55 protein-coding genes and 1 tRNA gene are annotated in these 56017 nt (G+C 59.8%); 32 read left to right on the top strand and 24 right to left on the bottom strand.

Annotated elements, in window-relative coordinates:
* From secA to AB4O35_RS28605, 3 genes are all read left to right on the top strand, one after another.
* Positions 1-2072, top strand: a 2072-nt coding sequence (gene secA / locus AB4O35_RS28615; RefSeq protein WP_460149429.1) for a preprotein translocase subunit SecA, incomplete at its 5' end; no start/stop codon positions are given.
* A gap of 123 nt (positions 2073-2195) precedes the next feature.
* Entirely contained in the window at positions 2196-3413 is a 1218-nt protein-coding gene (gene argJ, locus AB4O35_RS28610) for a bifunctional glutamate N-acetyltransferase/amino-acid acetyltransferase ArgJ (RefSeq protein WP_065873604.1), read from the top strand.
* A 20-nt stretch (positions 3414-3433) separates the two neighbouring features.
* Positions 3434-4378, top strand: coding sequence for a Nudix family hydrolase (locus AB4O35_RS28605; protein WP_065945851.1), 945 nt, complete (start codon positions 3434-3436; stop codon positions 4376-4378).
* Positions 4379-4503: 125 nt separating this feature from the next.
* On the opposite strand, the gene AB4O35_RS28600 is transcribed toward AB4O35_RS28605, so the two are convergent.
* The 3 genes from AB4O35_RS28600 to AB4O35_RS28590 are packed head-to-tail and all read right to left on the bottom strand — an operon-like array spanning position 4504 to position 8084.
* Positions 4504-5082, bottom strand: coding sequence for a cob(I)yrinic acid a,c-diamide adenosyltransferase (locus tag AB4O35_RS28600; protein ID WP_065873602.1), 579 nt, complete (start codon positions 5080-5082; stop codon positions 4504-4506).
* A gap of 19 nt (positions 5083-5101) precedes the next feature.
* Positions 5102-7120, bottom strand: coding sequence for a sensor histidine kinase (locus AB4O35_RS28595; protein WP_065880993.1), 2019 nt, complete (start codon positions 7118-7120; stop codon positions 5102-5104).
* Between the two features lie 46 nt (positions 7121-7166).
* On the bottom strand, positions 7167-8084 hold the full coding sequence (locus AB4O35_RS28590; protein WP_065873600.1) for a putative 2-dehydropantoate 2-reductase: 918 nt from the start codon (positions 8082-8084) through the stop codon (positions 7167-7169).
* A 123-nt stretch (positions 8085-8207) separates the two neighbouring features.
* Between AB4O35_RS28590 and AB4O35_RS28585 the strand changes: the two genes are divergently transcribed.
* Together AB4O35_RS28585 and AB4O35_RS28580 are read left to right on the top strand one after the other, a co-directional pair.
* Positions 8208-8693, top strand: a complete 486-nt coding sequence (locus tag AB4O35_RS28585; RefSeq protein ID WP_003209785.1) for a YajQ family cyclic di-GMP-binding protein — start codon at positions 8208-8210, stop codon at positions 8691-8693.
* Positions 8694-8829: 136 nt separating this feature from the next.
* Positions 8830-9672 carry a mechanosensitive ion channel family protein gene (locus tag AB4O35_RS28580; protein WP_049711744.1) on the top strand — a complete coding sequence of 281 codons (843 nt, stop codon included), beginning with the start codon at positions 8830-8832 and terminating at the stop codon, positions 9670-9672.
* A gap of 177 nt (positions 9673-9849) precedes the next feature.
* Here AB4O35_RS28580 and AB4O35_RS28575 read toward each other — a convergent pair whose 3' ends face one another.
* The gene (locus AB4O35_RS28575; protein WP_065873599.1) at positions 9850-11148 is read right to left on the bottom strand and encodes an OprD family porin; all 1299 of its coding nucleotides are present in this window, start codon (positions 11146-11148) and stop codon (positions 9850-9852) included.
* 871 nt (positions 11149-12019) lie between these two features.
* On the opposite strand from AB4O35_RS28575, the gene AB4O35_RS28570 reads away from it, so the two are divergent.
* Positions 12020-12445 (top strand): HIT domain-containing protein, encoded by a 426-nt coding sequence (locus AB4O35_RS28570; RefSeq protein WP_065945881.1) that lies wholly within the window; start codon positions 12020-12022, stop codon positions 12443-12445.
* Positions 12446-12448: 3 nt separating this feature from the next.
* Positions 12449-12655 (top strand): SlyX family protein, encoded by a 207-nt coding sequence (locus AB4O35_RS28565; protein ID WP_015885618.1) that lies wholly within the window; start codon positions 12449-12451, stop codon positions 12653-12655.
* A 69-nt stretch (positions 12656-12724) separates the two neighbouring features.
* On the opposite strand, the gene AB4O35_RS28560 is transcribed toward AB4O35_RS28565, so the two are convergent.
* Complete coding sequence (locus AB4O35_RS28560) at positions 12725-13327, bottom strand: cold-shock protein (RefSeq protein ID WP_025854767.1); 603 nt, start codon at positions 13325-13327, stop codon at positions 12725-12727.
* A 413-nt stretch (positions 13328-13740) separates the two neighbouring features.
* On the opposite strand from AB4O35_RS28560, the gene AB4O35_RS28555 reads away from it, so the two are divergent.
* From AB4O35_RS28555 to nadA, 20 genes are all read left to right on the top strand, one after another.
* The gene (locus AB4O35_RS28555; protein ID WP_003193874.1) at positions 13741-14214 is read left to right on the top strand and encodes a Dps family protein; all 474 of its coding nucleotides are present in this window, start codon (positions 13741-13743) and stop codon (positions 14212-14214) included.
* A 181-nt stretch (positions 14215-14395) separates the two neighbouring features.
* Entirely contained in the window at positions 14396-14740 is a 345-nt protein-coding gene (locus tag AB4O35_RS28550; protein ID WP_065945852.1) for a ribbon-helix-helix domain-containing protein, read from the top strand.
* Positions 14741-15053: 313 nt separating this feature from the next.
* Entirely contained in the window at positions 15054-15275 is a 222-nt protein-coding gene (locus AB4O35_RS28545; protein WP_010208103.1) for an FmdB family zinc ribbon protein, read from the top strand.
* 107 nt (positions 15276-15382) lie between these two features.
* Entirely contained in the window at positions 15383-17158 is a 1776-nt protein-coding gene (gene aspS, locus AB4O35_RS28540) for an aspartate--tRNA ligase (RefSeq protein ID WP_065945853.1), read from the top strand.
* Between the two features lie 150 nt (positions 17159-17308).
* The gene (locus tag AB4O35_RS28535) at positions 17309-18055 is read left to right on the top strand and encodes a YebC/PmpR family DNA-binding transcriptional regulator (protein ID WP_049711749.1); all 747 of its coding nucleotides are present in this window, start codon (positions 17309-17311) and stop codon (positions 18053-18055) included.
* Between the two features lie 153 nt (positions 18056-18208).
* Positions 18209-18733: a crossover junction endodeoxyribonuclease RuvC gene (ruvC, locus tag AB4O35_RS28530; RefSeq protein ID WP_049711750.1), complete on the top strand. Its 525-nt coding sequence runs from the start codon at positions 18209-18211 to the stop codon at positions 18731-18733.
* 66 nt (positions 18734-18799) lie between these two features.
* Entirely contained in the window at positions 18800-19411 is a 612-nt protein-coding gene (ruvA, locus tag AB4O35_RS28525; RefSeq protein WP_003175802.1) for a Holliday junction branch migration protein RuvA, read from the top strand.
* Positions 19412-20470, top strand: a complete 1059-nt coding sequence (gene ruvB / locus AB4O35_RS28520) for a Holliday junction branch migration DNA helicase RuvB (protein ID WP_024077146.1) — start codon at positions 19412-19414, stop codon at positions 20468-20470.
* A 139-nt stretch (positions 20471-20609) separates the two neighbouring features.
* Positions 20610-21065: a tol-pal system-associated acyl-CoA thioesterase gene (ybgC, locus tag AB4O35_RS28515; RefSeq protein ID WP_065873596.1), complete on the top strand. Its 456-nt coding sequence runs from the start codon at positions 20610-20612 to the stop codon at positions 21063-21065.
* 1 nt (position 21066) lies between these two features.
* On the top strand, positions 21067-21762 hold the full coding sequence (gene tolQ / locus AB4O35_RS28510) for a protein TolQ (RefSeq protein WP_015885609.1): 696 nt from the start codon (positions 21067-21069) through the stop codon (positions 21760-21762).
* Positions 21763-21785: 23 nt separating this feature from the next.
* A complete protein-coding gene (gene tolR, locus AB4O35_RS28505) occupies positions 21786-22238 on the top strand; it encodes a protein TolR (RefSeq protein ID WP_161793227.1) in 453 nt (150 codons plus the stop codon).
* The gene (gene tolA, locus AB4O35_RS28500) at positions 22238-23311 is read left to right on the top strand and encodes a cell envelope integrity protein TolA (RefSeq protein ID WP_015885608.1); all 1074 of its coding nucleotides are present in this window, start codon (positions 22238-22240) and stop codon (positions 23309-23311) included. Before tolR ends, tolA begins: the two co-directional genes overlap by 1 nt.
* A gap of 17 nt (positions 23312-23328) precedes the next feature.
* Positions 23329-24609 carry a Tol-Pal system beta propeller repeat protein TolB gene (gene tolB / locus AB4O35_RS28495; RefSeq protein ID WP_175403016.1) on the top strand — a complete coding sequence of 427 codons (1281 nt, stop codon included), beginning with the start codon at positions 23329-23331 and terminating at the stop codon, positions 24607-24609.
* A gap of 55 nt (positions 24610-24664) precedes the next feature.
* Positions 24665-25165, top strand: coding sequence for a peptidoglycan-associated lipoprotein Pal (gene pal / locus AB4O35_RS28490; RefSeq protein WP_003193861.1), 501 nt, complete (start codon positions 24665-24667; stop codon positions 25163-25165).
* A 6-nt stretch (positions 25166-25171) separates the two neighbouring features.
* Positions 25172-25999: a tol-pal system protein YbgF gene (ybgF, locus tag AB4O35_RS28485; RefSeq protein ID WP_065945854.1), complete on the top strand. Its 828-nt coding sequence runs from the start codon at positions 25172-25174 to the stop codon at positions 25997-25999.
* 164 nt (positions 26000-26163) lie between these two features.
* Positions 26164-26811 (top strand): 7-carboxy-7-deazaguanine synthase QueE, encoded by a 648-nt coding sequence (gene queE / locus AB4O35_RS28480; RefSeq protein WP_065873595.1) that lies wholly within the window; start codon positions 26164-26166, stop codon positions 26809-26811.
* A gap of 16 nt (positions 26812-26827) precedes the next feature.
* Positions 26828-27502, top strand: coding sequence for a 7-cyano-7-deazaguanine synthase QueC (queC, locus tag AB4O35_RS28475; RefSeq protein WP_175403019.1), 675 nt, complete (start codon positions 26828-26830; stop codon positions 27500-27502).
* A 63-nt stretch (positions 27503-27565) separates the two neighbouring features.
* Positions 27566-27641: transfer RNA gene (locus tag AB4O35_RS28470), tRNA-Lys, on the top strand.
* 231 nt (positions 27642-27872) lie between these two features.
* The gene (locus AB4O35_RS28465) at positions 27873-29450 is read left to right on the top strand and encodes a lactate dehydrogenase (RefSeq protein ID WP_256530450.1); all 1578 of its coding nucleotides are present in this window, start codon (positions 27873-27875) and stop codon (positions 29448-29450) included.
* Positions 29451-29687: 237 nt separating this feature from the next.
* Positions 29688-30746: a quinolinate synthase NadA gene (nadA, locus tag AB4O35_RS28460; RefSeq protein ID WP_065873593.1), complete on the top strand. Its 1059-nt coding sequence runs from the start codon at positions 29688-29690 to the stop codon at positions 30744-30746.
* Between the two features lie 133 nt (positions 30747-30879).
* Here the strand turns inward: nadA and AB4O35_RS28455 are convergent, their stop codons facing one another.
* The 12 genes from AB4O35_RS28455 to arcD (AB4O35_RS28400) form a co-directional block, all read right to left on the bottom strand.
* Positions 30880-31368 carry an RDD family protein gene (locus AB4O35_RS28455; protein ID WP_065873592.1) on the bottom strand — a complete coding sequence of 163 codons (489 nt, stop codon included), beginning with the start codon at positions 31366-31368 and terminating at the stop codon, positions 30880-30882.
* A 95-nt stretch (positions 31369-31463) separates the two neighbouring features.
* The gene (locus tag AB4O35_RS28450; RefSeq protein WP_003365337.1) at positions 31464-31676 is read right to left on the bottom strand and encodes a cold-shock protein; all 213 of its coding nucleotides are present in this window, start codon (positions 31674-31676) and stop codon (positions 31464-31466) included.
* A 392-nt stretch (positions 31677-32068) separates the two neighbouring features.
* Positions 32069-33193: a glycine cleavage system aminomethyltransferase GcvT gene (gene gcvT / locus AB4O35_RS28445; protein ID WP_065945856.1), complete on the bottom strand. Its 1125-nt coding sequence runs from the start codon at positions 33191-33193 to the stop codon at positions 32069-32071.
* A gap of 39 nt (positions 33194-33232) precedes the next feature.
* A complete protein-coding gene (locus tag AB4O35_RS28440) occupies positions 33233-34609 on the bottom strand; it encodes an L-serine ammonia-lyase (RefSeq protein ID WP_065945857.1) in 1377 nt (458 codons plus the stop codon).
* A gap of 160 nt (positions 34610-34769) precedes the next feature.
* Positions 34770-37610 carry an aminomethyl-transferring glycine dehydrogenase gene (gene gcvP / locus AB4O35_RS28435; protein WP_065945858.1) on the bottom strand — a complete coding sequence of 947 codons (2841 nt, stop codon included), beginning with the start codon at positions 37608-37610 and terminating at the stop codon, positions 34770-34772.
* 10 nt (positions 37611-37620) lie between these two features.
* Positions 37621-38004: a glycine cleavage system protein GcvH gene (gcvH, locus tag AB4O35_RS28430; protein ID WP_065873589.1), complete on the bottom strand. Its 384-nt coding sequence runs from the start codon at positions 38002-38004 to the stop codon at positions 37621-37623.
* Between the two features lie 319 nt (positions 38005-38323).
* On the bottom strand, positions 38324-39832 hold the full coding sequence (locus AB4O35_RS28425) for a sigma-54-dependent transcriptional regulator (protein ID WP_065873588.1): 1509 nt from the start codon (positions 39830-39832) through the stop codon (positions 38324-38326).
* Positions 39833-40005: 173 nt separating this feature from the next.
* Positions 40006-40368, bottom strand: a complete 363-nt coding sequence (locus AB4O35_RS28420; protein ID WP_065873587.1) for a DUF5064 family protein — start codon at positions 40366-40368, stop codon at positions 40006-40008.
* 18 nt (positions 40369-40386) lie between these two features.
* Positions 40387-41316: a carbamate kinase gene (gene arcC, locus AB4O35_RS28415; protein ID WP_065873586.1), complete on the bottom strand. Its 930-nt coding sequence runs from the start codon at positions 41314-41316 to the stop codon at positions 40387-40389.
* A 156-nt stretch (positions 41317-41472) separates the two neighbouring features.
* On the bottom strand, positions 41473-42483 hold the full coding sequence (locus AB4O35_RS28410) for an ornithine carbamoyltransferase (protein WP_032890962.1): 1011 nt from the start codon (positions 42481-42483) through the stop codon (positions 41473-41475).
* Positions 42484-42494: 11 nt separating this feature from the next.
* On the bottom strand, positions 42495-43751 hold the full coding sequence (arcA, locus tag AB4O35_RS28405) for an arginine deiminase (protein ID WP_065881016.1): 1257 nt from the start codon (positions 43749-43751) through the stop codon (positions 42495-42497).
* 23 nt (positions 43752-43774) lie between these two features.
* Complete coding sequence (arcD, locus tag AB4O35_RS28400; protein WP_065873584.1) at positions 43775-45202, bottom strand: arginine-ornithine antiporter; 1428 nt, start codon at positions 45200-45202, stop codon at positions 43775-43777.
* A gap of 446 nt (positions 45203-45648) precedes the next feature.
* On the opposite strand from arcD (AB4O35_RS28400), the gene arcD (AB4O35_RS28395) reads away from it, so the two are divergent.
* Together arcD (AB4O35_RS28395) and AB4O35_RS28390 are read left to right on the top strand one after the other, a co-directional pair.
* Positions 45649-47076: an arginine-ornithine antiporter gene (arcD, locus tag AB4O35_RS28395; protein ID WP_065873583.1), complete on the top strand. Its 1428-nt coding sequence runs from the start codon at positions 45649-45651 to the stop codon at positions 47074-47076.
* On the top strand, positions 47073-47936 hold the full coding sequence (locus tag AB4O35_RS28390) for a DNA-3-methyladenine glycosylase family protein (protein WP_065873582.1): 864 nt from the start codon (positions 47073-47075) through the stop codon (positions 47934-47936). Before arcD (AB4O35_RS28395) ends, AB4O35_RS28390 begins: the two co-directional genes overlap by 4 nt.
* A gap of 32 nt (positions 47937-47968) precedes the next feature.
* Here AB4O35_RS28390 and AB4O35_RS28385 read toward each other — a convergent pair whose 3' ends face one another.
* The 7 genes from AB4O35_RS28385 to AB4O35_RS28355 form a co-directional block, all read right to left on the bottom strand.
* On the bottom strand, positions 47969-49318 hold the full coding sequence (locus AB4O35_RS28385; RefSeq protein WP_065873581.1) for a CoA transferase: 1350 nt from the start codon (positions 49316-49318) through the stop codon (positions 47969-47971).
* 40 nt (positions 49319-49358) lie between these two features.
* A complete protein-coding gene (locus tag AB4O35_RS28380; RefSeq protein WP_065873580.1) occupies positions 49359-50702 on the bottom strand; it encodes a sensor histidine kinase in 1344 nt (447 codons plus the stop codon).
* A gap of 68 nt (positions 50703-50770) precedes the next feature.
* Positions 50771-51247, bottom strand: a complete 477-nt coding sequence (locus AB4O35_RS28375; RefSeq protein ID WP_065889933.1) for an LTXXQ domain protein — start codon at positions 51245-51247, stop codon at positions 50771-50773.
* Between the two features lie 252 nt (positions 51248-51499).
* Entirely contained in the window at positions 51500-52177 is a 678-nt protein-coding gene (locus AB4O35_RS28370; protein WP_049711772.1) for a response regulator transcription factor, read from the bottom strand.
* A gap of 7 nt (positions 52178-52184) precedes the next feature.
* Entirely contained in the window at positions 52185-52592 is a 408-nt protein-coding gene (locus AB4O35_RS28365; RefSeq protein ID WP_065873578.1) for a translation initiation factor 2, read from the bottom strand.
* Positions 52593-52698: 106 nt separating this feature from the next.
* A complete protein-coding gene (locus AB4O35_RS28360) occupies positions 52699-52998 on the bottom strand; it encodes a YciI family protein (protein ID WP_015885584.1) in 300 nt (99 codons plus the stop codon).
* 1 nt (position 52999) lies between these two features.
* Entirely contained in the window at positions 53000-53596 is a 597-nt protein-coding gene (locus tag AB4O35_RS28355; protein WP_065873577.1) for a septation protein A, read from the bottom strand.
* Between the two features lie 87 nt (positions 53597-53683).
* Here AB4O35_RS28355 and AB4O35_RS28350 point away from each other — a divergent pair, with 87 nt between their 5' ends.
* The 3 genes from AB4O35_RS28350 (at position 53684) to AB4O35_RS28340 (ending at position 56009) form a co-directional block, all read left to right on the top strand.
* The gene (locus AB4O35_RS28350) at positions 53684-54547 is read left to right on the top strand and encodes a PHP domain-containing protein (RefSeq protein WP_065945859.1); all 864 of its coding nucleotides are present in this window, start codon (positions 53684-53686) and stop codon (positions 54545-54547) included.
* A gap of 13 nt (positions 54548-54560) precedes the next feature.
* Positions 54561-55190 carry an L-threonylcarbamoyladenylate synthase gene (locus tag AB4O35_RS28345; RefSeq protein ID WP_065873575.1) on the top strand — a complete coding sequence of 210 codons (630 nt, stop codon included), beginning with the start codon at positions 54561-54563 and terminating at the stop codon, positions 55188-55190.
* A 120-nt stretch (positions 55191-55310) separates the two neighbouring features.
* Positions 55311-56009 carry a segregation and condensation protein A gene (locus tag AB4O35_RS28340; RefSeq protein WP_175403020.1) on the top strand — a complete coding sequence of 233 codons (699 nt, stop codon included), beginning with the start codon at positions 55311-55313 and terminating at the stop codon, positions 56007-56009.
* The last annotated feature ends 8 nt before the right edge of the window (positions 56010-56017 follow it).

The raw sequence follows: 56017 nt of genomic DNA, 5'->3' as shown, positions 1-56017 counted from the left end.
CACTGATCATCTCCGGCCAGGCCGAAGACAGCTCGCGCCTGTACACCGAGATCAACAAGTTGATCCCGCGTCTGGAGCAGCACATCGAGGAAGTGGAAGGCGTGGTGACCAAAGAAGGTCACTTCACCATCGATGAGAAGACCCGCCAGGTCGAACTCAACGAAGCCGGTCACCAGTTCGTCGAAGACATGCTCACCCAGATCGGCCTGCTGGCCGAAGGCGAAAGCCTGTACTCGGCGCACAACCTGGGCCTGTTGACCCACGTGTATGCCGGTCTGCGCGCGCACAAACTGTTCCATCGCAACGTTGAATACATCGTGCAGGACGGCCAGGTCGTTCTGGTTGATGAACACACCGGTCGTACCATGCCGGGTCGTCGTCTGTCCGAAGGCCTGCACCAGGCCATCGAAGCCAAGGAAGTGCTCAACATCCAGGCTGAAAGCCAGACGTTGGCCTCCACCACGTTCCAGAACTACTTCCGTCTGTACAACAAACTGTCCGGCATGACCGGTACGGCTGACACTGAAGCGTTCGAATTCCACCAGATCTATGGCCTGTCGGTCGTCGTTATCCCGCCGAACAAGCCGCTGGCGCGTAAAGACTTCAACGACCTGGTGTTCCTGACTGCCGAAGAGAAATACGCGGCAATCATCAACGACATCAAGGATGGCATGGCCCAGGGTCGTCCGATCCTGGTGGGTACCGCCACCATCGAAACTTCCGAGCACGTGTCCAACCTGCTCAATAAAGAAGGCATCGAGCACAAGGTCCTCAACGCCAAGTTCCACGAAAAAGAAGCCGAGATCATCGCCCAGGCTGGTCGCCCAGGCGCGCTGACCATCGCCACCAACATGGCCGGTCGTGGTACCGACATCCTGTTGGGCGGTAACTGGGAAGTGGAAGTGGCTTCGCTGGAGGACCCGACTCCAGAGCAGATCGCACAGATCAAGGCGGATTGGCAGAAACGCCACCAGGCCGTGCTGGAGTCCGGTGGCTTGCAGGTAATCGCCTCCGAGCGTCACGAATCGCGCCGTATCGACAACCAGTTGCGTGGTCGTGCTGGTCGTCAGGGTGACGCCGGTTCCAGCCGCTTCTACCTGTCGCTGGAAGACAGCCTGATGCGCATCTTCGCCTCGGACCGCGTGAAGAACTTCATGAAGGCCCTGGGCATGCAGTCCGGTGAAGCGATTGAGCACCGCATGGTGACCAATGCCATCGAGAAGGCACAGCGCAAGGTTGAAGGGCGTAACTTCGATATTCGTAAGCAACTGCTCGAGTTCGATGACGTCAACAACGAGCAGCGTAAAGTGATCTATCACATGCGTAACACGTTGCTGGCCGCCGACAACATTGGCGAGACCATTGCTGACTTCCGTCAGGACGTGCTCAATGCCACCGTCAGCGCTCACATCCCGCCACAATCCCTGCCAGAGCAGTGGGATGTTGCCGGCCTGGAAGCCGCGTTGAAGAACGACTTCGGTGTCGAGTTGCCGGTTCAGCAGTGGTTGGACGAAGACGATCACCTCTACGAAGAGACCCTGCGCGAGAAGCTCATGACCGAGCTGCTGGCTGCGTACAACGAGAAAGAAGAGCAGGCGAGTGCCGAAGCACTGCGCACGTTCGAGAAGCAAATCGTGCTGCGCGTGCTGGACGACCTGTGGAAAGACCACCTGTCGACCATGGACCACCTGCGTCACGGCATCCACCTGCGTGGCTACGCCCAGAAGAACCCGAAGCAGGAGTACAAGCGCGAGTCGTTCACGTTGTTCTCCGAACTGCTGGATTCGATCAAGCGCGATTCGATCCGCGTGCTGTCCCACGTTCAGGTGCGTCGCGAAGACCCGATCGAGGAAGAAGCCCGCCTGCGCCAGGAGGCCGAGGCACTGGCGGCACGCATGCAGTTCCAGCATGACGAGGCGCCAGGTCTGGAAGCCCCTGAAGTACTGGGCGAAGAGATTGATGTGGCGCTGGCTCAAACCCCGGTTCGCAACGACCAGAAGCTGGGTCGCAACGAGCTGTGCTATTGCGGTTCGGGCAAGAAGTTCAAACACTGCCACGGCCAGATCGAATAAGATTTCCGCCTGACGCTGCAACACCCTGCGCCGCGACCGGCCTCTGCCGTCGCGGCGTTTTGCCATTAATTTCGCCGTCGATCATGACGGTACAGACATCACCGATTTTTAAGGAGCGCATTCATGGCTGTTGGTCTTGGTCCTTTGCCCACATTGCACCCGGTTGCCGGTTTTGAACTGGGTATCGCTTCGGCCGGCATCAAGCGCCCGGGGCGCAAGGATGTGGTGGTGATGCGTTGCGCCGAAGGCTCGACCGTCGCCGGGGTATTCACCCTCAATGCGTTCTGTGCCGCGCCGGTGATCCTGGCCAAGCAACGCGTGGCTGGCACCATCCGTTACTTGCTGACCAACACCGGCAATGCCAACGCCGGCACCGGCGAGCCTGGCCTGGTGGCCGCCGCGCGCACCTGCGCCAAGCTGGCCCAGTTGACCGGCGTCGACGCCAGCCAAGTGCTGCCGTACTCCACTGGCGTAATCGGTGAGCCGCTGCCCGTGGAAAAAATCGAAGGCGCACTGCAAGCCGCACTCGATGACCTGTCTGTGGATAACTGGGCGGCAGCGGCTACCGGCATCATGACCACCGACACCCTGCCAAAAGGCGCGAGCCGCCAGTTCGTGCACGGCGGCGTGACCGTCACCGTGACGGGCATCAGTAAGGGCGCGGGCATGATCCGCCCGAACATGGCCACCATGCTCGGTTACATCGCCACCGACGCCAAAGTCTCTCGCGATGTGCTGCACAGCTTGATCCTGGACGGCGCCAACAAGTCGTTCAACCGCATCACCATCGATGGCGATACCTCGACCAACGACTGCTGCATGCTGATCGCCACCGGCCAAGCCAACCTGCCGGAAATCACCGAGGCCAGCGGCCCGCTGTTCGCGGCGTTGAAGCAGGCCGTGTTCGAAGTGTGCATGGACGTGGCCCAGGCCATCGTGCGTGACGGCGAGGGCGCGACCAAGTTTGTGACGGTTGAAGTCAACGGCGGCGGCAACCACCAGGAATGCCTGGATGTCGGTTACACCGTGGCTCACTCGCCACTGATCAAGACCGCATTGTTCGCCTCTGACCCTAACTGGGGCCGTATCCTGGCGGCAGTCGGCCGTGCTGGCGTGCCAGACCTGGACGTGAGCAAGATCGACGTGTTCCTCGGTGATGTGTGCATTGCCAGCCGTGGCGCCCGCGCCGAGACCTACACCGAAGCCCAAGGCTCGGCGGTGATGCAGCAGGAAGAAATCACCATCCGCATCGAGCTGGGTCGCGGCGAGTGCAGCGAAACCATCTGGACCACCGACCTGTCCCACGAATACGTGAAGATCAACGCGGAATACCGTACCTGATCGCAGAGAGGAAAAGCGCGGTGAAACGAGTGCATGTAGCAGCAGCGGTAATCCGCGGTGTCGACGGCAGGATCCTGCTCGCGCGCCGCGCCGATACCCAGCATCAGGGCGGCCTCTGGGAGTTTCCCGGTGGCAAGGTGGAGGCTGATGAGTCGGTCGCCAGTGCGCTGACCCGCGAATTGCAGGAAGAGCTGGGCATCCAGGTCACCACGGCGCGGCCGCTGATCAAGGTGCAGCATGATTACCCGGACAAGCAGGTGTTGCTGGATGTCTGGGAAGTCTCGGCCTTTACCGGCGAACCTCACGGCGCCGAAGGGCAGCCGCTGGAATGGGTTGCCCCTCGGGATCTGCTCAACTATGAGTTCCCGGCAGCCAATGCTCCGATTGTGGCGGCTGCGCGTTTGCCTGCTGAATACCTGATCACCCCTGGCGAGCTGGAAACCCCGACACTGTTGCGCGGTATCCAGCAAGCCATCGCCGGCGGCATCAAGCTGGTTCAGCTGCGCGCACCCAACGGCTACGACCCCAAATACCGCGATCTTGCGGTGGATGCGGTAGGTTTGTGTGCGGGCAAGGCCCAGTTGATGCTCAAGGGACCGTTTGAATGGTTGGGGGACTTTCCTGCAGCCGGCTGGCACATGACGGCGGCGCAACTGCGTAAATACGCGAGCAAAGGCCGGCCACTGCCTAAAGATCGCTGGTTGGCGGCGTCTTGCCACAATGCCGAGGAGTTGGCGCTGGCGGAAATGATGGACGTGGATTTTGTCACGCTGTCGCCAGTGCAGCCGACGCAGACTCATCCTGACGCGCAGCCGTTGGGTTGGGAGCAGGCGGCTGAGTTGATCAGCGGGTTCAGCAAACCGGTATTTCTGTTGGGTGGGGTTGGGCCTGCTGAGCGGGAAAAAGCTTGGGAGGCTGGGGCTCAAGGTGTCGCTGGGATCAGGGCGTTCTGGCCGGAAGTTTGATGGGGTTCTGACGGGCCTCTTCGCGAGCAAGCCCGCTCCCACAGTTGACCGGGTTCCACCTTTGGAATGCAGTCAAATGTGGGAGCGGGCTTGCTCGCGAAGGCGTCAGGTCAGACGCCTCATAATTAATGAGGCTTGGCCGCGGCCTGCCACAACACTTCAGCAACACCCTGACGCTTGGCAATCACCCGCGCCGCCACAAACAACAAATCCGATAGCCGATTGATATACGCCAACCCAACCCCTTCCAACGGCTCTACCGCATTCAAGTGCTGACACCGCCGCTCCGCACTGCGCGCCAGGCTGCGGCATACATGGGCCTGGGCGATCAGCGCTGAGCCACCGGGCAGGATGAAGTTCTCCAGCGGCCCCACGTCCTCATTCCAGCGATCAATCGCAGCTTCCAGCCGGTCCACTTCTGCTGCATTCAACGCCTTGTACTCCGGCATCGCCAACTCGCCCCCCAGATCGAACAACCGATGCTGGCAAGGGCTCAGCACCTCGATCACGTCTTGCAGGCCCGGATGCTGTCCGCCCAGTCCTTCGAGATAGGCCAACAGCAACCCGAGCTGACTGTTGAGCGAGTCGACTTCGCCAATCGCCTCTATGCGCGGGTGGTCCTTGGGGACGCGGCGGCCGTCGCCGAGGCCGGTTTCGCCTTTGTCGCCGGTACGGGTGTAGATCTTCGACAGGCGAAAGCCCATGGTCAGTGCTCCAGTTGGTTCAATTCGTAGGGGGCAGTTGGCTGCCGGCCAAGGGTAGGCGCAGGGTGAAGCAGGTGCCTTGGCCGAGGGTGGAGTGCACCTCCATCTGGCCCTTGTGGTTGTTGGTGATGATGAAATACGACACCGACAGCCCAAGCCCGGTGCCCTGGCCGATTTCCTTGGTGGTAAAGAACGGCTCGAAGGTGCGCTTGCGCACGTTCTCGCTCATGCCGATGCCGTTGTCTTCCACCTGGATCTCCGCCCATGGCGGGTTGAGGCGGGTACGCAGGATAATGCGACCCGGCTCGCTACCGTCTGCACGCAGGTGGATGGCCTGGGCGGCATTTTTCAGCAGGTTGAGCAGCACCTGTTCCAACTCGTTGGCGGTGCCCGGAACCGGGCCCAGTTGGGGGTCGAACTGGCGGGTGATCGCCTGGCCCTTGAAGTCAAAGCCGATGGCCAGGTCGAAGTCGTTACCGGCGATTTCCACGGCTTGGTCGATCAGCGCCGGCAAATCGCAAGGCGCCATTTGCCGGTTGCTACGGCGGCTGAAACTGAGCATATGGGTGACTATCTTCGCCGCCCGCGCTCCGGCCTGCTGAATACCATCGAGCAGCTGCGGCACTTCGCGGCCTTCGAGATAGCGGTTGACCGTATCCAGTTCGATGCCAGCCTGTTCAGCGTGCTCCAGGTTCTTGGGCAGGTCGGGAGACAAGCGGCGGCGGATGTTCTGCACGTTATGCAGGATCGCCCCCAGCGGGTTGTTGATCTCATGGGCCATACCAGCGGCCAGGCCACCCACAGACAGCATTTTTTCCGACTGCACCATCATTTCTTCCAGGGACAGGCGCTGGGTGATGTCATCGATACGGATCACCACGCCACGCCCGGCACCGCCCATCAGCGGGTAGAAGGTCAAGGCGTAATGCTTGGGTTCATCGTCCTTGAACCAGGTGACGCGCTCGATGCGCTCCACGGTGTGCTGTTCGACGGCTGCCCTGATCTGCGGCAGGTACGGTTTGAGCGGCTGGAAGGCCAGGTAGATCGGCTGGTTCAGGGCTTCATCCAGGCGCGTGCCGGAGAGGGCGCTGGCCTCCTGGTTCCATTGGGTGACGTAGAGCTGTTCATCCAGGGCGATCAGCGCCGAGGGCATCGAGTCGATGATGCTGTTCAGATAGTTCTGAAACCCGGTGAGCTTTTTCTCGATCTTGCTGCGAACCTGAACTTCCAGTTCGAGCTTGCGATTGGTGTGGCGCGTTTCTTCGGCCAGGCCCTGGGCTTGGTCGTAGGCGGCCTGGGAGTCGTCCCGCGCACGCTTGAGTTGCTGCTCGCGCGCTTCGATACGCGACAGCATGGTGTTGAAGGCTTCGGCCAGGCTGCCGATTTCATCGTGATTGCCACGGCCGGCACGCAGGGCGTAGTTCTCTTCGCGGGTGACTTGGCGCGAGAGTTCTTCCAGTTCGTGGATCGGCCGGGTGATCAGGCGTTTGATCTGGCGGGCAATGACCAGCCACAGCAGCACGCTGAAAATCAGGATGCCCAGGCTGGCCGTGAGCGTGCCGGTATAGAACGCCACCGGCAATTCACTGCTGGCTACCAGCAACAGATGCCCGGACGGTTGGCCCGCACGGGGCAGGGTGATGATCTGATTACTGCGAAACTCGGTGACACGCCAGGCTTCGATATGACGGTAGTGGTCCGGCAGGTGCAGGCGGTCGCCGTGTTGCATCTGCGCCAAGAGATTGCCAGCACCGTCGTACAGGGCGGCGGCACGCAGGGGGGAGTAGCTGGTCAGTTCATTGAGCAGGGCGTCAGCTTTCGCGGGCGACTCAAGGGCCTCGGCGGCGAGCGCGGGGTTGGACACCAGGCGGCCAATGGCCTGCAACGCCTGGGGCGCCATGCTTTCCTGGGAGATCCAGTAGGCGGCGCTGATAAAGGTCAGGTTGGCCACCAGCAAGACGGTGGTCAGCAGCACCAGCAGGGCGGCCAGCAGTTTCTGCCCGACCGGTAGGTTTTCAAGACGCTGGCGCAGCGGCATCAGGGTTTTCCCAGGTAATAGACAGACGGGCAGGGTAGCGCGTGGCTCAGCCGCGGGGCAATCCGCGTGCAAGTAACTGCTCGACCAGGCGTACTTGCAGCTGTTGCAAATGCGGCAGGCTCAACTGATGACGGGTGGCCGCCTGGCAAGCATAGCCCAATAGATAGCTGATTTCGGTGCGTCGGCCGGCAGCCACGTCCTGGAACATGGAGGAGTAATTGGCGGCCGTGGCGTGGATTACCCTTTCTACTTCGTGCTGCAGGTCCTGCGCCGCAGCGGGTTGGCCGCAGCATTCCAGCAGTTCACCCAGTTCGGCGCAAAGGGTGGCGACTTCGCAGTGATGGGCTTGCAGTTCCCCATTGCGGCACTGGTACAGCACCGTCAGTGGGTTGATCGCACAATTGAGTGCCAATTTGCGCCACAGCCGCGTGAGGATATCGGTGCTCCAATCGTGGGGGATGCCGGCAGCGTTCAAATCATCGAGCCAAAGTGGCGGGGTAGGGTGGCTTACATCGCCCAGCCAAGTGTAGCCATGGCCGGCGAACACCACGCGCCAGTCGCCATCGCGAAATGCGCCTTCGGTGCTGGAGGCAAAGATGCAGCGAGCCTGGGGCAGTTGCGCGGCCACTGCGTCTTGGCTGCCAAGGCCGTTCTGCAACAGGATCAGCTCGGCATCGGGTGTCAGCCGATGTTGCAACTGTGCGACAGCGTCTTGGGCGTCGTAGGCTTTGCATGCCACTAGCAGGCGGTGAATCGGTTCGGGGCTGTCGGGTATTTCGCCGATCACCGGGTAGGTGTGTTCGACGCCCTGTTCTACCAGGGTCAGCCCCTTGGCAGCCTGATAACTGGCCAGGCGTGCCTCGTCGCGCAGGATCAACCTTACGGGCACGCCCGCGCGCGCCAGGCGAGTGGCCCAGAGTGTGCCCAGGCTGCCAGCGCCGAGAATATGCCAGGTGGTCGACATCAGTTTGTGCTCCGTAGGGTCGCTCACAGTGAACGGGGCGAAAGAACCGCTATAATGCTCCGGCATTTTAGCTCGGGCGCGCCCCATCTCTACTGAGCCCGCCCCTTATATTGGAGAAATGACATGCCTTCGTTCGACGTGGTATCCGAACTGGACAAACACGAAGTCACCAACGCCGTCGAGAACGCCGTCAAGGAGCTGGATCGCCGCTATGACTTGAAAGGCAAGGGCAGCTTCGAATTCAAGGAAAAGGAACTGACCGTCAACCTGACCGCTGAAGCCGATTTCCAGCTGGAAGCGATGATCGAAATCCTCAAGCTGTCGCTGGTCAAGCGCAAGATCGATGCGCAATGCCTTGAAATCAAGGACGCCTACGCCTCCGGCAAGTTGATGAAGCAGGAAGCCGTGCTCAAGGAAGGCATCGATAAGGAGCTGGCGAAGAAGATCGTGGCCCACGTCAAGGACGCCAAGCTGAAAGTTCAGGCCGCCATCCAGGGTGAGCAGGTGCGTATCACTGGCAAGAAGCGTGACGACCTCCAAGAGGCCATTGCGGCCTTGCGTGCCAAGACGTTCGATATGCCGCTGCAGTTCAATAACTTCCGCGACTGATGGCACATTGGGGAACCAGCGGGCGTTTTTGACGTCCCACGCCCCATAAACCTACGCCTGCTCTTGAGCCCTACGGGGCTCAATTGCATTGGTGGCCACCGAATACGCCGAACATCCGGTAACCAGGAGAATGTAGATGGATTTGAACGCTGAAATGGATCACTTGATCAAGACCTCACAGTCGTGGATCCCGATGATCATGGAATACGGCAGCCGGGTATTGCTCGCTGTCATCACCCTGGCCATTGGTTGGTGGCTGATCAACGTATTTACCCACCGAGTGGGGCGTTTGCTGGCCATCCGTAACGCGGACCTGGCACTGCAGCACTTCGTCACCAGCCTGGCGAACATTGCGCTCAAAGTCATGCTGATTGTCAGCGTCGCCTCAATGATCGGCGTGGCGACCACCTCGTTCGTTGCTGCGATCGGTGCCGCTACCCTGGCCATCGGCCTGGCGTTGCAAGGCAGCCTGGCCAACTTTGCCGGCGGCGTATTGATTCTGTTGTTCCGTCCGTTCCGTATTGGTGACTGGATCGAAGCTCAGGGCACCTCGGGTACCGTCGACAGCATCCAGATCTTCCACACTGTGCTGCGTACCGGCGACAACAAGACGGTAATCGTACCTAACGGCATCCTGTCCAACGGCATCATTACCAATACCAATCGCCAGCCGACTCGAAAGGTGGTGTTTGACGTAGGTGTGGACTATGACGCTGACCTGCAGAAAGCCCGCGAAGTGCTGCTGGAACTGGCGAAAGATCCGCGCGTGCTGGCGGACCCGGAAGCTGTGGCCGTGGTTTCAACCCTGGGTGACAGCTCAATCACTGTGTCCTTGCGCTGCTGGACGAAGACGTCGGATTACTGGGATGTGATGTTCCTGTTCAATGAACTGGCACGTGACCGTTTGAAAGCGGCGGGGATTGATATTCCGTTTCCGCAGCGCGTTATTCGTGTAATGCAGGAAACCGCCGCTAAGTAATGTCGAGCAATAACCGTGGACTTGGCCATTAGGTCAGGTTCAAGGTGCTGGTGTTAATCTAGTTATTCTGGCGCTGAAACATTACAGCCATAAAAAAGCCGCTCCTTTGTTAACAAGGGAGCGGCTTTTTTTGTTTAAGGCCGAAGCCTTAAGTCATCGTTGTAATCAAACCGTCAATTACAAGATGTTCAGCGGGTATTGCGCGATCAGACGCAGTTCGTCGATCGAAGGCGAACCGTAGTAAACGCCATCACCGGAACGGTAGGTCGCTTGACGCAGACGCAGGCTCAGGTCTTTAGCCGGGCCATTCTGAATCACGTACTTGGCTTCGATGTCGCGTTCCCACTCTTTACCGTTCGAGGTGGTGGCGGTGTTTGCGCCGCTACCGGTCACGTAACGAGTCATGAAGCTCAGGCCAGGAATGCCAAAGGTTGCCATGTTGATGTCATAACGAGCCTGGTAGGACTTCTCGCCTTCGGCGTTGAAGTCGGAACGGGCGATGGAGTTGGCCAGGAACACTGTGCCGCCGCCGTCTACGCCATAGCCATAGTCGCCGTCACCGGTAACTTTCTGGGCTGCCAGAGTGAAGGTATGTGCACCAATGGTGTAGGCACCCTGCAAGCTGAACGCGCGGTTGTCGAGCTTAGTGCGCTCTGCGAAAGGCAGGGCACTGTCTTTGGAAGCACGTTGCAGGCCTTCACCTTCGCTCTTGGTGTCGTAGATGTTGAAGTCCAAGGCAAACGACTGATCGTCGCTCAGCGCGTGGGTCCAGTTCAGGTTGCTGTAGTACTTACGGAAGTAATCTTCGGTCTTCGCGTAGTACAGGCTACCGGTGAACTCTGGAGTGAAGGAGTACACACCACCGACAAAGTCGGTTTTGGTCAGGCCCAGGCTGTCATGGTAAGTCTGGTTCTGCGCAACGCTGGAGGTGAAGTGACCGCCTTCCAGCTTCAGGCCCTTGATCTCGCTGCTGGTGATCGAGATACCTTGTGGCAGCTCTGGCAGCAAGCGGCTGTCGTCAGAGGCGAACACAGGTGCTGTGGTGTACTGGTCACCGATTTTCAGGACCGTATCAGAGATACGGAACTTAACGGCGCCACCGCCTTTGGAGTAATCGTCTTGCGAGCGACCGTCGGAACCGGTTGGGAACAGACCGGTACCAGCGCGACCCTTGCCGCTGTCAAGCTTGACACCCAGCAGGCCAATCACGTCAACACCGACACCGATGGTGCCTTGGGTGAAGCCCGACTGGTACAGGGCGTTGAAGCCAAGACCGGACTCTTCGGCACGGCTCTGAGAGCCCGGGCCCGACGGGTTGTTACGGAAGTCGCGACTGAAGTACAGAGCGCGGGTATTAATGCTGAAAGTGCTGTCTTCAACAAAGCCTTTGGAATCGCTTTGGGCGGACGCCATTGCGAACTGCGTAGTGCCTGCTGAAACAGCCAGGGCGATCATGCTCCACTTCATCACGCGCATCGTGATTTGCTCCTTTGGTTTTAGGAAGAGTACTGCCGTCCCACCTGTATTTTTGTCTGGGCGGCTCTTTCTTTTTGTGTCGGCGCAAAGTTATATCACGCTGACATTGTTGGCGATACTTGCCCCACTTTCCTTTCAGCTTCTTTACGAGCTGGTCGTAAATTGCTAGATCCATGTCGCAATTTCACAGCCTCACTGTAACGAGACTGACAACTTCAATGCTGTTTCCAAACCATTAAAAGAGCGTAGAAAACGTACTTTAAAGTTTGAAATCTTCCCTGGTGCACATTGAACCGCTGTTGTTTTTCATCGCGAAACACCTGGGTCCCTTTAGGTGCCGTTGCCGACGATAGAGGTATGAATGCAACAAGCGCGCCCAAACCGTAAACCGAATGTCATTTTTTCGTGAAAAACGTTGCAGCTTCGTGAAAACCGCATAAGCACGGGGTTTTTAAGCCGATTGGTTTGAGCGTGATGCCCATGCTCCTTAGCTGTCCGCGGGTGCATAAATCCTCAACCTTGCAAAAACGTTACCCGTTCACCCCATTCAGTGGGTAGACGGAGGCTCGCTTTGAGGCATGAGTGGGTCATTTTGGTGCAATAACCCTCATGGCTCGGTTTGCCGTGATAGCTCAATGCCTGTATTTGTTGAGGCCTCTGTACCGAGGGTCTCGTCGCAATGGTTCGACCAGCATCTGGCCAATCGCTGAAGTATTGGTCATTGAGCGTAGTCGAAATAATCGACTGTCTCGAAATGGTGCGCTTTTTTTTGCCATGCGTTGCCAATGCGCATAGGGCGCCGCGTGAAGCGGTACCGATTCGCAGGTATGCTATCGGCCTTGAACCTGTCCTGCCGAACGGAGTGCCTGCGGTGTTCGCTTTAGATCAACGCCTTCAACAAGACACGCTGGTGATGGGGGATTTCCCCCTCTGTCGCCTGCTGCTGTCTAATGACTCGAACTACCCTTGGTTCATCCTGGTGCCGCGTATCAACGGTATCAGCGAAGTGTTTCAGCTGGATGTCACCGACCAGCAGCGGTTATGGCAAGAAACCACCGCCTTGGCGCAATTGCTGAATGAAGGCCTTGCGGCTGACAAGATGAATATCGGCGCACTGGGCAACGTCGTCAGTCAGTTGCACGTGCACGTGATCGTGCGCAAGCGCGACGATGCCGCCTGGCCGGCGCCGGTGTGGGGCAAGCATCCGGCTCAGCCTTATACCGATGAGCAAGTGGCAGCCATCCGCGCTCGCCTGCGTGAGCTGCTACCCGCCGACTTCATCTTTACCCAGGGCTGAATTATGGATTTGCAAGACCGTGTTACCGACCTGGAAAGCCGCCTGGCCTTCCAGGATGACACCATCGAGACCCTGAACGACATTCTCGTCACGCAGCAACGTGCGGTAGAGCGCCTGCAGTTGCAGATGACCGCGCTGCTCAAGCGCCAGGAAGAGATGGGCGGCCAATTCGAGACCTCCGAAGAAGAAGCGCCGCCGCCTCACTATTGATAGCCGCGCATAAAAAAACCGCGATTCAGCAATGCTGGCTCGCGGTTTTTTTTGCTGCGAAGGCGGGTATCAGCGACGCGGCAGTGCAGCGATCACGTCTTCGGCTTGCAGGCCTTTGTCGCGATTCATGACGGAGAACTCCACGCGCTGGCCTTCCACCAGGACGCGATGGCCTTCGCCGCGAATGGCCCGGAAGTGGACGAAGATATCGTCGCCCGAATCACGGGAAATAAAGCCGAAGCCTTTGGACGTGTTGAACCACTTGACGGTACCGGTATCCCGATTGGTCATGTCGTAGGTTTGCGACGAGGCCGCAGGAGACGAACGGTAGAAGCTGATGGCCAGGTGAAGAACGATGGCGACCACAGCAATCACCAGGCTGAGCAGGATGGCCGGGTGGCCGCCGACTTCAGGCATGGGTGCCAGGAGGGTGAGGGTTTGTACGACAACGGTCAGCACCAGCAGCGCGCTGACCAGGTTTTGCAGTTGATGACGTGTGCCTTTGTTCCAGTAAGGGATCACAGGTGCCAGCGTCAGGTTAAGAAGGCCGAACAAGGCCAGGTACAGAGCGTCGTGTTGTTCCAGGTAGGGAGGGCTTCCCTGTTGCAAGCTCGGTATAAAGGACAGCAGCAAAGCTGCAACGCCCGTTAGCAGGTGGACGATTTTCAACATTTTGATTAACTCACGTTAAGACGGATCACGAGGAAGAGCTGACTGGCACGGTTCGCTTCTGAACAATGGGAGGCGTTGGGCACGTGCGCGGGTATCAGCCTATGTCGGTGCCGCAGAAAGTAACGGCGACGACACGCCGCCTATTTAACAGCAAAGGCTGTGCCTACTCAAATCAAGCATTTCGGGGTGTTGCAAGGAGGGCGGCATTTCTGCGTCAAACGCTTGTCCTAGACACGTGCAGGCTTTTTAAACGGCAGGTAGAGATATTTCCCACATGGCTCGAAGGCTGCGGCTGCGCTGTCTGACACGTTACACCGGGGCGAATTGCCGCGGCGGGCTGCGCATCACCGGCACTCTTGCTAGAGTGGTCCTGCACCTGATCAATGAATGCTGGTCAACTGAAGGGGATAAACATGGCAATCGATATCGGTATCAGTGAAGAAGATCGTAAATCCATCGTCGATGGGCTTTCGCGACTGCTTTCCGATACCTACGTACTGTATCTGAAGACCCACAACTTCCATTGGAACGTCACGGGCCCCATGTTCCGTACGTTGCACCTGATGTTTGAAGAGCAGTACAACGAGTTGGCCCTGGCAGTGGACTCCATTGCCGAGCGTATCCGTGCCCTGGGTTTCCCGGCGCCGGGTGCCTACTCGATCTATGCCCGTCTTTCTTCTATCAAGGAAGAAGAGGGCGTACCCAGTGCCGAAGAGATGATCAAGCAACTGGTGGCCGGTCAGGAAGCCGTCACGCGCACAGCGCGCGGCATCTTCCCATTGCTCGACAAGGTCAGCGATGAGCCCACGGCCGACCTGTTGACCCAGCGTATGCAGGTTCACGAGAAAACCGCGTGGATGCTGCGTTCGCTGCTCGAAAATCAGTAAACACCGACCCTGAGTGGCGCCGTCCTGGCGCCGCTTGCTTGTTTCCGCGCATTTCCTGGCGTTGTCCTACGCCGATCAACTCCCGCGTCTTCTGGCTGCCCGTCGCTCGCTGCTGTTTTATAGGGCCATTGCCCAAGGGGATAGCCCGTGGGCTGCTGTTTGGCAATGGAGTGTCAGGTGTATGTCACGTGGAGTCGGTAATGGAGTGATGGAAACCGGTGGTTTTCATAAGATACAGGTCGACCCTTTTGCAAAAGGGTTCGATATGGGGCTGGCCAAGCCATTGTCCCGGTCGGTGAGGCTCAACGGGTTTTCCACTTGCCTGCGGCTGGAGCAGATCTATTGGAATATCCTCACGGAAATAGCCAGGATCAACGCCTGTTCAGTCAGTGCGTTGCTGTCTTACGTCGATCGGGAAGTGCACTTGCGTTATGGCGGTGTGAAGAACTTCAGTGGGTTGGTCAGGGTGGTGTGCGTGGTTCACGTCTTGAAAGGGCGTATTGAACCTTCATACTCACCGCAATAGTCACCGGGCACCGGGCACCGGGGCCGGCCCTTGTAGTGAGCGGGCTTGCCCCGCGCTGGGTGGCGAAGCCACCCCAATAAGGACACCGCGAGTTCCAGGATACGCCTAGGCCGCCTGGTTTGGGGCGGCTACGCCACCCAGCGCGGGGCAAGCCCGCTCACTACGGGTTGTCCGCTGAAGTGAGTTTGGCCCAGGGCAGAAAGCCGGCTGCGCTGCCTCGATTTACCAGATATAATCCCGCGCTTTGCTACGCGTGCTGCGAACCCGCAGGGCAGGCGTGGCGCAGTAACGATCTGATCGCCGAGACATCTCCATGCCCATGTACGACTATCAATGCGCTTCCTGTGGTCATCAGTTGGAAGCCATTCAGAAGATCAGCGCCGCGCCGTTGGTCGATTGCCCGGCCTGCCAGGCTCCGGAGCTCAAGAAGATGTTGTCCATGCCGGGCTTCCGCTTGAGCGGCAGCGGCTGGTACGAGACCGACTTCAAGACCGGCTCGAAGAAGAACCTGGCCGGCGGCGACAAAGCAGACTGAGTTGAACTCTACGCGCAGGCTCCTGCATTATCCGTCCCCTGCTTTAATGTACGGTGACGAGGCGGGCCTCCACCGAATTTCGAATTACGAGAAGTGAAACCACTACCATGATGCGCAGCCACTATTGCGGCCAACTGAACGAGACCCTGGAAGGTCAGGAAATCACCCTTTGCGGATGGGTTCACCGTCGCCGCGACCACGGCGGGGTCATCTTCCTCGATATCCGTGATCGTGATGGTCTGGCCCAAGTGGTGTTCGACCCGGACCGCGCCGAGAGCTTCGCCGCCGCCGACCGCGTGCGCAGCGAATACGTTGTGAAGATCACCGGCAAGGTTCGCCTGCGTCCGGCTGGCGCTGTGAACAAGAACATGGCGTCCGGCGGCATCGAAGTGCTGGGCTACGAGCTGGAAGTGCTGAACGAGTCGGAAACCCCGCCGTTCCCACTCAACGAATACTCCGACGTGGGCGAAGAAACCCGCCTGCGCTACCGCTTCTTGGACCTGCGCCGTCCGGAAATGGCCGAGAAGCTGCGCCTGCGTTCGCGCATGACCACCAGCATCCGCCGCTTCCTCGACGAAAACGGCTTCCTCGACGTCGAAACGCCGATCCTGACCCGGGCCACCCCGGAAGGTGCGCGTGACTACCTGGTGCCGAGCCGTACTCACGCCGGCAGCTTCTTCGCCTTGCCGCAGTCGCCGCAGCTGTTCAAGCAACTGCTGATGGTGGCCGGCTTCGACCGTTACTACCAGATCGCCAAGTGCTTCCGCGACGAAGACCTGCGCGCCGACCGCCAGCCGGAATTCACCCAGATCGACATCGAGACCAGTTTCCTCGATGAAAAAGAGATCATGGGCATCACCGAACAAATGATCCGCAACCTGTTCAAGGAAGTGCTGGACCTGGAGTTCGGCGAATTCCCGCACATGACCTTTGAAGAAGCCATGCGCCGCTACGGTTCCGACAAGCCAGACCTGCGTAACCCGCTGGAACTGGTGGACGTGGCCGACCAGCTCAAGGAAGTCGACTTCAAGGTGTTCAGCGGCCCGGCCAACGACCCTAAATGCCGCATCGCCGCCTTGCGCGTGCCTGGCGGCGCGAGCATGCCGCGCAAGCAGATCGACGACTACACCAAGTTCGTCGGCATCTACGGTGCCAAGGGCCTGGCGTACATCAAGGTCAACGAGCGCGCCAATGGCGTTGAGGGTCTGCAATCGCCGATCGTCAAGAACATCCCGCTGGACAACCTGAACGCGATCCTTGATCGCGTCGGTGCGGTCGATGGCGACATCGTGTTCTTCGGCGCCGACAAATCCAAGATCGTCAGCGAAGCCTTGGGCGCACTGCGCATCAAGCTGGGCCACGACCTCGACCTGCTGACCTGCAAGTGGGCACCGATGTGGGTTGTCGACTTCCCGATGTTCGAAGAGAACGACGACGGCAGCTTCAGCGCCTTGCACCACCCGTTCACCGCGCCGAAGTGCTCCCCGGCTGAGCTGGAAGCCAACCCGGCTGGCGCTCTGTCCCGCGCCTACGACATGGTGCTCAACGGCACCGAGCTGGGTGGCGGTTCGATCCGTATCCACCGCAAAGAGATGCAGCAAGCGGTCTTCCGCCTGTTGGGTATCAACGAAGCAGAACAGGAAGAGAAGTTTGGCTTCCTGCTCGACGCCCTGAAATACGGCGCACCGCCGCACGGTGGCCTGGCTTTCGGCCTGGACCGCCTGGTGATGCTGATGACTGGCGCCCAGTCGATCCGTGAAGTGATCGCCTTCCCGAAAACCCAGAGTGCTGCGGACGTCATGACCCAGGCTCCAGGTGTGGTGGATGCCAAGGCATTGCGCGAACTGCACATTCGTCTGCGCGAGACGCCGAAGGCTGAGTAAGGCCGCTGCGTGAAAGCGCACTGAGGTTTACGCAGTCTAAAAAGGCGCATCTTCGGATGCGCCTTTGCGTTACAAGGGCTGTGCTTTAAAGAGGGAAGTCCTGCCAGGGGTGGGATTGTTAAGGTTTCTACAGAATTTCGGAGTTGTGTTATGGCTGGCCATTCCAAGTGGGCGAACATCAAGCACCGCAAAGAGCGTCAGGATGCCAAGAAAGGCAAGATATTCACCAAGTGGATCCGCGAGCTGACCGTCGCTGCCCGCCAAGGCGGCGGTGACCCAGGCTCCAACCCGCGCCTGCGCCTGGCGCTGGACAAGGCCCTCGGCGCGAACATGAGCCGTGACATCATCGACCGTGCCGTGGCTCGTGGCGCCGGTGCCGCCGATACCGACGACATGGTCGAGCTGAGCTACGAAGGCTACGGCCCGGGCGGCGTGGCGGTGATGGTCGAGTGCATGACCGACAACCGCAACCGCACCGCAGCAGCTGTGCGCCATGCGTTCAGCAAGTGCGGCGGCAACCTCGGCACTGACGGTTCGGTGGCCTACCTGTTCGAGCGCAAGGGGCAGATTTCCTTCGCACCGGGTGTGGATGAAGATGCACTGATCGAAGCCGCGATGGAGGCGGATGCCGACGACGTGGTGACCAACGACGATGGCTCCATCGACGTGTTCACCTCGTTTGCCGGGTTCTATGCCGTGCGCAATGCGCTGGAAGCCGCTGGTTTCAAAGGCACTGACGCGGAAATCGTGATGCTGCCGACCACCAGCGCCGAGCTGGACCTGGACGGTGCGCAGAAAGTGCTGAAGATGCTGGACATGCTCGAAGACCTGGATGATGTTCAGAACGTGTATTCGAATGCCGATATTCCAGAGTCCGTAGCCGAACAACTCGCTTAAGCACGATAGGGATCCAATGTGGGAGCTGGCTTGTCTGCGATGGCATCACCACGGTGTAACTCACACGCCGAGGTGTCTGCATCGCAGGCAAGCCAGCTCCCACAGGGTTCTATGCTGTTACACAAATGTGTGCAAACCCAACCTGCAGGCGTTATGACTTTAATCCTAGGTATCGACCCCGGTTCGCGCATCACCGGTTTTGGCGTGGTGCAGCACACCCCGCGTGGCTGCATCTATGTCGCTTCGGGTTGCATCCGTACCGGCGCGGGCGAGTTGGCCGAGCGCTTGCAGATTGTCTATCGCGGCGTGCGTGAAGTGATCCAGACGTACGGGCCGGTGACCATGGGCATCGAGAAGGTGTTCATGGCAAAGAACGCCGACTCAGCCCTTAAACTTGGCCAGGCCCGTGGCGCGGCCATCGTGGCCGGCGCGGAGGAGGGCATGGAGATTGCGGAGTACACCGCGACCCAGGTCAAGCAGGCCGTGGTCGGCACTGGTGCGGCCAACAAAGAACAGGTGCAGATGATGGTCATGCACATGCTCAAACTCACCGCCAAGCCGCAGATTGATGCCTCCGACGCCCTGGCCATCGCCATTTGCCATGCGCACACCCGATCCAGTCTGCTACCGCACGGCCTCGGTACGGCACGCAGTCGTGGCGGGCGCCTGCGTCTCTGATAGCATCAGCGCAATCGTTATTTCCGGTCAGGCCTTGATCTGACCCCAAGCTTTAAGGATCGAACCGTGATTGGACGCTTGCGCGGCACCCTGGCTGAGAAGCAGCCGCCGCACCTGATTCTGGATGTAAATGGGTTGGGGTATGAGCTGGAAGTGCCCATGACCACCTTGTATCGCCTGCCGTCGGTCGGTGAGCCGATAACGCTGCACACTCATTTGGTGGTGCGCGAAGACGCACAACTGCTTTATGGTTTCATTGGCAAGCGCGACCGTGACTTCTTCCGCGAGCTGATCCGCCTTAATGGTGTGGGGCCGAAACTGGCCCTGGCCTTGATGTCGAGCCTGGAAGTGGATGAACTGGTGCGAGCCGTTTCGGCCCAGGATACCTCTGCGTTGACCAAGGTGCCTGGCGTCGGCAAGAAGACCGCCGAGCGCCTGCTGGTGGAGCTCAAGGACCGCTTCAAGGCCTGGGAAGTCGTGCCGAGCATGTTTGCCCTGGTGCCGAACCAGCCGGATATGCCGGCAGGTCAGGTCGCCAGCGCCGAAAGTGATGCGGTCAGCGCGCTGATCTCCCTGGGCTACAAGCCGCAGGAAGCCAGCAAGGCTGTATCGGCCATCAAGGATAAGAACCTGAGCAGTGAAGACATGATCCGCCGTGCCCTGAAGGGAATGATTTAAGTGATTGAAGCTGATCGTCTGATCGCGGCCACCGGCCCGCGCGACCGTGAAGAAATCCAGGACCGCGCCATCCGTCCACTGAGCCTGGCGGACTATATCGGCCAGCCTACCGTGCGCGAGCAGATGGAGCTGTTTATCCAGGCCGCGCGCGGGCGCAGTGAATCCCTGGATCACACGTTGATCTTTGGCCCACCGGGTCTGGGCAAGACCACTCTGGCCAACATCATTGCCCAGGAAATGGGTGTGTCGATCAAGTCGACCTCCGGCCCTGTGCTGGAGCGCCCGGGCGACCTGGCAGCGTTGCTGACCAACCTTGAACCGCACGATGTGCTGTTTATCGACGAGATCCACCGACTCTCGCCGATTGTCGAGGAAGTGCTGTATCCCGCGATGGAAGACTTCCAGCTCGATATCATGATCGGCGAAGGCCCTGCGGCGCGTTCGATCAAGCTCGACCTGCCACCTTTCACGCTGGTCGGCGCCACCACCCGCGCCGGCATGTTGACCAACCCGTTGCGAGACCGTTTCGGCATTGTTCAACGTCTAGAGTTCTATAGCACAGCGGATTTGGCGACCATCGTCAGCCGTTCGGCAGGCATTCTTGGCTTGCCGCTGGACCCGGAAGGCGCGTTTGAAATTGCCCGTCGGGCCCGTGGCACGCCACGGATTGCCAACCGGTTGCTGCGTCGCGTGAGGGATTTTGCCGAAGTGCGCGCCAAGGGCCATATCACCAAGCCCGTGGCCGACCTGGCCTTGAACCTGCTGGATGTGGATGAGCACGGCTTTGATCACCAGGATCGACGTCTGCTCTTGACCATGATCGAGAAGTTCGACGGGGGGCCGGTGGGCGTCGACAGCCTGGCGGCGGCGATCAGTGAGGAGCGCCATACCATTGAAGATGTGCTGGAGCCGTACCTGATCCAACAGGGCTATATCATGCGTACACCAAGGGGCCGGGTCGTTACACGCCATGCCTACCTGCACTTTGGGTTAAACATTCCGTCACGATTGGGTGAGATGCCCGTGGTAGACGAATTCCTCGATGCAGTGGACGATTAAAAGCTTCACGCAAGTCGATTTATTCGATGTTTGTGCTGTCCTAGTGGCTGGCGTCGTCTTTCAGTCACTGGATATGGTTCAGAGAATGAAAAAACAGTTGCCTGGCCGGATTGGCAACCTGAGGAGTAAGCACTAGAGTATGCGCGCGCAAAACGGGGATCAGTCGTTCGCACATCGCTGTCGCGTTTATTACGAGGACACCGATGCGGGCGGCATCGTGTATTACGTCAATTACCTCAAGTTCATGGAGCGGGCTCGAACCGAGCGGCTACGGGAGCTGGGCTTTGCCCAATCCGAGCTGGCAGGGGAGGACCTGTTATTCGTCGTGCATTCCAGCGAGGCGCGTTATCACGCGCCGGCGCGGCTGGACGATGAATTGCTGGTAAGCGCTGAAGTAATCGAATTGAACCGTGTCAGCCTGCGTTTCAAGCAGCAGGTCAGGCGGGCAACGGATGCAACGCTGCTCTGTGAGGGGCAGTTCCTGGTGGCCTGTGTGCGCACCAATAGTTTGAAACCCCGGGCCATTCCCGAAGCTCTACGTGCGGCCTTTGCCGGCGTAAGCGGCGCGGGTAAACAATCAACGCAGGAGATTTAGCGTGGAACCTACCGTCGTCGACCATTCCTCCATGTGGAGCCTGGTCAGTAATGCCAGTGTTGTGGTTCAACTGGTGATGCTGACCCTGGTAGCCGCATCGGTTACCTCTTGGGTCATGATTTTTCAGCGCAGCAACCTGCTGCGTGCCGGTCGACGTGCCCTGGAGAGCTTTGAAGAGCGCTTCTGGTCGGGTATCGACCTGTCCAAGCTGTACCGCCAGGCCGGCAGCAACCCGGACCCGGATTCGGGCGTCGAACAGATCTTCCGCGCGGGCTTCAAGGAATTCTCCCGTCTGCGCCAGCAGCCAGGCGTTGACCCGGAAGCGGTCATGGAAGGTGTGGCCCGTGCCATGCGCGTCGCCATTTCCCGTGAAGAAGAGAAGCTTGAGCAAAGCTTGCCGTTCCTCGCCACCGTCGGTTCCGTGAGCCCGTACATCGGTCTGTTCGGTACCGTGTGGGGGATCATGAACTCCTTCCGCGGCCTGGCCCAGGCCCAGCAAGCGACCCTGGCCACCGTGGCCCCGGGTATCGCTGAAGCCCTGATCGCTACCGCTATCGGCCTGTTCGCTGCGATCCCGGCAGTAATCGCCTACAACCGTTTCGCCGCTACCAGCGAGACGTTGATTGGCCGTTACTACACCTTCGCCGATGAGTTCCAGGCGATCCTGCACCGTAAAGTGCACACCAGCGAAGAATAAGCAGGTAATTCCCAATGGCTTTAATCGCTCGAGCTCGCAAAAAGCGCAAGCCGGTCGCCGAGATGAACGTAGTGCCTTACATCGACGTGATGCTGGTGCTGCTGGTTATCTTCATGGTGACCGCGCCGATGCTCAACCAGGGCGTGAAGGTTGATCTGCCCAAGGTTTCCAGTGAAGCCTTGCCGCAAGACAACAACACTCAGGTCCTGACCATTTCGATCAAGGCTGACAAGACCTACTACTGGAACCTTGGCAGCGAAGTCGACACCCAGAAGCAGCAGGACAAGGCCCTGACCTTGCCGGCGATGACTGATGCCGTGACCAAGATCATTCGCTCCGGCAACGAAGGCGGCAAGCACACCCAGGTGTTCATTCGCGGCGACAAGTCGGTCGACTACGGTTCCGTCATGGGCGCCATGGGCGGGCTGCAGAAGGCCGGCGTCGGTAACGTTGGCTTGATTACCGAGGCGCCCTGATGCAGCAACAGCGAGAGCCGTCCGCCTCGGAAAGCTTCTTCTGGCCTAGCGTCTGGGCAATTGCCCTGCACGTCCTGGTGTTTGGCATGCTGTTCGTCAGCTTTGCCATGACCCCGGACCTGCCGCCAGCCAAGCCGATCGTGCAGGCGACCCTGTATCAGCTGAAATCGAAAAGTCAGGCCACCACCCAGACCAATCAGAAGATTGCGGGTGAGGCCCAGAAGTCGGCTGCGCGCCAGACTGAAGTCGAACAGATGGAACAGAAGAAGGTCGAGCAGGAAGCGGTGAAGGCTGCTGCGGAACAAAAGAAAGAAGAGGCGGCTCAAAAGGCCGAGGAATCGAAAAAGGCTGACGAAGCCAAGAAAGCTGACGAGGCGAAAAAGGCTGATGAAGCCAAGAAGTCCGAGAAAGCTGCCGAAGCTAAAAAGGCTGAAGAGAAACAATTGGCTGATATAGCCAAGAAGAAATCTGAAGAAGAAGCCAAGAAAGCTGCTGAAGAAGAGGCCAAGAAAAAGGCCGCTGAAGACGCCAAGAAGAAAATAGTCGAAGACGCGAAGAAAAAAGCCGCCGAAGACGCCAAGAAAAAAGCTGAAGCAGACGAGGCGAAGAAGAAAATCGCCGACGACGCGAAGAAGAAAGCTGCCGCCGACGCCACCAAGAAAAAGGCCCAGGAAGCAGCGCGTAAATCCGCCGAAGAGAAAAAGGCCCAGGCCTTGGCAGATTTGCTTTCCGACACGCCTCAGCGTCAGCAAGCCTTGGCCGATGAGCAGGGCGATGATGTCGCGGGCAGTTTCGACGACCTGATTCGGGCGCGGGCAGCAGAAGGCTGGACACGTCCACCTTCGGCGCGTAAAGGCATGACAGTAGTGCTGCAGATCGGCATGTTGCCGGACGGTACGGTGACTTCGGTCAGCGTGGCCAAGTCCAGTGGTGACGGTTCGTTCGACAGTTCGGCGGTTGCCGCGGTCAAGAATATTGGCCGGTTGACCGAGATGCAGGGAATGAAACCAAGCGACTTCGCTCCCTATCGATCATTCAAGATGACATTCACACCTGAGGATCTAGCCTTGTGAGAAACCTTCTTCGAGGAATGCTTGTCGTTATTTGCTGTATGGCAGGGATAGCGGCGGCGGATGAAAAGAACATCCTGGTCACCAGCGGTAGCGATCGGGCCACCCCGATCGCGGTAGTACCGTTCGGCTGGCAGGGCGGCAGCGTGCTGCCGGACGACATGGCCCAGATCGTCAGTGACGACCTGCGCAACTCCGGCTACTACGCACCGATTCCAAAGGGCAACATGATCAGCCAGCCGAACCAGGCCAGCGAAGTTGTGTTCCGTGACTGGAAGGCTGTTGGCGCCCAGTACCTGATGGTCGGCAACATCACGCCGGCCGGCGGTCGCCTGCAAATCACCTACACCTTGTTCAACGTGGCGACCGAGCAGCAGGTCTTGACCGGCAGCGTTTCGGGCACCGCCGAACAACTGCGGGACATGGCCCACTACATCTCGGACCAGTCGTTTGAAAAACTCACCGGCATCAAGGGTGCGTTCTCGACGCGTCTGCTTTATGTAACGGCCGAACGTTTTTCCGTGGATAACACTCGCTACACGCTGCAGCGCTCGGACTACGACGGTGCACGCGCAGTGACCCTGCTGCAATCGCGTGAGCCAATCCTGTCGCCGCGCTTTGCGCCGGACGGCAAGCGTATTGCCTATGTGTCGTTTGAACAGCGTCGTCCACGGATTTTCGTGCAGCACATTGATACTGGCCGTCGTGAGCAGATCACTAACTTTGAAGGCCTCAACGGTGCACCAGCGTGGTCGCCGGATGGTTCGCGCCTGGCGTTCGTGCTGTCCAAAGATGGCAACCCGGATATCTACGTGATGAACATGGCTTCGCGCCAGATCAGCCGCGTGACCAATGGCCCTGGCATCAATACCGAGCCGTTCTGGGGTAAGGATGGTTCGACCATTTACTTCACCTCTGACCGTGGCGGCAAGCCACAGGTCTACAAGGCAAACGTGAATGGCGGCGGTGCGGAGCGTGTGACCTTTATTGGTAACTACAACGCCAACCCTAAGCTTTCGGCCGATGAAAAGACGTTGGTGATGATTCACCGTCAGGATGGTTTCACTAATTTCCGGGTTGCGGCCCAGGATTTGCAGCGCGGAACCGTAAAAATCCTCACAGATACCAACCTTGATGAGTCAGCCACTGTTGCGCCCAACGGCACCATGGTAATCTACGCCACCCGCCAGCAGGGCCGGGGAGTCTTGATGCTCGTGTCCATTAATGGACGCGTAAGGCTCCCGCTTCCTACCGCACAAGGCGAAGTCAGAGAACCATCCTGGTCCCCTTACCTGAACTGACGCGGCGCTACAAAAAGAAGTACTTAACACACTGGGGTTCATTAGGAGTTTCACGATGGAAATGCTGAAGTTTGGTAAGTTTGCTGCTCTGGCTCTGGCTCTGTCCGTAGCCGTTGGTTGCTCGTCTAAAGGCGGCGACAATGCCGGTGAAGGCGCAGCTGTTGATCCAAACGCTGGTTACGGCGCTAACACTGGTGCAGTTGACGGCTCCCTGAGCGAAGAAGCTGCTCTGCGCGCGATCACCACTTTCTACTTCGAATACGACAGTTCGGACCTGAAACCAGAAGCCATGCGCGCTCTGGACGTTCACGCGAAGGACCTGAAAGCTAACGGCGCTCGCGTTGTTCTGGAAGGTAACACTGACGCCCGTGGTACTCGTGAGTACAACATGGCACTGGGCGAGCGTCGTGCGAAAGCCGTTCAGCGCTACCTGGTACTGCAAGGTGTTGCTCCAGGCCAACTGGAACTGGTTTCCTACGGTAAAGAGCGTCCAGTTGCCACCGGTAACGATGAGCAGTCCTGGGCTCAAAACCGTCGCGTCGAACTGCGTAAGTAATTCGTCATGCGAACGTGCCGTCGTGCTCTAACTGTATTGGCTCTCAGCTTCGCACCGCTTGCGGTGTGGGCTGCGGTTCCTGTGGAAGATAGCAACTCAGGCTATAACAATAGCGGGAGCAGCTATCCACCAGCGGGTTATGGTACGAACGGCGCCTATGCGGGGGGAGCGGCTACGTCCGCTCCCTCGGCACAGGGCGAACTGTTCAACCAGCTGCAACGCATGCAGGATCAATTGGCGCAGCAACAAGGCACCATTGAAGTACTGCAGAATCAAGTGAACCAGCTGAAGCAAGAAGGCCTGGAGCGTTACCAGGATCTTGATCGACGTATTGGAGCCGGTGTTGCACCTGCCGCCACTCCTGATAATTCTTCTGCCGGTGGCGCGCCTAGCGCTGCTGCCGGTGGTGCCGCAGCGGGGGCTGCAAGCCAAGCCCCTGCCAGCAGCGAACCGGGTGATCCGGCGAAGGAAAAGCTGTATTACGATGCAGCCTTCGACCTGATCAAAGCCAAGGATTTCGATAAGGCCAGCCAGGCTTTTACCGCTTTCCTGCGCAAATACCCAAACAGCCAGTACGCGGGCAACGCCCAATACTGGTTGGGCGAAGTTAACCTGGCCAAAGGTGATCTGCAGGGGGCGGGCCAGGCATTTGCCAAGGTCAGCCAGCTGTACCCCAAGCACGCCAAGGTGCCGGATTCGCTGTACAAACTCGCTGACGTAGAACGCCGCCTGGGTCATACCGACAAGGTCAAAGGTATTCTGCAGCAGGTCGTGGCCCAATATCCGGGTACTTCCGCTGCCCAGTTGGCCCAGCGGGACCTGCAACGCTTGTAAGCGATGCCGCCCGTTTAGAAGAAACCCGCGCCTGGCGCGGGTTTTTTCGTTAGAATCCACGCCCTTTTATGAAACACGCTTCCTGGGGTCTACGCGTTGGCGAGGTCTCTTGAAGTGCCTGACGGAGGCGGACAGCCTGTTTAGCTGTTACGCCCGTGGCGACTATGCAAGACACATTACGAATTACCGAAGTTTTTTACTCGTTGCAGGGTGAAACGCGAACGGCCGGCCTGCCCACAGTATTCGTGCGGCTGACCGGTTGCCCTTTGCGTTGCCAATACTGTGACAGCGCCTACGCCTTCAGTGGCGGCACGGTGCGCACCCTTGATGACATCCTGGAGCAGGTTGCCGGCTACAAGCCGCGTTACGTCTGCGTGACCGGCGGTGAACCGCTGGCCCAGCCCAATGCCATCCCTTTGCTCAAGCAGCTGTGTGATGCCGGTTATGAAGTGTCGCTGGAGACCAGTGGCGCTTTAGACATCTCTGCGGTTGACCCCCGTGTAAGCCGTGTGGTCGACCTCAAGACCCCAGGCTCCAAGGAAGCGCATCGCAACCGCTACGAGAACATCGACCTGCTGACGGCGAACGACCAGGTCAAGTTCGTTATCTGTTCCCGCGACGATTACGACTGGGCAAACTCCAAGCTGATTCAATATGGCCTGGACCGTCGAGCGGGCGAGGTGCTGTTCTCGCCAAGCCACCATGACCTGAACGCACGTGACCTTGCCGATTGGGTCGTGGCGGACAATCTACCGGTGCGCCTGCAATTGCAGTTGCATAAATACCTTTGGAACGACGAGCCAGGACGCTGATATGACAGAACAAACAATGGATCAAAAACGCGCGGTAATTCTGCTTTCCGGTGGCCTTGATTCCGCCACAGTGGTTGCCATGGCACAAGCGCAAGGCTACAGCTGCTACACCATGAGCTTCGACTACGGCCAGCGCCACCGTGCCGAGCTGAACGCCGCCGCCCGCGTTGCTCGTGAGATGGGCGTGGTCGAGCACAAGGTGATCGGCCTCAATCTCAACGGCATTGGCGGCTCTGCACTGACCGACAGCAGCATCGATGTGCCGGAAGCACCCAGCGAAGGCATCCCGGTGACTTATGTGCCTGCACGTAACACCGTGTTCCTGTCCCTGGCCCTCGGTTGGGCAGAAGTGCTCAACGCCCGTGATATTTTTATCGGCGTCAATGCGGTGGATTACTCCGGCTACCCGGACTGCCGCCCAGAGTTCGTCGAGTCGTTCGAACGCATGGCCAACCTGGCGACAAAGGCCGGTGTAGAAGGGCTGGGCTTTCGCATCCTCGCGCCGCTGCAAAACCTGAGCAAGGCCGATATCGTCAAGGCTGGCGTAGGACTTGGCGTTGATTATTCGCTGACTGTTTCCTGCTACCAGGCAGACGATGACGGCCGTGCTTGTGGGAAATGCGATAGCTGCCGACTGCGTACAGAAGGCTTCCAAGCGGCCGGAATTGCTGACCCAACGCGTTATTTCTGATTTATTTCAAATAAGGTGTTGAATAATCCTTAGAAATCAGTATTATACGCGCCACCACACAGCGGGTCGTTAGCTCAGTTGGTAGAGCAGTTGGCTTTTAACCAATTGGTCGTAGGTTCGAATCCCACACGACCCACCATTTTTGGCGGTTTAGAAAATCCGGAAGGCCCACGCAAGTGAGGATTTCCGGGTTTTTTTTTGCCTGTTTGAAAATACCCAAAGCCCCAGGCGGACCAGAAGCCTGGGGCTTTTTTGTATCTGTTCGACGGCAAGCGTCAGCGCAGGGGCAAGGCTTTTGCTCCCCATTAGTTGTCAAACGATCCGAATCGCGGGTAGATTGAGTGCTATACAGCTCAGGACAAGGACCGTCATGACCACGCTTTCGCCCATCACCTCCGCCACTGCACTTATTCCCCGTCCGGCCGAGACGCCGACCGTCGCCCTGGCGCAAGGCACGGACGTCAGTGTAAAGCGACCGTCCCTGGTCGTCAGCCTGGGCAATGTTGTCTCCGATACGCTTGCCGACACGTATTCCCGCCGTGGGCAATTACCGGGTCAAGAGACCGTGAGGGCCTGGGAAAGCGAAAGCCAGGATGCGCTCAGCAAAACCCTGAATACCAACTTCAACTCGCTGTCGACAGCTACCCGCTTCAGTGGCCTCGGCACCGGCTTGATTGCGCAGTTCGTCAAGGGCGGCGGGGTGGGGGTTTCCCAGTCTGTTTTGTACGCGAGTGCCGATCGGGCGCAAAACGCCGGTGAACTCAAGATCGATCAAAGCCTGCTGCACACCAAGGCTGACAATCTGCTGAGCCTCAGCATCCAGACCGCCAGCGGCAAGACCGTGACCTTCAGCCTTTCCAGCCAGGCCGATGGCCTGGGTGTGCAGGCCACGGTGGATGGCGGCACCTTGAGCGATGACGAACTCGAAGCGGTCGGAAAATTGGGCAGCGCCTTCCAGGCCGCCGTGGATGGGGTGACGGCGACGCCGCCGAAGCTCGACCTGAGCCAACTGACACAGTTTGATTCCAAGCTGCTGACCTCGGTGGACCTCAACGCCAAGCTAAAGGGCCTGGACGGTCAGGACCTGAGCCTGGCCTTCCACGCCGACAGTCAAAGTCGCACGACACGCATGAGTAGCCCGCTGGGCGAACTTAACGTGGCGGTGGACCTGAAAAACAGCGCGATCCTGGGCGACGCCAAACAGCAGGCCAACGCGCTGAAAAGCTACCTCACCCAGTTTGACCGCGCGCAGGAACGCGGCAGCGCCAAGCCGGAGTTGATGGCGATGTTCAAGGATGCCTTCCGCGCCATGAACAGCAATTATCCACAGGCCATTTCCCTGCCGGAAGCGCTGACCCGCAACCCGACCGACCAGGGGCTGCTGACCGGCCTTGCTGATTTCAAGGCTTCGATCAAGCAGGCCACTGACTCACCCAACCCGATGCGCCCGTCCGAGGTGGACGGCTTTGCCTATGAAGTGTCGCAAAAGACCCGCGTCGGCGGCAGCAGCGCATTGGACCGCAGCGTCAGCCAGGACCAGCAGTCGAGCCTTTCCGCGAGTTTCCATAAAGGCCTCAAGGGTGGAAAGGCACCGGCCCTGGATGGCAGCCCGGAGTCGCAGAACTATCTTTATGTGCAAGTGCAGGACAAGGCCAGCAGTTCGGCCAGTCTCTCCTACAAGGACGGCATGCTGGTCAACGCATCCGTCGAGCAGAGTGCCAGCCAGAACACTCGTACGCAGAAGTACGTGATGGGCAAGCTGACGGAGGACACCACTGTGCCGAAAGACGCCTCGGTTAAACGCGATTACCTCGTCCTTCTCGAGTACGCGGCCAAGGAAAGCAAGAAGTCCAAAGATGCACTGCCGGCGTCCACATTGAAAGATGCCCTGGCCGACCTGCATGCCTCGGTGATGTTGCAGGAAGATCCATCCGCACTGGTGCGCTGACACCGCTTGCGAGAACGGGAAACCCCGCCCTGGGGTTTCCCGTTTTTTTTGCCCGACAGACGCGCCCGCAGATGCCAGATTAGGCTTTTGAATCCATTCGATATTCTGTAGCCTTGCCGAGCTTCACCTTTACCCGTGCTTGATGAACACAATCACTTCGTCCGGCGGCGCCCGAAGGGCTCCAGAGCCGGTGGTACACTCGACTTTCGCGCTACTGCGCCTGCAGGTCTTGCGAACATGACGCAAATTTCTGAACGCCTTCTGGTTCAAGCCCATCTCGACGCCAAGCAGCCCAAGGCCCTTAGCGCTGATGAAGAGGCGAGCCTGCGCACGGCCATCGCCGCTGAGCTCAAAGCTCAAGACGCGGTGCTGGTTGCCCACTTCTATTGTGACCCGGTGATCCAGGCCCTGGCCGAAGAAACCGGTGGCTGTGTCTCCGACTCGCTGGAAATGGCCCGCTTCGGCGCCGCGCATCCGGCCAAGACCGTGCTGGTCGCCGGTGTGCGCTTCATGGGCGAGACCGCCAAAATCCTTACGCCCGAAAAACGCATTCTCATGCCGACGCTGGAAGCCACGTGTTCCCTGGACCTGGGTTGCCCGGTGGAGGAGTTTTCGGCGTTCTGTGATCAGCATCCCGAGCGCACCGTGGTGGTGTACGCCAACACGTCGGCGGCGGTCAAAGCCCGGGCGGATTGGGTGGTGACCTCGAGCTGTGCGCTGGAAATTGTCGAAAGCCTGATGGACAACGGCGAGACGATCATCTGGGGCCCGGACAAGCACCTGGGTACTTACATCCAGCGCCAGACCGGTGCCGATATGCTGTTGTGGGACGGTGCCTGCATCGTCCACGAAGAATTCAAGTCCAAGCAGTTGGAAGACATGAAGGCGCTGTACCCGGATGCAGCCATCCTGGTACACCCGGAGTCGCCGACGGCGGTGATCGAACTGGCGGACGCCGTGGGCTCAACCAGCCAACTGATCGCGGCTGCCCAACGCTTGCCGAACAAGACCTTTATCGTCGCCACCGACCGCGGCATTTTCTACAAGATGCAGCAGCTGTGCCCGGACAAGGTTTTTGTCGAAGCGCCTACCGCCGGCAACGGCGCCGCGTGCCGCAGTTGCGCACACTGCCCGTGGATGGCGATGAATACGCTGGAGCGCACGCTGCAGTGCCTGCGTGAGGGCAGCAACGAGATATTCGTCGAGCCGTCGGTGATCCCGCATGCGGTGCGCCCGCTCAAGCGCATGCTGGACTTCACCCAGGCAGCGCGCCTGAAGCTGGCCGGCAACGCCTGACCCCGTTGTGAACACTGTCAAACTGTGGGAGCTGGTTTGCCTGCGATATCGGTCTATCAGTCAATGTTGCAGTGACTGAACCAGCGCTATCGCAGGCAAGCCAGCTCCCACAGTTGATGTGTGTCGTCTGCAATTACTTCTTCTGCTTCGGAACCCGCACCAGCTGCGTATCCGAATAGATGTCATGCCAGCTGCGCTTTTGCTTATCGAACAGCGACCAGATAAACCCCAGCCCCACGCACAGCCACGACGCAATCGACACCACAAAGCGTAACAGCGCCTGCCACAGGCTGATCCGCGAGCCGTCGGCGTTCTGCACGCGCACGCCCCACACCTGCATGCCCAGGGTCTGCCCGGAATGTGTCCAGAACTTGGCGAAGAAACCAAACAGTACAAACAACAGAATCGTCGACAGCAGAGGATCACCATCCAGTGCGCCGGACTCAGTGAGCGTGCGCATCCTGGCTTCGCCTACAAACGCGATCCAGATCAGCTTGTAGATGAACGCAGTAACGATCAGCAGCGCGGTGCACAACAGGAAGTCGTAGAACATCGCTGCCAAGCGACGGCCCAGGCCAACGGCGGGGAAATCGCCTGTGGGGCTCAGCAGGGGTTTCGACATGGCAGGGCGCTCTAATGGAAAAAGCCATTTTACGAGCAATCGCACATAAAAAAGCCCCTGATGTCAGCATCAGGGGCTTTTTGTCGCAGTTGGGATCAGCCTTCTGCTTGTACTTCGTCAGCCTGCATGCCTTTCTGGCCTTGCACAGCAACGAACGTCACTTTCTGGCCTTCTTTCAGGCTCTTGAAGCCGTTGCCCTGAATGGCGCGGAAATGCACGAACAGATCCGGACCGCTTTCTGGCGTGATAAAACCAAACCCTTTCTCGTCGTTAAACCACTTGACGGTACCGCTCTGACGTTCAGCCATTTTCTTATTTCCTTGACGCTAAAATTAATGACAGCCTCTTTCACATGAAAGAGTACTGGGCTGGGTTGCAGGAAAGTAAGAGACGTCGAACGGGTTGTAGCACAACTACTTCAGCTACTGCCCAGGTCCAGGTTCCAAGCGACCCATGCAAACACAGTGCGCAAACTCTACGCCAACTAATAGATAAAAAACAAGCCCTGGCAAATGCCCCGTGTTTGCTGGGCTTTATGACACTTTGGCGAATAATGAGGCGTCGACTTATTCGATAGAGTTGGTCACTTGTTATCGGTTAAAACACTTGATAAAGACTATCGGTGATGCACTGTTTTGTGGCGGTTGCGTTACAGATTAGTGCACGCTGGCGCAACCGCGTTACTTATAGAAACAGTCAATCAACCGCGGTAGTAACGTTGCGGCACAAATGGCATTTTACTTACACGTAGTGGCACTTTTTTCCCACGCACCAGCGCAGACACTTCGGTATCCAGCGCGATGAATGCACTGTCCAGGTAACCCATAGCCAGCGGGCCACCCAGCGTCGGACCGAAACCACCGCTGCACACGCTGCCGATCACTGTGCCGTGTTCGTCAACGATCTCCGCGCCTTCACGCACTGGCGTGCGCTCCTGTGGCAACAGGCCGACACGTTTACGGCTTACGCCGGCTTGCTGCTGGGTGAAGACCTTGTCGGCGCCCGGGAAGCCACCGGTACGTGCGCCGTCGGCGCGGCGGGCCTTGGAGATCGCCCACAACAGGCTGGCTTCGATGGGTGTGGTGTCGGTGTTCATATCGTGGCCATACAGGCACAGGCCGGCTTCCAGGCGCAGTGAGTCGCGGGCGCCCAGGCCGATGGCCTGTACTTCGGTCTCAGCGAGCAGGCTGCGGGCCAGGCTTTCGGCGTTGGCGGCCGGCACGGAGATTTCAAAGCCGTCCTCACCGGTGTAGCCCGAACGACTGACGTAGCAGTCCACACCCAGCAGGCGCAGGGTGGTGAACTGCATGAAGGTCATCTTGGTGACTTCCGGTGCCAGGCGCGCCAGTACTTTCACCGCCGCCGGACCCTGCAGGGCCAGCAATGCACGCGCTTCGAATAGCGGTTCGATGCTGCACTGGTCGCCGATATGCTGGCGCAGGTGCGCCAGATCCTGATCCTTGCAGGCGGCGTTGACCACCAGGAACAGCTCGTCGTTACCCAGGTTGGCCACCATCAGGTCGTCGAGAATACCGCCCTGGTCATTGGTAAACATCGCGTAGCGCTGCATGCCCACCGGCAAGTCGATGATGTCGACCGGTACCAAGGTTTCCAAGGCTTTGGCCGCATTGGCGCCGGTGAGGCGGATCTGGCCCATGTGGGACACGTCGAACAGCCCGGCTTGATCACGGGTGTGCAGGTGTTCCTTCATCACACCCAGAGGGTATTGCACCGGCATGTCGTAGCCGGCGAAGGGCACCATGCGCGCGCCCAGCTCAATGTGCAGGGCGTGCAGTGGGGTTTTCAACAGGGTTTCGGTGGACATATTCAGCTCCTGAAAAACGTGCTGGCGCGCCGTTAGGCGTCAGCACTCGATAATGTTGACCGCCAAACCGCCACGGGCGGTTTCCTTGTATTTGCTTTTCATGTCGGCGCCGGTCTGGCGCATGGTGCGGATGACTTTATCCAGCGAGACGAAATGTTGGCCGTCGCCGCGCAAGGCCATGCGCACCGCATTGATCGCCTTGACCGAACCCATGGCATTGCGCTCGATGCAGGGCACCTGCACCAGCCCGCCAATCGGGTCGCAAGTCAGGCCGAGGTTGTGTTCCATGCCGATTTCGGCCGCGTTTTCCACTTGCGAGACGCTGCCGCCCAACACTTCGCACAGTGCGCCCGCCGCCATGGAACAGGCCACGCCAACTTCACCCTGGCAACCGACTTCGGCGCCGGAAATCGAGGCGTTTTCCTTGTACAGAATGCCGATGGCAGCGGCGGTGAGCAGAAAACGCACCACGCCGTCTTCGTTCGCGCCGGGGATAAAGCGCATGTAGTAATGCAGTACAGCGGGCACGATCCCCGCCGCGCCGTTGGTCGGCGCCGTGACTACGCGCCCGCCGTTGGCGTTTTCTTCGTTGACTGCCAGGGCGTAAAGGTTGACCCAATCCAGCACCGACAACGGGTCGCGCAGCGCCGATTCCGGGTGCTTGCACAGCTGGCGATGCAGCGCAGCAGCGCGCCGCTTGACCTTCAAGCCGCCCGGCAAAATCCCCTCATTGCGGCAGCCTGCGTCGACGCAGTCCTGCATCACTTGCCAGATTTTCAGCAGGCCTGCGCGGGTCTCCGCTTCGGGGCGCCAGGCACTTTCATTGGTCAGCATCACCTGGCTGATGGACAACCCATAGGTGGTGCAATGACCGAGCAGGTCTTTGGCGTGTTTGAAGGGGAAGGTCAGCGGCGTGGCGTCTTCGACAATCCGGTCAGCGCCTGCGGCGTCTTCATCCACCACAAACCCGCCACCGACCGAGTAGTACTCGCGGCTGCGGATCTGGATGTTGGCGGCGTCAAAGGCACGAAAGATCATGCCGTTGGGGTGGTAGGCGAGGGGTTTGCGAATCATCGCCAGGTGTTCTTTCTCATTGAACGCAATGCTGTGTTCGCCGAGCAAATTCAGGCAGCCGTCCTTGCGCATCTGCGCCAGGCGCGTCGCCACGGTTTCGGTGTTGACGGTGTCCGGGTGTTCGCCTTCCAGTCCGAGCAGCACGGCCTTGTCGCTGCCGTGGCCTTTGCCGGTGGCGCCCAGCGATCCATAGAGTTCCACCTTGACGGTGGTGGTGGCGCTCAGCAGGTTGTCACGCTTGAGGCCCTCGACGAATCGAGCTGCCGCGCGCATCGGGCCGACGGTGTGGGAACTGGAGGGGCCGATGCCAATCTTGAACAGGTCGAACACGCTTAAAGACATGAGTTGTTCTCCGGTTTCTTATTATTTATCAGGTGTACTCGGCCAAATGTGGGAGCGGGCTTGCTCGCGAAAGCGGTCTCTCAGTTGATACACCTGGTGACTGATCCACCGCATTCGCGAGCAAGCCCGCTCCCACATTTACACCGAGTACATCCTCAAGTTACGCGTAGCTCTCGATCGACGGGCATGCACACACGAGGTTGCGATCGCCAAATACGTTATCGACCCGGCCAACCGGCGGCCAGTATTTGCCTTCGATCAACGAAGCCACCGGGTACACAGCCTGTTCACGGCTGTACGGGTGTGTCCACTCGCCCACCAGCTCGGCTGCGGTGTGCGGCGCGTTCTTCAGCGGGTTGTCATCCTTGTCCAGGGTGCCGTTTTCCACCGCGCGGATTTCTTCGCGGATGGCGATCATGGCGTCGCAGAAGCGGTCCAGTTCTTCCTTGGATTCGCTCTCGGTCGGCTCGATCATCAAGGTGCCTGCCACCGGGAACGACATGGTCGGCGCATGGAAGCCAAAGTCGATCAGGCGCTTGGCCACGTCATCGACGCTGATACCACTGCTGTCTTTGAGTGGGCGCAGGTCGAGGATACATTCATGCGCCACCAGGCCGTTGCTGCCGGTGTAGAGCACGGGGTAGTGCTCCTCCAGGCGACGGGAAATGTAGTTGGCATTCAGGATCGCCAGTTGCGAAGCGCGCTTGAGGCCCGCGCCGCCCATCATGCTGATGTACATCCAGGTGATCGGCAGAATGCTTGCGCTGCCGAACGGCGCCGCGCAGACCGCGCCTTCCTTGCGTTCCATGGCTGCGTGGCCTGGCAGGAACGGCGTGAGGTGCGACTTGACGCCAATCGGGCCGACGCCCGGGCCGCCACCGCCGTGGGGAATGCAGAAGGTCTTATGCAGGTTCAGGTGGGACACGTCGCCGCCGAACTTGCCCGGGGCGCACAGGCCGACCATGGCGTTCATGTTGGCGCCGTCGATGTACACCTGGCCGCCGTTGTCGTGAATGATGCCGCAGATTTCGCGGATACCTTCTTCGAACACACCATGGGTGGACGGGTAGGTAATCATCAGCGCGGCGAGGTGGTCGCGGTGCTCGATGGCCTTGGCACGCAGGTCTTCGATATCGACGTTGCCACGCGCATCGCAGGCTGTGACGACAACGCGCATGCCAGCCATGTTGGCGGTGGCAGGGTTGGTGCCGTGGGCCGACGATGGGATCAGGCAGATGTCGCGGCGTTCATCGCCACGGCTCTGGTGGTAAGCACGGATGGCCAACAGCCCCGCGTACTCGCCTTGGGAGCCGGCGTTCGGCTGCAGGGAGATCGCGTCGTAACCGGTGGCCGCGCAGAGCATGGCTTCCAAGTCGGAGGTCAGCTCCAGGTAACCGGTGCTTTGCTCGGCCGGGGCGAAGGGGTGCAGGGCACCGAACTCGGCCCAGGTCACCGGGATCATTTCGCTGGCGGCATTGAGCTTCATGGTGCACGAGCCCAGCGGGATCATGGTGCGGTCCAGCGCCAGGTCCTTGTCGGCCAGCTTGCGCAGGTAGCGCATCAGCTCGGTTTCCGAGTGATAACGGTTGAACACCGGGTGGCTGAGGACGGGCGACTGGCGCAGCAGTGCGGCCGGCAGGGCGCTGTCAACGTTGGCAGTGAAGACTGGCAGTGCCTTGCCGTCGGCGAAGAGGCTCCACAGCGTTTCGATATCCGCCTGGGTGGTGGTTTCGTCCACCGACACGCCAAGGCGCTCAGCGTCCACCACACGCAGGTTGATGCGCTGGGCGCGGGCCTTGTCGTGCAGGGCGGCCGTGTTGGCGCCGGTGTTGAGGGTAATGGTGTCGAAGAAGTTGGCTTGCTCGACTTTCAGGCCCAGTGCGGTCAAGCCCTTGGCCAGGATCGCGGTCAACTGGTGCACCCGTCGGGCGATCTGGGTCAGGCCTTTGGGGCCGTGGTACACGGCGTACATGCTGGCGATGTTGGCCAGCAGCACTTGGGCGGTGCAGATGTTGCTGGTGGCCTTCTCGCGGCGGATATGCTGCTCGCGGGTCTGCATCGCCAGGCGCAGGGCCGGCTTGCCGAAACGGTCGACGGAGACACCGACCAGGCGGCCCGGCATGTCGCGCTTGAACGCATCCTTAGTGGAGAAGTACGCCGCGTGCGGGCCGCCGAAGCCCAGCGGCACGCCGAAGCGTTGCGCGCTGCCGATGGCCACGTCGGCGCCGAATTCACCCGGTGGGGTCAGCAGGGTCAGGGCCAGCAGATCAGCGGCTACCGCGACCAGTGCGTTGGCGGCGTGGAAGCGCTCGGTGAGCTCGCGGTAGTCGAAGACGTCACCGTTGCTGGCTGGATATTGCAGCAGGGCGCCGAAAAACGGGGTGACGTCGGTCAGTTCGCGCTCATCGCCTACCACCACCTCGATACCCAGCGGCTCGGCACGGGTGCGCAGCACGTCGAGGGTTTGCGGGTGGCTGTGGATCGAGGCGAAGAAGGCATTACTGCCCTTGTTCTTGCTCAGGCGTTTGCAGAAGGTCATGGCTTCGGCGGCAGCGGTGGCTTCGTCGAGCAGGGAGGCGTTGGCGATCGGCAGGCCGGTGAGGTCGCTGATCAGGGTCTGGAAATTCAGCAGCGCTTCCAGGCGGCCTTGGGAAATCTCTGGCTGGTACGGCGTGTAGGCGGTGTACCAGGCCGGGTTTTCCAGCAGGTTGCGCAGGATCGGCGACGGCGTGTGGCAGTTGTAGTAGCCCTGGCCGATGTAGGTTTTGAACAGTTGGTTCTTGCCGGCGATGGCCTTGATCCTGGCCAGGGCCTCGGCTTCGCTCAGGCCGTCTTCCAGGCCGAGCACGCTGGTGCCCTTGATGCTTTCCGGGATCACGCTGGCGCTCAGGGCTTCCAGGGAGTCGAAACCCAGGCTGGCGAGCATGTGCTGCTCGTCTTCCTGGCGCGGGCCGATGTGGCGGGCGATGAATTCGTTGGCGGTGTTCAGTTGAACGGTCATTGCGCGCTCCTCAAGCTTCAGCGTTGGCTTTGATCAGGCGGTCGTACGCGTCCTGATCCAACAGTTTAGGCACCGCCTCGGCGTCGGCCGGTTTAAAGCGGAAAAACCAACCTTCGCCCATTGGGTCTTCGTTGACCAGTTCCGGGCTGCCATCGAGTTTGTCGTTCACTTCGAGCACTTCACCGTCCAACGGCATGTACACGCCGCTGGCGGCTTTTACGGACTCGACGGTGGACGCTTCGGCGCCCTTGTCGTAAGCCTGCAACTCCGGCAGTTGCACGAAAACCACATCACCCAGCGCGTTCTGCGCGAAAGCGGTGATACCCACGGTGACGCTGCCGTCGGCTTCGGCGCGCAGCCATTCGTGATCTTCAGTGAAACGCAACTCGCTCATGGAAACTCCTCGGGGCCAGATTCGTCTGGTGGACGGGATTGGAATAATGGGGAGTTACTTAGCAATATCGCGGCCAAGCTTGTTAAAGCCTTGTAAATCAATGGCTTAATAAAAATGGTCATGACGATATGGAATTCGGCTGTAGCGATTTCGCTACACTCCGACGCGCGAAAAAAAGCCTATGCGGATCAAAGCCTTGCATGGCGAGAAAAAAACAAGGTTGTAGCGATATCGTTCCACTGTAGCGCTTTCAGTACAGCCGATGTCGTTCTCAGACCAAATTTTGAAATACGGTCCTGTGGGAGCTGGGTTTGTTCAGTCAGGGTTTGTTGGGAATGCCGTACTTGCGCAGGCGATGGGCAATCGCCGTGTGGGAAGTCTGCAAGCGGCTGGCCAGTTGGCGCGTCGAGGGGTAGCTGCTGTAGAGCTTTTCCAGCAGGCTGCGCTCGAAATCTTCCATGGCCTGCTCCAGGCTGTCGACTTCACCGTCGCCCTGGCGCGCGACTGACGTGCCGGCGATGTCGAGGTCGCCAATGTCCACCAGGCTGCTTTCACAGATGGCGGCGGCGCGGAAGATCACGTTTTGCAACTGGCGCACATTGCCCGGCCAGCGGTTGCCCAACAGCGCCGGGTAAGTGCCGGGCGCCAGGCGGCAGACCGGACGCTGGATCTGTGCACAAGCCTGCTGCATGAAATAGCGCGCCAGCAGCAGGATGTCCTGGCCGCGTTCGCGCAGCGGCGGTACTTCGACGTTGAGCACATTGAGGCGGTAGAACAAGTCTTCGCGAAAGGTGCCCTCGCTGACCATCTTTTCCAGGTCGCGGTGGGTGGCGCTGAGGATGCGCACATTGACCTTCACTTCACGGTCGCCACCGACGCGACGGAAGCTGCCGTCATTGAGAAAACGCAGCAGCTTGGCCTGCAGGTACGGCGACATCTCACCGATCTCATCCAGGAACACCGTGCCCTGGTTGGCCAACTCCATCAGCCCCGGCTTGCCGCCGCGCTGCGCGCCGGTAAAGGCGCCCGGTGCATAACCGAACAGCTCACTTTCGGCGAGGTTTTCCGGCAGCGCCGCGCAGTTCAATGCCAAAAAGGGCGCGCTGTGACGCGCGCTGATGGCGTGGCAGGCACGTGCCACCAGCTCCTTGCCGGTGCCGGTTTCGCCTTGAATCAATAACGGTGCATCCAATGCCGCCACCCGCTGCGCGCGCGCCTTGAGCGTACGGATGACAGGGGATTCGCCGAGCAGCGCATCAAACCCTTCGGCATGGTCGTGGTGCAGCGCCGACAGTTGTTCGCCGATACGGTTGGGTGGGTAGAGGGTGAGCAGGGCGCCGGCGTCGGTGATCGGCGTGGCGTCCAGCAGCAAGGTCTGGCCGTTGACGCTGATCTCACGCAGCGGCAGGCGAAAGCCGTGTTCGAGCAACGTGTCCAACAGCGTCGGGTCGTTGAACAGCTCGCTGATGCTTTCCCCTGCCGGTTCGCGGCCATACAGGGCGATCAGTGCCGGGTTGGCCAACAGAATCTTGCCCGCGCTATCCAGGGCCAGCACCGGGTCGGTCATGGCGGCCAGCAGGGCATCGAGTTGCAGGTGGCGGCGTTGACCGGGGAGGATATCCACCACCGTGACCGCCTGTACGCCGTGCACGCTGAAGAGGGCGTCGCGCAGCTCTTCCAGCACCTCGGCGCTCAGGGTTGGCGCATCGATGTAGACGTTGGGCGGCACCATTTCTACCGCATCCAAGTTGAGATTACGCCCACCGAGCAAGGCCAGGACTTCCTGGGTGATGCCGACGCGGTCGATGAAGCTGACGTGGATACGCATGGGGCGGATCTTGATTCTAGAGTGCGGAGGGTGGCCAGTATGCCTTGGAGATGATGGAGATCAAAATGTGGGAGCGGGCTTGCTCGCGAATGCGTTGGGTCAGTCGATAAATTAAGTGACTGACACTCCGTCTTCGCGAGCAAGCCCGCTCCCACAGGGGATTTGCGTCGTTCTTACTCCAAATGTTCCGGCTTGACCGGATCACCCGACTTCACATCCAGTTGATGCCGCACATCCTCGAACATCAAGTCGTACTGCTTGTGCATCGAGCCGTTCAGCACCGCGACCTTGGGCATTCCATACTTCTGCGCAATGTTCATCGCATGCCGCGCAAAGTCGAACGCCTGGTCCTTGGGCAGGAAGAACTCTTCCTTGAGGTCCTTGCCCTGCACCGAGCCATGCAGCTTGAACAGCATCCCCTTGCCTTCCTTGGGGTCCTGGCTGACTTCATAGTCGATGCACAGGTTGTAGCTGTAGTCCTGGGCATTCAGTGCGTGACGTTCAACGTGCAAGTGACCCGGTTCAAAAGTGGCCATAGGCGTATCTCCTCTACTTCACAGATAGGTGATGCCAGGTTTTGCCGTACTGATGCGTGTACCGGCACTGCCCTGGACGATGGCTTCGATGTCCGAGAGTGAACCGATGACGGCGGTTTTGCCAGTCTGGCGGGCGAACTCGCAGGCGGCTTGGACCTTGGGGCCCATGGAGCCGGCGGCGAAGCCGAGTTTTTCCATTTCGTCAGGGTGGGCCTGGCCGATGGCTTTTTGGCTGGGCTTGCCGTAGTCGATGAAAGCGGCGTTGACGTCAGTGGCGATCACCAGCAAGTCGGCGTCCAGTTGCGCAGCCAGCAAGGATGAGCAGAGGTCTTTGTCGATCACCGCTTCGATGCCTTGGAGCTTGCCGTCTTCGCCGTACATTGTCGGGATGCCGCCACCGCCCGCACAGATCACGATGGCGCTTTTTTCCAGTAGCCATTTGATCGGGCGGATTTCAAAGATGCGTTTCGGCCGTGGGCTGGCGACCACGCGGCGGTATTTATCACCGTCTGGTGCAATCGCCCAGCCTTTTTCGGCGGCGAGCTTTTCCGCTTCGGCCTTGGAATACACCGGGCCGATGGGCTTGGTTGGGTTTTGGAACGCTGGGTCCTTGGCGTCGACTTCCACCTGGGTGAGCAAGGTGGCGAACGGCACTTCGAAGTCCAATAGATTGCCCAGTTCCTGCTCGATGATGTAGCCGATCATGCCTTCGGTCTCGGCGCCGAGCACGTCCAGTGGGTAGGGTGAAACCTGGGTGTAGGCCGCCGCCTGCAATGACAGCAGGCCGACTTGCGGGCCATTGCCGTGGGCGATCACCAGCTCGTTGCCGGCATGGATCTTGGCGATCTGCTCGGTGGCGATGCGGATGTTGGCGCGTTGGTTGTCCGCCGTCATGGGTTCACCACGGCGGAGCAGGGCGTTGCCGCCCAAGGCTACGACGATGCGCATACAGAGTGTCCTTCTGAAAGTTCTGATGAAGGAACGCGGTCAATGTGGGAGCCGGCTTGCCTGCGATAGCATCACCGCGGTCTGCTTGATGGATCGAGGTGCCTGCATCGCGGGCAAGCCCGGCTCCCACATTTGTCCTCATTGCCAACTTAAGGGTTAGATATCTGCCAACGCCGACACCAAGATCGCCTTGATGGTATGCATGCGGTTTTCCGCCTGCTCAAACGCGATGTTGGCCGGCGATTCAAACACCTCTTCAGTCACTTCCACGCCATTGGCCAGGTTCGGATAACGCGCGGCGATGTCCTTGCCGACCTTGGTTTCGCTGTTATGGAACGCCGGCAGGCAGTGCATGAACTTCACCCGCGGGTTGCCCGAGGCTTTCATCATCTTGGCGTTGACTTGGTACGGCAGCAGTTGCTCGATGCGCTCGTCCCACGCTTCCACCGGCTCACCCATCGACACCCAGATATCGGTGTGGATGAAATCCACGCCTTTCACGGCTTCTTTCGGGTCTTCGGTGATGGTGATGCGCGCGCCGCTTTCTTCGGCGAACGCCTGGCATTGCTTGATGAAATCTTCGTGCGGCCACAGGGCTTTCGGCGCGCCGATGCGTACGTCCATGCCCAGCTTGGCGCCGATCATCAGCAGCGAGTTGCCCATGTTGTAACGGGCATCGCCGAGGTAGGCGTAGCTGATGTCATGCAGTGGCTTGTCGCTGTGTTCGCGCATGGTCAGGGTGTCAGCGATCATTTGCGTGGGGTGGAATTCGGCGGTGAGTCCGTTGAACACCGGCACGCCGGCGAATTTGGCCAGCTCTTCGACGATTTCCTGCTCGAAGCCACGGTACTCAATGGCATCGAACATGCGCCCGAGCACACGGGCGGTGTCTTTCATGCTTTCTTTGTGGCCGATCTGCGATGAAACCGGATCGATATAGGTGACGTGGGCACCCTGGTCATGGGCCGCGACTTCGAAAGCGCAACGGGTGCGGGTCGAGGTTTTTTCGAAGATCAGCGCGATGTTCTTGCCTTTCAGGTGCGGACGCTCGGTGCCGGTGTATTTGGCGCGTTTGAGGTCGCGGGACAGGTCCAGCAAGTAGTTGAGCTCGCGGGTGGTGTGGTGCATCAGCGAGAGCAGGCTGCGGTTGCGCATGTTGAAAGCCATGATGGATCTCCTTAATAGTCGATTGGGTCGCGGATGATCGGGCAGGTCATGCAGTGGCCGCCGCCACGGCCGCGGCCGAGTTCACCGGCGCTGATGGTGATGACTTCCACACCGGCCTTGCGCAGCAAGGTGTTGGTGTAGGTGTTGCGGTCGTAACCGATCACCACGCCAGGCTCCACTGCGACCACGTTGTTGCCGTCGTCCCACTGCTCGCGTTCGGCGGCGAAGCTGTTGCCACCGGTTTCAACCACACGCAGGGCCTTGAGGTTGAGCGCTGCGGCTACGGTCTCAAGGAAGTTGGTTTTCTCGCGTTGGATATCGATACCGTGCGGCTTGCTTTCGTCAGGGCGCAGGGTGAACGGGACGATCTGGTTGACCACTTCGGGGAAGATGGTGACCAGGTCGCGGTCGCAGAAGCTGAACACGGTATCCAGGTGCATCGCCGCGCGGGATTTCGGCAGGCCGGCAACGATCACGCGTTCCACGGCTTTGTTTTTGAACAGGTTGCGCGCCAATTGGCCGATGGCCTGGTGGGACGAGCGTTCGCCCATACCGATCAAGACCACGCCATTACCAATCGGCATCACGTCGCCGCCCTCCAGCGTGGCGGCACCGTGTTCCTGGTCGGGGTCGCCGTACCAGATCTGGAAGTCCGCGTTGGTGAACTCAGGGTGGAATTTATAAATGGCGCTGGCCAACAGGGTTTCCTGGCGTCGCGCCGGCCAGTACATCGGGTTCAGCGTCACGCCGCCGTAGATCCAGCAGGTGGTGTCACGGGTGAACTGGGTGTTGGGCAGCGGGGGCAGGATGAAACTGGCGTGGCCGAGGAAGTCGCGGAACATCTCGATGGTTTTGCCACCAAAGCTGCTCGGCAGGTCATCCGCCGATACGCCGCCGATCAGGAACTCAGCGGTCTTGCGCGGCTCCAGGCTGCGCAGCCAGGAGCTGACTTCATCAACCAGGCCCAGGCCAACCGTGTTGGAGGTGATCTTGCGCGCCAGGATCCAGTCGAGCGCTTCAGGGATGGCAACGATGTCGGTCAGCAGGTTGTGCATTTCCAGCACATCAATGTCCCGCTCGCGCATCTTGGTCACGAAGTCGAAATGGTCGCGCTTGGCCTGGGCCACCCACAACACGTCATCGAACAGCAGTTCATCGCAGTTGTTGGGCGTCAGCCGCTGGTGGGCCAAGCCTGGGGAGCACACCATGACTTTGCGCAGTTTGCCGGCTTCGGAATGTACGCCGTATTTCACTTTTTCCGTGGTCATTACACATCCTCCAGAGAATACAATTACAGAGTCAGGAAGCCGTCGTAGAGCCCATATGCCGCCACCAGGGCGCCAATGACCACTGCGGCGAAAATCAGCTTCTCGACGTGGGTGAAAATCGGTTTGCCCAGTTCACGCTTGGCTTTGGCGAACAGGATCGCGCCAGGGGCGTAGAGCAGGGCGGAGAGCAGCAGGTATTTGGTGCCGCCGGCGTAGAGCAGCCAGATCGCGTAGATCAGGGCGACAGCGCCAATGAACAGGTCTTTCTTGCGTTCGGCCAGGGCGGTTTCGTAGGTTTCGCCGCGCACTGCCAACAGCAGGGCGTAGGCCGCCGACCACAGGTAAGGCACCAGGATCATCGAGGTGGCGAGGTAGATGAGCGACAGGTAAGTGCTGGCGGAAAACAGCGTGATCACCAGGAAAACCTGCACCATCGCGTTAGTCAGCCACAGGGCATTGACCGGCACGTGGTTGGCGTTTTCCTTGCGCAGGAACTCCGGCATGGTGTGGTCCTTGGCGGCGGCGAACATGATCTCCGCGCACAGCAGCACCCACGACAGCAACGCCCCGAGCAGCGAGATGATCAAGCCGACGCTGATCAGCACCGCGCCCCAGTGACCCACCACATGCTCCAGCACGGCGGCCATCGACGGGTTCTGCAGCTTGGCCAGTTCTGGCTGAGTCATGATCCCCAGGGACAGTACGTTCACCAGCATCAGGAACAGGAGCACCGTGATGAAACCAATCACGGTGGCCTTGCCCACGTCGGAACGTTTTTCCGCACGGGAGGAGAAAATGCTCGCGCCTTCGATGCCGATGAACACCCACACGGTGACCAGCATCATGTTGCGCACCTGGTTCATCACACTGCCCAGGTCCGGGTTTTTCACGCCCCAGATGTCCGCGGTGAAGATGTCCAGCTTGAACGCGAACACTGCGATCAACACGAACAGCACCAGCGGCACGACCTTGGCGACGGTGGTCACCAGGTTGATGAACGCCGCTTCCTTGATTCCGCGCAGTACCAGGAAATGTACGGCCCACAGCAGTACCGACGCACCGATCACTGCGGCCGGCGTATTGCCTTCGCCAAAGATCGGGAAGAAGTAGCCGAGGGTGCTGAACAGCAACACGAAGTAACCGACGTTGCCCAGCCAGGCGCTGATCCAGTAGCCCCAGGCGGAGGAGAACCCCATGTAGTCGCCGAAACCGGCCTTGGCATAGGCGTACACCCCACCGTCGAGGTCGGGCTTGCGGTTGGCGAGAGTTTGGAAGACAAACGCGAGGGTCAGCATGCCGATGGCGGTAATCACCCAACCAATCAACACCGCACCGACATCGGCGCTGGCGGCCATGTTTTGCGGCAGTGAGAAGATCCCGCCACCAATCATTGAACCGACGACAAGTGCAACCAGCGCGCCTAATCGAAGTTTTCCGGGAGATTCAGACATTGCATAACTCCAATGCAGGAGAAGAGAGACCACAGAATAATTCCGTGCGCTAATCAATCAGCTGACTCAGATCACTTCATTGGCACATTCCATTGTGAATTAATAACTTGGGGTGGAAAGCCTCAGGCGATATTTTTCCGCGCAAAGACGCTCTCCAGAGCGGCCCCTGCGTTTTGGTTAATCATTTAGTGTTGCGTAAGGACGTTTGAAACTAGACTGTTTTCTCGATTATGCAAACTTTTCGAAAATGCGACAGCAAGTAGCTTGGAAGCGACAACGTATTTGCCGTATTTAAATTATAAATAAGCTCAATCATACAAGCCGCCATGCCGTTGGGTTATGAGTGTGTTGTTTTTATCGCGGTCTCTAATAAACGTTATACTCGCTGAGTTAATTAGTTGAGTTTACGGCTGTCAGCTCAAGCTGTTATTTGTTCAGGAGTCCACATGTCCCAGCCGGCCCAGAAACTTCGACTCAGTGCTTTGATTGCCTTGGTAGTGGGCTCGATGATCGGTGGTGGGATCTTCTCCCTACCGCAAAACATGGCCGCGCGCGCCGAGGTTGGTGCCGTATTGATCGGCTGGGCGATCACCGCCGTCGGCATGCTGACCCTTGCCTTTGTGTTCCAGACCCTGGCCAATCGCAAACCCGATCTGGACTCGGGGGTGTACGCCTACGCCAAGGCGGGTTTTGGCGATTACATGGGATTCTCGTCTGCCTGGGGCTATTGGATCAGCGCGTGGATGGGCAACGTCGGCTACTTCGTGTTGTTGTTCAGCACCCTGGGTTACTTTTTTCCGGTGTTTGGCCAGGGCAACACGCCGGTGGCCATCGGCTGTGCGTCACTGCTGCTGTGGGCAGTGCATTTCCTGGTGATGCGCGGAATCAAGGAGGCGGCGTTCATCAACCAGATCACCACGGTGGCCAAGATCGTGCCGTTGCTGATGTTCATCGTGATCGCTGCCGTAGCGTTCAAGGCAGATATTTTCACCCGGGATATCTGGGGCCTGGGCAATCCGGACATCGGCAATGTGGTGGACCAGGTGCGCAACATGATGCTGGTCACCGTGTTTGTGTTTATCGGCATCGAAGGCGCCAGCGTGTATTCGGCGCGCGCCGAGAAACGCTCGGACGTGGGCCGCGCCACGCTGATTGGTTTCCTTGGCGTGCTGGCGTTGCTGGTGCTGGTGAATGTGCTGTCCTTGGGAATCATGAGCCAGCCGGAGCTCGCGCAGTTGCAAAACCCGTCCCTGGCCGGTGTGCTGGAGCACATCGTCGGGCCCTGGGGGGCGATGGCAATCAGCATTGGCCTGGCGGTATCGCTGCTCGGCGCCTTACTGTCCTGGGCGCTGCTCTGCGCGGAAATCCTTTACGCCACCGCCCATGACAAGACCATGCCGGCCTTCCTGAAAAAGGAAAATGCCAACCAGGTGCCGGTCAACGCGCTCTGGCTGACCAATGTGATGATCCAGGCCTTCCTGGTGATCACGCTGTTTTCCCACAGCACCTACACCACGCTGATTTACCTGGCCTCATCGATGATCCTGGTGCCTTACCTATGGTCGGCGGCCTATGCCGTGCTATTGAGCGGACGCGGCGAAACCTACGAAGGCGCTCACGGCCAGCGCATGAAAGACTTGCTGGTGGGCTTGATCGCCCTCGGCTATGCGGTGTGGCTGCTCTACGCTGGCGGCTTGAAGTACCTGCTGCTGTCGGCGCTGCTGTATGCACCGGGCGTGATCCTGTTTGCCCTCGCCAAGCGTGAGCAGGGCCAGCCCCTGTTTACCCACTTGGAAAAAGGCATTTTCAGCTGCGTGATCGCAGGCGCCGGGTTGGCGGCGTATGGGTTGTATAGCGGGGTGTTGTCGCTGTGAGACTGGCGTATCAGCCGCCTTATGACTGGGCGGCGATGGTGGGTTTTCTATCGGCGCGCGCTATCGCTGGGATGGAGACGGTCGAAGCCGGCCTGTACCGGCGCAGTATCAGCGTGAGCGGCCAGCACGGCTGGATCAGCGTGACGCCGGGGGCTGGCGATTGGTTGGACGTGGGGGTGGAGTTTCCAGAGGCTGCGGCGCTGCCTGAGATCGAACGGCGCCTGCGCAGGATGTTTGATCTGGATGCCCAGCCTCAGTTGATCAACGCGCAATTGGCGACGGACCCATTGATGGCGCAACTGGTTGCAGCGCGTCCCGGCCTGCGCGTGCCGGGCACTTGGGATGGCCTGGAACTGGCGATTCGGGCAGTGCTGGGCCAGCAGATCACGGTGGTGGCCGCGATTCGTTTGGCGGGCAAGCTGGTGGCGCAATACGGTCAGCCGCTGGATACGCCGCACGCCGGTATCACGCATGTTTTTCCCACGCCCGAGGTATTGGCGGCGGCGGACCTGGCGACCCTGGGCATGCCCAAGGCGCGCGGGCGCACGTTGTCGGGTGTCGCACAAGCGTTGCTGGATGATCCTGAAGTGTTCGAACCCAAGGCCAGCCTCAAGGAAGGCGTGGCACGGCTGGTGGCCTTGCCGGGGATTGGCGATTGGACGGCGCAGTACATCGCGATGCGCCAGATGCGCGAGGCGGATGCGTTTGCGACGGGGGATATCGGCTTGATCAATGCGCTGGCAGCCTTGGAGGGTGGGCCGGTTTCGGCGCGGCAGTTGGGTGGGCGGGCTGAGGCTTGGCGGCCGCTCAGGGCTTATGCGGCGCAGCATTTGTGGACGTCGTTGCAACGGTCAGATTGATAGTGTCTGTACTGGCCTCATCGCAGGTCAGGTCACCACTGCGGCCGGTGCGACCCCAATTCCCCAGCCGCCAAATCCCACTGCAACGGCGTGCCGCTGAGGGTCAGCGGCGCCAACAACCGATGAGCCTGGCCCCAGGCTGTTTGCTCCGCCACCAAACCCTGATCGCTCAATTCCTCGGCACGCAACGCCGGTTGCTCCGGTACCTGTCCCGCCTCCACCAACAGCTTCGCCGTACGCGCCAACGACAACCGCGCCGAACCGCCACGCCCGGTTTTCAGCCGCTCACTCAATGCTTGAATCGCACTGGCCGCCATCAAATACCCGGTCGCGTGATCCAGCGCCTGCAACGGCAGCGGCACCGGTTTATCCGATTGTTTCCAGGCCATGCCCGCGTCGGCAATCCCGCTGCTCATTTGCACCAGGCTGTCGAAACCCCGGCGATTTCGCCACGGGCCGCTCCAGCCGTAGGCGTTGAGACTCACGTCGATCAGGCCGGGGGTGAGGGTTTGCAGTTCGTTGGCGGTGTAACCCAATTGCTCCAAGGCGTCGGCACGGTAGCCGTGGAACAGAATGTCGGCCTCCTTGAGCAGGCTTTCGAAAATCCGGCGGTCTTCGGGGGTCTTCAAGTCGAGACGGGCACAGCGTTTGCCGAGGGTCATTTCCGGTACTACGCCGGGTTCGTTCCAGGTCGGCGAGTCGATACGCAGCACGTCGGCGCCCAGGCCCGCGAGAAAACGACTGGCCACGGGGCCGGCCAGCACGCGAGTCAGGTCCAGCACCTTGATGCCCGCCAGTGGCCGCGTCACCGAGCCGAGCCAGGGTTTGTCGGCGCCGGTTTCAAAGGTCTGGCGCTGCACCAGGTCTTCAGCATTCACCGCCAACCCTTGCGGATGCCCTTGCCAGGCCTGCCAGGCACGCATCTGCGCCGCACAGCCACCTTCATCGACAATCGCCTGTTCCAGTTCAGCGGCGCTCCATGGGGCAACGCGGGCAGCCATCTCGGCACGGTCAGTGACGTTGCCCAACACTCGCTCGGCGGCGGCACGGTGATGGGGGGCGTTGGTGTGCAAGCGAATCCAGCCATCGGCGCTGGCATAGTCACCGGCTACCGGGTCCCACAGCGGCGGCACTTGCCAGCCCACCGGGCGAATCGAGGATGAAAACCAGAAAGAGGCGAGGCGCCGGTCCACGCTGATGCCGGGCAAGCGCCCGGTCTGTTGCTGGATCAACTGGGCCACGGCCTGGCCGGCAGCGCCGATACTGGCGCTGGCCAGCTCGGTCACGGCGAAGGTCGAGGGCAGGGCGCCGGCTTCGGTAAAGGTCAGGGGCGTTTGCGGTAGGTTGAGTGCAGCTTGGATGGGAGTCAGCAGGTCAGTCATCGAAGGCCCTCCGTAAGAGAAGGGCCACTATAAGAGATGATCAGCCCGGTGTGACAACCCCAGGCACCAACGGCAGGTCGATGCTGGCGATAAAGCCACCCTCTGCATGGTTGGCCAGAATCAGGCTGCCACCGTGGCGTTCGGCGGCGCGACGGGCAATCGCCAGGCCCAGGCCGTGGCCTTGTGCTGTTTGGCCGGGAGCGCGATAGAACGGTTCGCCCAACTGGCTCAAGTATTCGGCTTCAACGCCGGGGCCGTGGTCGCGCACGCTGATCAGGATGCGCTCGCCCAGGCGCTGGGCCTGCAACTCGATCGGCAATCCCGGCGGGTTAAAGCGCTGGGCATTGCGCAGCAAGTTATCCACAGCACGTTCGATCATGGTCGGCCAGCCCTTGAGGTGCAGGTCGGTGTCGGCGATCAGGTTCACTGCTTGGTCCGGCGCACCGAGTTGCGCGTCTTTCTGCAGGGTCTTGAGCAGTGGGTTGAGGTCGACGTCTTCGGCGCTGGCATTGTCGGCGTCGACGCGGGCCAATACCAGGATTTCGCTGATCAGCGCTTCCAGTCGATCGCATTCGCGGGTCAGGCGTGGCCAGAGTTTTTCCCGCTCTTCGGGGGTGGCGCGTTCGGCCAGGGCCAGGGCGATGCGCAAGCGGGCCAGGGGCGAGCGCAGTTCGTGGGACACGTCCCGCAGCAATTGGCGCTGACTGCCGATCAGGCTTTGCAGGCGTGCGCCCATGCGGTTGAAGTCGGTGGCCAACACGCCGAACTCATCGCGCCGGTTAGCCAGTTGCGCCAAGCTGTTTTGCTGGTAGGTGGCCTGGCCGAGGTCATGCACTGCACCGCGCAGACGGCTGAGCGGGCGAGTGATGGACAACGTCACCAGCAGGCTGAACAGGGTCAGCACTATCAGCGCAATCACCAGTGCACTCAACGGCCACGTCAGGCTACTGCGGTGCCATTCGTCCAGTTCCGGGTGCGGGATGCGGTAGATCAACAGGTAGGTGTCGCCGGTTTTTTCGCTGGTGTATTCGGCAGTCAGGCGGCGCCAGGGCAGGTGGCCGTCCTGGCTGTCATTCTGGCGGGCTTCGAAGGCGGCGGCGCGACGTGGGAAAGTACCGCGCACCACCGGGTCGCCACTTTCGTTGAGCACTTGCACGTCGATGTGGTACTGGCGTTTGCGCTGTTGCAGCAGATCCTGCGCAGCCTCCTCACCCTGGGCTTCGTAGAGTTGGGTCCACTCTTGCGCCAGGTTATTGAGGCCGGGGTGACGGCTGAGAATCCAGGCATCTTGATTGAGCATGTGCCCAATCAGGATCGACAACCCGGCAACCAGGGCGATGGCCAGCCAGAAACTGGCCAGGATGCGCCAGAACAATGAACGCACAGGAAACCCTCAAACAGGAAAAGCCCAGTGGCGGGGGCCACTGGGCTGGGAACGTTAACGCGAGGGCATTATTGCGCTTTTTGCGGTTGTTGCGCTTTCCAGGCTTGGAATTCCTTCCATTCGGCACGACGCTGTTCTTGCTTCTTGACGATCTCGTCGAACTTTTTCTGCTGGTCAGGCTTGAGTACCGCGCGGATATCGGCCTGGGTTTTCTGCTTGCCGGCGGCGATTTCGTCCTGCATGGCTTTCTGGTCAGCGGCTGGCAGTTTGTCCAAGTACTTCTTGGTCAGGTCTTTGCGAGCGTGCCATTGGTCGCCCATCAGTTTGCCGATTTGCTGGCGCTGTTCCTTGCTCAGGTCCAGCTGGCTGAAGGGGCCGCCTTTGCCACGCGGACCGTGTTCACCGCCGTGGCCCGGGCCACCCATCATGTGACCTTCCGGGCCACCCATCGGCCCTGGGCCTGGGCCTGGGCCTTCTGGCATTGCTGCCATGGCAACGGTCGGCAGGGCAGCGGCGAACATCAAAGCGATAAGGGTCTTGCGCATGGTGATTCTCCTGTCTCTATTCCGGTGATTCCGGATGTGAGTAGATTACGGAGATCAAGGTCAGCGGCGGTCAGGTGTGGGTAAAGCTTCGGTAAAGAGGATTTTGTCGGTAACTGACAAAACTATCAGCGCTGGGTGTATCGCCTGTGGGAGCTGGTTTGCCTGCGATGGGATCGGCTCGGTATCACAGATGCACCGAGTCGATCCCATCGCAGCCTCGCTAAAGCTCGACAGCTCCCACAGGGTTAGCGCTTAGAGGCTGTAATAGTAACCACGGCTACGCAACGCCACGATCCGCGGCCGGCCATCCGGGTGCGGGCCGATCTTTTTGCGCAGGTTGCTGACGTGCATGTCCAGGCTGCGATCGTAAAGGGTCAACTTGCGGCCCAGGGCGATCTGCGCCAGTTCCTGTTTGTCCAGCGGCTCGCCGGGCTGGCGTAGCAGGGCTTCCAGCAGACGACTTTCGGAGACGGTGAGGGTGAATTCCTGTTCATCGATGCTGACCACGCCGCGCACCGGGCTGAAGCACAAGTCGCCCAGTTCCAGCTGTGAGGACACGGCGGCCGGGTGGCTGCGGCGCAGAACGGCGCGCAGGCGAGCGGTAAGCTCGCGTGGGTCGCAGGGTTTGGCCAGGTAATCGTCGGCGCCCAGTTCCAGGCCGAGGATGCGGTCCAGGGGTTCGCCGCGGGCCGAGAGCATCAGCACCGGCAGCTCCGGGTGGTCGTTGCGCAATTGCTTGAGCAGCTCCAGCCCGCTGCCGTCGGGCAGCATCACGTCGAGCACCACCGCTGCCGGGGCGCTGTCGGCCAAGGCTTTGCGGGCGCTCAAGCCGTCATGGCAGGCGCGCACCTGGAAGCCTTCCTGGCTCAGCCAACTGGTCAGCAGCTCGCAGAGCTCCTGGTCATCATCTATCAGTAACAGCTCGCTCATGACTCACTCAATTTAGCCATTGTCGACGGCGACGGTGCCCACCGCTGGCGAAGATCCCGCACAGCAGGGCGATCAGAGCGACGGCCCCTCCGGTGACAAACCATTGCTGTTGCTCGGTCAGCCAGCGGTTCAAGGCGCCGCCCTGTGAATCTTTGAGTTGCTGGGCCAGGCGTTGGTTCTCTTGGCGAAGGCGACTCAATTGGGCGCTTTCGCGGGAGGCATCCGCACTTTGCAGCTGCTTGCCCAGTTCTTCACGCTGGCGTTCGCTTTCTTTCAAACGTTGCTGCAACTCGGTGATCTGGGCGCCGGCACTCAGGGACAGGGGCGTGGAACTGCCGGTGTTCGAGGTTTCTTCAGCGTGGGCCGTAGCCCCGATCATTAACACTACCAACAGACACAACTGACGTAAGCGCATCGGAACTCCTGATTCCACACGAATATTCAGAACGTTGTCGGCAGGTTACCCAGAATAATGAGCAATTAGGAGCGCGCCGAACTGAAATGGTTCGGCGCGACCTGAGTCAAGGCAGGACTTGCTTGAACGGCTTGATCACGACGTCAGCGTAAACGCCTGCTGCAACATAAGGATCGGCCTTGGCCCAAGCCTGGGCATCGGCCAGGGAGGCGAACTCGGCGACGATCAGGCTACCGGTGAAACCGGCATCGCCCGGGTCATTGCTGTCCACTGCCGGATGCGGGCCGGCCAATACGATACGGCCTTCGGCTTGCAGCTGTTTGAGGCGCTCGACGTGAGCCGGGCGCACGGAAAGGCGCTTTTCCAGCGAGTTGGCAACGTCGGTAGCAATGATGGCGTAGAGCATGTCAGTCCTCGGTTTTTGGCGTGGTAGGGTCGGTGTCATGCAGATGGCGCGACAGGTAAATACCCTGGGCAACCAGGAACAGCACGGTCATGCCAAGGCTGCCGAAGACTTTGAAGTCGACCCAGTAGTCCTGGAAGGTGAACGCCACGAACAGGTTGGCAGCACCGCAGAACAGGAAAAACACGATCCAGGCCACGTTCAAACGCACCCACACCGGCTCCGGGAGGGTCAGCGCATGGCCCATGATCCGCTTGATCAGCAGGCGGTCACCGATGAAGTGGCTGCCGATGAACGCGAGGGCGAACAGCCAGTTCACCACCGGGGCTTTCCATTTAAGGAAGGTTTCACTGTGGAAGGCCAGGGTCAGGCTGCCGAAGACCAGGCACGCGACCAAGGTCAGCCATTGGCTTTTTTCCAGTTTGCGCTGGGAGATGAAGAGGGCGCCGTAGACCACGAGGGAACTGATGATAAGCACGGCGGTGGCGCTGTAGATGCCCCCGAACGTCAGCTCATGGCCGGCCAGATCAATGACCCTGGGGTCGAGTTTGTAAACGATGAAAAACAGCAACAGCGGGATGAAGTCGATGAATTGTTTCACAGTAAGAGCCAGAAGCTGGATGTGGCGGCATAATAACAAACATCCTTGGTAGCGAAAGCGCCAGCTGACTTGAGGTTACAAAGCCCCGTGAATGTTGATTTGCACTGCCACAGCACGGCCTCCGACGGCTCCCTGGCGCCTGCGGTACTGGTTGCGCGTGCGTTTGAAAAAGGCGTGCGAGTCCTTTCGTTGACCGACCACGACACCCTCGAAGGGCTGGACGAAGCCCGCGAAACCGCGCACGCGCTGGGCATGCAGCTGGTCAACGGCGTGGAATTGTCCTGCACCTGGGGCGGCGCCACCATTCATGTGCTTGGCTACGGGTTTGATCAGAAAGCCCCGGCACTGGTGCAGGCCATCGCTAATTTGCACGATGGCCGTTGGCTGCGGTCCGAAGAAATAAGCCGAAAACTCAGCCTTAAAGGCATGCCCAATGCCCTCGACGGCGCCCGCGCCATCCAGCAGGAACTGGGCGACAGCGGCAACGCACCGGCCCGGCCGCATTTTGCCGACTGGATGGTACGTGAAGGTTTTGTTAAAGACCGTGCCGAAGCCTTTCGCAAATGGCTGGGCGCCGGCAAGTTGGGGGATGTGAAGTTGCACTGGCCGACCCTGGAAGACACCGTCGAGACCCTGCGCGCCTCCGGGGCCTGGGTCAGCCTGGCGCACCCTTGGCATTACGATTTCACCCGCAGCAAGCGCCGCAAGCTGATCAGCGACTATATTGGTGCGGGTGGTCACGCGATTGAAGTGGTCAACGGGCATCAACCCGCCGAACAGGTGGGCAGCCTGGCGATTCTTGCTCGCGAATTTGGTCTGCTGGTCAGTGCCGGCAGTGACTTTCATGGCCCAGGCGGCTGGTCCGAGATCGGCGAGTATCGCCAGGTCCCGGAGGATTTGCCGCTCTTGTGGGGGCGATTCAAGCATGACCCCATTATTGCCACCGTCTGAACAGGTAGAACACGTGAGTCAATTTTTCCAGATTCATCCGGAAAACCCCCAGGCGCGCCTGATCAAACAGGCCGTCGAGATCATTCGCGCCGGCGGCGTGGTGATCTACCCAACGGATTCGTCCTACGCTATTGGTTGCCAGATCGGCGACAAGGGCGCGGTAGAACGTGTAAGACGCCTGCGTGACCTGGACAAGAACCACAACTTTGCGCTGATCTGCAGCGACTTGTCCCAACTGGGGCTGTTCGCCAAGGTCGACACCGGCACCTTCCGCCTGCTCAAGGCTCACACGCCTGGACCCTACACCTTCATTCTCAACGCCACCCGCGAAGTGCCGCGCCTGCTGCTGCACCCGAAGAAACGTACCATCGGTCTGCGCGTGCCGGAGCATCCGATTGCCCTGGCGCTGCTGGCCGAGCTGGGTGAGCCACTGATGAGCGTGTCGTTGATCATGCCCGGCGACAGCGAACCGCTGGAAGACCCGTACGAAATGCGCCAGCTCCTGGAAAAACAGGTGGACCTGATCATCGACGGCGGCTTCGGCGGTGGCAAAGCCTCTACGGTGATCAACCTGGCCGACGGCGAACCCGAGGTCATCCGTGTGGGTTGCGGCGACCCTGCTCCATTTATGGTTGAGGCCTGAATGTCGTCTGTGGAAACCGTCGACAGCCAGGCCGGCGCCCAGCAGGAACTGCCATTTGCAATGGTGTACGGCCAGGCCGTGCTGGAAATGCCGCTGGACTTGTACATCCCGCCGGACGCCCTGGAAGTCTTCCTTGAAGCCTTCGAAGGCCCGCTGGACTTGCTGCTCTACCTGATCCGCAAGCAGAACATCAACATCCTCGACATCCCGGTGGCGGAAATCACCCGTCAGTACATGGGCTATGTAGAGTTGATGCAGTCGGTGCGCCTGGAACTGGCCGCCGAGTACCTGGTGATGGCCGCCATGCTTGCCGAGATTAAGTCGCGCATGCTGCTGCCGCGCTCGGAGACGGTTGAGGCCGAAGAAGACGACCCGCGCGCCGAACTGATCCGTCGCCTGCAAGAGTACGAGCGCTTCAAGGCGGCCGCCGAAGGTATCGATGGCTTGAGCCGGGTGGGCCGCGACGTGGTCGTGCCCAAACTCGACGCGCCCGAGGCCCGCGCGCGCAAGTTGCTGCCGGACGTGAGCCTGGAAGAATTATTGATGTCCATGGCCGAGGTACTGCGCCGTGGCGATATGTTTGAAAGCCACCAGGTCAGCCGCGAAGCGTTGTCGACCCGCGAGCGCATGAGCGATGTGCTGGATCGCCTCAAAGGTGGCGGGTTTGTGCCTTTTGTCGAACTGTTTACGAAAGAAGAAGGGCGCCTGGGGGTGGTGGTGACTTTTATGGCGATCCTTGAATTGGTCAAGGAATCCTTGGTCGAGCTGGTCCAGAATGAGCCTTTTGCGGCTATCCACGTGCGGGCGCGAGCCGAATAAAGAGCTGA

The sequence above is a fragment of the Pseudomonas sp. H1_A03 genome (assembly GCF_054685145.1).
Note: the sequence above shows the minus strand (reverse complement) of the source record. Positions and strands in the feature narration are given on the sequence as shown.

What these genes read in the sequence shown, in the direction of transcription:
- argJ (WP_065873604.1), top strand. Translation starts at nt 2,196, where the DNA reads ATGGCTGTTGGTCTTGGTCCTTTGCCCACATTGCACCCGGTTGCCGGT.
- AB4O35_RS28600 (WP_065873602.1), bottom strand. Translation starts at nt 5,082, where the DNA reads ATGGGCTTTCGCCTGTCGAAGATCTACACCCGTACCGGCGACAAAGGC.
- AB4O35_RS28595 (WP_065880993.1), bottom strand. Translation starts at nt 7,120, where the DNA reads ATGCCGCTGCGCCAGCGTCTTGAAAACCTACCGGTCGGGCAGAAACTG.
- AB4O35_RS28590 (WP_065873600.1), bottom strand. Translation starts at nt 8,084, where the DNA reads ATGTCGACCACCTGGCATATTCTCGGCGCTGGCAGCCTGGGCACACTC.
- AB4O35_RS28585 (WP_003209785.1), top strand. Translation starts at nt 8,208, where the DNA reads ATGCCTTCGTTCGACGTGGTATCCGAACTGGACAAACACGAAGTCACC.
- AB4O35_RS28580 (WP_049711744.1), top strand. Translation starts at nt 8,830, where the DNA reads ATGGATTTGAACGCTGAAATGGATCACTTGATCAAGACCTCACAGTCG.
- AB4O35_RS28575 (WP_065873599.1), bottom strand. Translation starts at nt 11,148, where the DNA reads ATGCGCGTGATGAAGTGGAGCATGATCGCCCTGGCTGTTTCAGCAGGC.
- AB4O35_RS28565 (WP_015885618.1), top strand. Translation starts at nt 12,449, where the DNA reads ATGGATTTGCAAGACCGTGTTACCGACCTGGAAAGCCGCCTGGCCTTC.
- AB4O35_RS28560 (WP_025854767.1), bottom strand. Translation starts at nt 13,327, where the DNA reads ATGTTGAAAATCGTCCACCTGCTAACGGGCGTTGCAGCTTTGCTGCTG.
- AB4O35_RS28555 (WP_003193874.1), top strand. Translation starts at nt 13,741, where the DNA reads ATGGCAATCGATATCGGTATCAGTGAAGAAGATCGTAAATCCATCGTC.
- AB4O35_RS28550 (WP_065945852.1), top strand. Translation starts at nt 14,396, where the DNA reads ATGTCACGTGGAGTCGGTAATGGAGTGATGGAAACCGGTGGTTTTCAT.
- AB4O35_RS28545 (WP_010208103.1), top strand. Translation starts at nt 15,054, where the DNA reads ATGCCCATGTACGACTATCAATGCGCTTCCTGTGGTCATCAGTTGGAA.
- aspS (WP_065945853.1), top strand. Translation starts at nt 15,383, where the DNA reads ATGATGCGCAGCCACTATTGCGGCCAACTGAACGAGACCCTGGAAGGT.
- AB4O35_RS28535 (WP_049711749.1), top strand. Translation starts at nt 17,309, where the DNA reads ATGGCTGGCCATTCCAAGTGGGCGAACATCAAGCACCGCAAAGAGCGT.
- ruvC (WP_049711750.1), top strand. Translation starts at nt 18,209, where the DNA reads ATGACTTTAATCCTAGGTATCGACCCCGGTTCGCGCATCACCGGTTTT.
- ybgC (WP_065873596.1), top strand. Translation starts at nt 20,610, where the DNA reads ATGCGCGCGCAAAACGGGGATCAGTCGTTCGCACATCGCTGTCGCGTT.
- tolA (WP_015885608.1), top strand. Translation starts at nt 22,238, where the DNA reads ATGCAGCAACAGCGAGAGCCGTCCGCCTCGGAAAGCTTCTTCTGGCCT.
- tolB (WP_175403016.1), top strand. Translation starts at nt 23,329, where the DNA reads ATGCTTGTCGTTATTTGCTGTATGGCAGGGATAGCGGCGGCGGATGAA.
- pal (WP_003193861.1), top strand. Translation starts at nt 24,665, where the DNA reads ATGGAAATGCTGAAGTTTGGTAAGTTTGCTGCTCTGGCTCTGGCTCTG.
- ybgF (WP_065945854.1), top strand. Translation starts at nt 25,172, where the DNA reads ATGCGAACGTGCCGTCGTGCTCTAACTGTATTGGCTCTCAGCTTCGCA.
- queE (WP_065873595.1), top strand. Translation starts at nt 26,164, where the DNA reads ATGCAAGACACATTACGAATTACCGAAGTTTTTTACTCGTTGCAGGGT.
- queC (WP_175403019.1), top strand. Translation starts at nt 26,828, where the DNA reads ATGGATCAAAAACGCGCGGTAATTCTGCTTTCCGGTGGCCTTGATTCC.
- AB4O35_RS28465 (WP_256530450.1), top strand. Translation starts at nt 27,873, where the DNA reads ATGACCACGCTTTCGCCCATCACCTCCGCCACTGCACTTATTCCCCGT.
- nadA (WP_065873593.1), top strand. Translation starts at nt 29,688, where the DNA reads ATGACGCAAATTTCTGAACGCCTTCTGGTTCAAGCCCATCTCGACGCC.
- AB4O35_RS28455 (WP_065873592.1), bottom strand. Translation starts at nt 31,368, where the DNA reads ATGTCGAAACCCCTGCTGAGCCCCACAGGCGATTTCCCCGCCGTTGGC.
- AB4O35_RS28450 (WP_003365337.1), bottom strand. Translation starts at nt 31,676, where the DNA reads ATGGCTGAACGTCAGAGCGGTACCGTCAAGTGGTTTAACGACGAGAAA.
- gcvT (WP_065945856.1), bottom strand. Translation starts at nt 33,193, where the DNA reads ATGTCCACCGAAACCCTGTTGAAAACCCCACTGCACGCCCTGCACATT.
- AB4O35_RS28440 (WP_065945857.1), bottom strand. Translation starts at nt 34,609, where the DNA reads ATGTCTTTAAGCGTGTTCGACCTGTTCAAGATTGGCATCGGCCCCTCC.
- gcvP (WP_065945858.1), bottom strand. Translation starts at nt 37,610, where the DNA reads ATGACCGTTCAACTGAACACCGCCAACGAATTCATCGCCCGCCACATC.
- gcvH (WP_065873589.1), bottom strand. Translation starts at nt 38,004, where the DNA reads ATGAGCGAGTTGCGTTTCACTGAAGATCACGAATGGCTGCGCGCCGAA.
- AB4O35_RS28425 (WP_065873588.1), bottom strand. Translation starts at nt 39,832, where the DNA reads ATGCGTATCCACGTCAGCTTCATCGACCGCGTCGGCATCACCCAGGAA.
- AB4O35_RS28420 (WP_065873587.1), bottom strand. Translation starts at nt 40,368, where the DNA reads ATGGCCACTTTTGAACCGGGTCACTTGCACGTTGAACGTCACGCACTG.
- arcC (WP_065873586.1), bottom strand. Translation starts at nt 41,316, where the DNA reads ATGCGCATCGTCGTAGCCTTGGGCGGCAACGCCCTGCTCCGCCGTGGT.
- AB4O35_RS28410 (WP_032890962.1), bottom strand. Translation starts at nt 42,483, where the DNA reads ATGGCTTTCAACATGCGCAACCGCAGCCTGCTCTCGCTGATGCACCAC.
- arcA (WP_065881016.1), bottom strand. Translation starts at nt 43,751, where the DNA reads ATGACCACGGAAAAAGTGAAATACGGCGTACATTCCGAAGCCGGCAAA.
- arcD (WP_065873584.1), bottom strand. Translation starts at nt 45,202, where the DNA reads ATGTCTGAATCTCCCGGAAAACTTCGATTAGGCGCGCTGGTTGCACTT.
- arcD (WP_065873583.1), top strand. Translation starts at nt 45,649, where the DNA reads ATGTCCCAGCCGGCCCAGAAACTTCGACTCAGTGCTTTGATTGCCTTG.
- AB4O35_RS28385 (WP_065873581.1), bottom strand. Translation starts at nt 49,318, where the DNA reads ATGACTGACCTGCTGACTCCCATCCAAGCTGCACTCAACCTACCGCAA.
- AB4O35_RS28375 (WP_065889933.1), bottom strand. Translation starts at nt 51,247, where the DNA reads ATGCGCAAGACCCTTATCGCTTTGATGTTCGCCGCTGCCCTGCCGACC.
- AB4O35_RS28370 (WP_049711772.1), bottom strand. Translation starts at nt 52,177, where the DNA reads ATGAGCGAGCTGTTACTGATAGATGATGACCAGGAGCTCTGCGAGCTG.
- AB4O35_RS28365 (WP_065873578.1), bottom strand. Translation starts at nt 52,592, where the DNA reads ATGCGCTTACGTCAGTTGTGTCTGTTGGTAGTGTTAATGATCGGGGCT.
- AB4O35_RS28360 (WP_015885584.1), bottom strand. Translation starts at nt 52,998, where the DNA reads ATGCTCTACGCCATCATTGCTACCGACGTTGCCAACTCGCTGGAAAAG.